The organism is Collinsella aerofaciens (assembly GCF_040926265.1).
Classification (GTDB): domain Bacteria; phylum Actinomycetota; class Coriobacteriia; order Coriobacteriales; family Coriobacteriaceae; genus Collinsella; species Collinsella aerofaciens_BB.
The window spans coordinates 57,672-105,907 of the sequence record NZ_JBCOIL010000005.1 but is presented as its reverse complement, the minus strand read 5'-3'; the positions used below and the strand labels follow the sequence as shown (position 1 = coordinate 105,907).

General features: G+C 59.7%; 44 protein-coding genes, 1 other RNA gene and 1 pseudogene (1 of these 46 only partly in view). 11 read left to right on the top strand and 35 right to left on the bottom strand.

What is annotated here, in order from left to right:
- Positions 1-121: 121 nt before the first annotated feature.
- The 4 genes and pseudogenes from AB5767_RS02695 to AB5767_RS02680 form a co-directional block, all read right to left on the bottom strand.
- Positions 122-433 (bottom strand): annotated as a pseudogene (locus tag AB5767_RS02695) (peptide chain release factor-like protein); the annotation flags it as partial.
- Between the two features lie 152 nt (positions 434-585).
- Positions 586-1,164, bottom strand: a complete 579-nt coding sequence (locus tag AB5767_RS02690) for a xanthine phosphoribosyltransferase (protein WP_055286127.1) — start codon at positions 1,162-1,164, stop codon at positions 586-588.
- A 157-nt stretch (positions 1,165-1,321) separates the two neighbouring features.
- Positions 1,322-2,626 (bottom strand): MFS transporter, encoded by a 1,305-nt coding sequence (locus AB5767_RS02685; RefSeq protein ID WP_368132421.1) that lies wholly within the window; start codon positions 2,624-2,626, stop codon positions 1,322-1,324.
- Positions 2,627-2,766: 140 nt separating this feature from the next.
- Entirely contained in the window at positions 2,767-4,050 is a 1,284-nt protein-coding gene (locus AB5767_RS02680; RefSeq protein ID WP_161144717.1) for an O-acetylhomoserine aminocarboxypropyltransferase/cysteine synthase family protein, read from the bottom strand.
- A gap of 230 nt (positions 4,051-4,280) precedes the next feature.
- Between AB5767_RS02680 and AB5767_RS02675 the strand changes: the two genes are divergently transcribed.
- Complete coding sequence (locus AB5767_RS02675; RefSeq protein WP_229090749.1) at positions 4,281-4,727, top strand: C-GCAxxG-C-C family protein; 447 nt, start codon at positions 4,281-4,283, stop codon at positions 4,725-4,727.
- 67 nt (positions 4,728-4,794) lie between these two features.
- Here the strand turns inward: AB5767_RS02675 and AB5767_RS02670 are convergent, their stop codons facing one another.
- The 3 genes from AB5767_RS02670 to rpsA all read right to left on the bottom strand — a co-directional run bounded on the left by AB5767_RS02670 (position 4,795) and on the right by rpsA (position 7,515).
- Positions 4,795-5,433: a YigZ family protein gene (locus AB5767_RS02670; RefSeq protein ID WP_192923900.1), complete on the bottom strand. Its 639-nt coding sequence runs from the start codon at positions 5,431-5,433 to the stop codon at positions 4,795-4,797.
- A gap of 228 nt (positions 5,434-5,661) precedes the next feature.
- An RNA gene (gene rnpB, locus AB5767_RS02665) (RNase P RNA component class A) lies at positions 5,662-6,023 on the bottom strand.
- Between the two features lie 325 nt (positions 6,024-6,348).
- Positions 6,349-7,515 (bottom strand): 30S ribosomal protein S1, encoded by a 1,167-nt coding sequence (rpsA, locus tag AB5767_RS02660; protein WP_022095232.1) that lies wholly within the window; start codon positions 7,513-7,515, stop codon positions 6,349-6,351.
- Between the two features lie 315 nt (positions 7,516-7,830).
- On the opposite strand from rpsA, the gene AB5767_RS02655 reads away from it, so the two are divergent.
- A complete protein-coding gene (locus tag AB5767_RS02655) occupies positions 7,831-8,589 on the top strand; it encodes an HAD family hydrolase (protein WP_368132420.1) in 759 nt (252 codons plus the stop codon).
- Positions 8,590-8,779: 190 nt separating this feature from the next.
- On the opposite strand, the gene AB5767_RS02650 is transcribed toward AB5767_RS02655, so the two are convergent.
- Entirely contained in the window at positions 8,780-10,099 is a 1,320-nt protein-coding gene (locus tag AB5767_RS02650) for an L-cysteine desulfidase family protein (protein WP_368132419.1), read from the bottom strand.
- A 271-nt stretch (positions 10,100-10,370) separates the two neighbouring features.
- Here AB5767_RS02650 and rpiB point away from each other — a divergent pair, with 271 nt between their 5' ends.
- Entirely contained in the window at positions 10,371-10,838 is a 468-nt protein-coding gene (rpiB, locus tag AB5767_RS02645) for a ribose 5-phosphate isomerase B (RefSeq protein WP_035138007.1), read from the top strand.
- Between the two features lie 151 nt (positions 10,839-10,989).
- Here the strand turns inward: rpiB and ndk are convergent, their stop codons facing one another.
- From ndk to AB5767_RS02625, 4 genes are all read right to left on the bottom strand, one after another.
- A complete protein-coding gene (gene ndk / locus AB5767_RS02640) occupies positions 10,990-11,394 on the bottom strand; it encodes a nucleoside-diphosphate kinase (RefSeq protein ID WP_055251725.1) in 405 nt (134 codons plus the stop codon).
- A gap of 385 nt (positions 11,395-11,779) precedes the next feature.
- Positions 11,780-13,210 carry an argininosuccinate lyase gene (gene argH / locus AB5767_RS02635; RefSeq protein ID WP_368132418.1) on the bottom strand — a complete coding sequence of 477 codons (1,431 nt, stop codon included), beginning with the start codon at positions 13,208-13,210 and terminating at the stop codon, positions 11,780-11,782.
- Positions 13,211-13,328: 118 nt separating this feature from the next.
- Complete coding sequence (locus AB5767_RS02630; RefSeq protein WP_161115562.1) at positions 13,329-13,499, bottom strand: hypothetical protein; 171 nt, start codon at positions 13,497-13,499, stop codon at positions 13,329-13,331.
- Positions 13,500-13,732: 233 nt separating this feature from the next.
- Entirely contained in the window at positions 13,733-14,959 is a 1,227-nt protein-coding gene (locus AB5767_RS02625) for an argininosuccinate synthase (RefSeq protein ID WP_368132931.1), read from the bottom strand.
- A 554-nt stretch (positions 14,960-15,513) separates the two neighbouring features.
- Here AB5767_RS02625 and AB5767_RS02620 point away from each other — a divergent pair.
- Positions 15,514-16,341: a Cof-type HAD-IIB family hydrolase gene (locus tag AB5767_RS02620; protein WP_368131433.1), complete on the top strand. Its 828-nt coding sequence runs from the start codon at positions 15,514-15,516 to the stop codon at positions 16,339-16,341.
- A gap of 277 nt (positions 16,342-16,618) precedes the next feature.
- Here the strand turns inward: AB5767_RS02620 and polA are convergent, their stop codons facing one another.
- Positions 16,619-19,369 carry a DNA polymerase I gene (polA, locus tag AB5767_RS02615; RefSeq protein ID WP_368131431.1) on the bottom strand — a complete coding sequence of 917 codons (2,751 nt, stop codon included), beginning with the start codon at positions 19,367-19,369 and terminating at the stop codon, positions 16,619-16,621.
- A gap of 166 nt (positions 19,370-19,535) precedes the next feature.
- On the opposite strand from polA, the gene AB5767_RS02610 reads away from it, so the two are divergent.
- The gene (locus AB5767_RS02610; protein WP_368131430.1) at positions 19,536-20,933 is read left to right on the top strand and encodes an aminopeptidase; all 1,398 of its coding nucleotides are present in this window, start codon (positions 19,536-19,538) and stop codon (positions 20,931-20,933) included.
- A gap of 106 nt (positions 20,934-21,039) precedes the next feature.
- The gene (locus tag AB5767_RS02605) at positions 21,040-21,849 is read left to right on the top strand and encodes a YaaA family protein (protein ID WP_055286104.1); all 810 of its coding nucleotides are present in this window, start codon (positions 21,040-21,042) and stop codon (positions 21,847-21,849) included.
- Between the two features lie 134 nt (positions 21,850-21,983).
- On the opposite strand, the gene AB5767_RS02600 is transcribed toward AB5767_RS02605, so the two are convergent.
- A complete protein-coding gene (locus tag AB5767_RS02600; RefSeq protein ID WP_368131429.1) occupies positions 21,984-22,505 on the bottom strand; it encodes a hypothetical protein in 522 nt (173 codons plus the stop codon).
- Positions 22,506-22,676: 171 nt separating this feature from the next.
- Here AB5767_RS02600 and thiC point away from each other — a divergent pair, with 171 nt between their 5' ends.
- Together thiC and thiD are read left to right on the top strand one after the other, a co-directional pair.
- Positions 22,677-24,011: a phosphomethylpyrimidine synthase ThiC gene (gene thiC, locus AB5767_RS02595; protein WP_368131428.1), complete on the top strand. Its 1,335-nt coding sequence runs from the start codon at positions 22,677-22,679 to the stop codon at positions 24,009-24,011.
- A 182-nt stretch (positions 24,012-24,193) separates the two neighbouring features.
- A complete protein-coding gene (thiD, locus tag AB5767_RS02590) occupies positions 24,194-25,024 on the top strand; it encodes a bifunctional hydroxymethylpyrimidine kinase/phosphomethylpyrimidine kinase (protein WP_055286100.1) in 831 nt (276 codons plus the stop codon).
- Positions 25,025-25,085: 61 nt separating this feature from the next.
- Here thiD and AB5767_RS02585 read toward each other — a convergent pair whose 3' ends face one another.
- The 4 genes from AB5767_RS02585 to AB5767_RS02570 all read right to left on the bottom strand — a co-directional run bounded on the left by AB5767_RS02585 (position 25,086) and on the right by AB5767_RS02570 (position 28,196).
- Positions 25,086-25,745, bottom strand: coding sequence for an SGNH/GDSL hydrolase family protein (locus AB5767_RS02585; RefSeq protein ID WP_055286098.1), 660 nt, complete (start codon positions 25,743-25,745; stop codon positions 25,086-25,088).
- Between the two features lie 78 nt (positions 25,746-25,823).
- On the bottom strand, positions 25,824-26,939 hold the full coding sequence (locus AB5767_RS02580; RefSeq protein WP_368131426.1) for a TIGR02452 family protein: 1,116 nt from the start codon (positions 26,937-26,939) through the stop codon (positions 25,824-25,826).
- A gap of 138 nt (positions 26,940-27,077) precedes the next feature.
- Positions 27,078-27,773 carry a Bax inhibitor-1 family protein gene (locus tag AB5767_RS02575; protein WP_368131425.1) on the bottom strand — a complete coding sequence of 232 codons (696 nt, stop codon included), beginning with the start codon at positions 27,771-27,773 and terminating at the stop codon, positions 27,078-27,080.
- 84 nt (positions 27,774-27,857) lie between these two features.
- Complete coding sequence (locus tag AB5767_RS02570) at positions 27,858-28,196, bottom strand: hypothetical protein (RefSeq protein WP_006234236.1); 339 nt, start codon at positions 28,194-28,196, stop codon at positions 27,858-27,860.
- 250 nt (positions 28,197-28,446) lie between these two features.
- Between AB5767_RS02570 and AB5767_RS02565 the strand changes: the two genes are divergently transcribed.
- The 3 genes from AB5767_RS02565 to AB5767_RS02555 all read left to right on the top strand — a co-directional run bounded on the left by AB5767_RS02565 (position 28,447) and on the right by AB5767_RS02555 (position 31,003).
- Positions 28,447-29,496: an inorganic phosphate transporter gene (locus tag AB5767_RS02565; protein ID WP_006234237.1), complete on the top strand. Its 1,050-nt coding sequence runs from the start codon at positions 28,447-28,449 to the stop codon at positions 29,494-29,496.
- Positions 29,497-29,563: 67 nt separating this feature from the next.
- Positions 29,564-30,187, top strand: a complete 624-nt coding sequence (locus AB5767_RS02560) for a DUF47 domain-containing protein (protein ID WP_368131423.1) — start codon at positions 29,564-29,566, stop codon at positions 30,185-30,187.
- A gap of 285 nt (positions 30,188-30,472) precedes the next feature.
- The gene (locus AB5767_RS02555) at positions 30,473-31,003 is read left to right on the top strand and encodes a nitroreductase family protein (RefSeq protein ID WP_368131422.1); all 531 of its coding nucleotides are present in this window, start codon (positions 30,473-30,475) and stop codon (positions 31,001-31,003) included.
- Positions 31,004-31,169: 166 nt separating this feature from the next.
- Here the strand turns inward: AB5767_RS02555 and AB5767_RS02550 are convergent, their stop codons facing one another.
- The 17 genes from AB5767_RS02550 to murD all read right to left on the bottom strand — a co-directional run.
- On the bottom strand, positions 31,170-31,844 hold the full coding sequence (locus AB5767_RS02550; RefSeq protein ID WP_346964908.1) for a DivIVA domain-containing protein: 675 nt from the start codon (positions 31,842-31,844) through the stop codon (positions 31,170-31,172).
- A 61-nt stretch (positions 31,845-31,905) separates the two neighbouring features.
- Positions 31,906-32,172 (bottom strand): YggT family protein, encoded by a 267-nt coding sequence (locus AB5767_RS02545; protein WP_488192565.1) that lies wholly within the window; start codon positions 32,170-32,172, stop codon positions 31,906-31,908.
- A gap of 36 nt (positions 32,173-32,208) precedes the next feature.
- Positions 32,209-32,931, bottom strand: coding sequence for a cell division protein SepF (locus tag AB5767_RS02540; protein ID WP_055251691.1), 723 nt, complete (start codon positions 32,929-32,931; stop codon positions 32,209-32,211).
- A 60-nt stretch (positions 32,932-32,991) separates the two neighbouring features.
- The gene (locus tag AB5767_RS02535; RefSeq protein WP_368153302.1) at positions 32,992-33,729 is read right to left on the bottom strand and encodes a YggS family pyridoxal phosphate-dependent enzyme; all 738 of its coding nucleotides are present in this window, start codon (positions 33,727-33,729) and stop codon (positions 32,992-32,994) included.
- Positions 33,730-33,848: 119 nt separating this feature from the next.
- Positions 33,849-34,706, bottom strand: coding sequence for a phosphate signaling complex PhoU family protein (locus tag AB5767_RS02530; protein WP_006234247.1), 858 nt, complete (start codon positions 34,704-34,706; stop codon positions 33,849-33,851).
- Between the two features lie 92 nt (positions 34,707-34,798).
- Positions 34,799-35,602 carry a phosphate ABC transporter ATP-binding protein PstB gene (pstB, locus tag AB5767_RS02525; RefSeq protein WP_089571588.1) on the bottom strand — a complete coding sequence of 268 codons (804 nt, stop codon included), beginning with the start codon at positions 35,600-35,602 and terminating at the stop codon, positions 34,799-34,801.
- A 12-nt stretch (positions 35,603-35,614) separates the two neighbouring features.
- On the bottom strand, positions 35,615-36,520 hold the full coding sequence (pstA, locus tag AB5767_RS02520) for a phosphate ABC transporter permease PstA (protein ID WP_368131418.1): 906 nt from the start codon (positions 36,518-36,520) through the stop codon (positions 35,615-35,617).
- Between the two features lie 3 nt (positions 36,521-36,523).
- Positions 36,524-37,450: a phosphate ABC transporter permease subunit PstC gene (pstC, locus tag AB5767_RS02515; protein ID WP_346976975.1), complete on the bottom strand. Its 927-nt coding sequence runs from the start codon at positions 37,448-37,450 to the stop codon at positions 36,524-36,526.
- 1 nt (position 37,451) lies between these two features.
- Positions 37,452-38,288 carry a phosphate ABC transporter substrate-binding protein gene (locus tag AB5767_RS02510; protein ID WP_368131417.1) on the bottom strand — a complete coding sequence of 279 codons (837 nt, stop codon included), beginning with the start codon at positions 38,286-38,288 and terminating at the stop codon, positions 37,452-37,454.
- Complete coding sequence (locus tag AB5767_RS02505) at positions 38,285-39,085, bottom strand: purine nucleoside phosphorylase YfiH/LACC1 family protein (protein ID WP_138374476.1); 801 nt, start codon at positions 39,083-39,085, stop codon at positions 38,285-38,287. Before AB5767_RS02505 ends, AB5767_RS02510 begins: the two co-directional genes overlap by 4 nt.
- A gap of 210 nt (positions 39,086-39,295) precedes the next feature.
- Positions 39,296-40,450: a cell division protein FtsZ gene (ftsZ, locus tag AB5767_RS02500; protein WP_022094491.1), complete on the bottom strand. Its 1,155-nt coding sequence runs from the start codon at positions 40,448-40,450 to the stop codon at positions 39,296-39,298.
- Positions 40,451-40,649: 199 nt separating this feature from the next.
- Positions 40,650-41,438: a cell division protein FtsQ/DivIB gene (locus tag AB5767_RS02495; protein WP_233503963.1), complete on the bottom strand. Its 789-nt coding sequence runs from the start codon at positions 41,436-41,438 to the stop codon at positions 40,650-40,652.
- 424 nt (positions 41,439-41,862) lie between these two features.
- Entirely contained in the window at positions 41,863-42,774 is a 912-nt protein-coding gene (gene murB / locus AB5767_RS02490) for a UDP-N-acetylmuramate dehydrogenase (protein ID WP_006234257.1), read from the bottom strand.
- 5 nt (positions 42,775-42,779) lie between these two features.
- Positions 42,780-44,198, bottom strand: a complete 1,419-nt coding sequence (murC, locus tag AB5767_RS02485) for a UDP-N-acetylmuramate--L-alanine ligase (RefSeq protein WP_227790120.1) — start codon at positions 44,196-44,198, stop codon at positions 42,780-42,782.
- 97 nt (positions 44,199-44,295) lie between these two features.
- Complete coding sequence (murG, locus tag AB5767_RS02480; RefSeq protein ID WP_227790119.1) at positions 44,296-45,411, bottom strand: undecaprenyldiphospho-muramoylpentapeptide beta-N-acetylglucosaminyltransferase; 1,116 nt, start codon at positions 45,409-45,411, stop codon at positions 44,296-44,298.
- Positions 45,401-46,894, bottom strand: a complete 1,494-nt coding sequence (ftsW, locus tag AB5767_RS02475) for a putative lipid II flippase FtsW (RefSeq protein WP_227790118.1) — start codon at positions 46,892-46,894, stop codon at positions 45,401-45,403. The genes murG and ftsW overlap by 11 nt, the downstream gene beginning before the upstream one ends.
- 35 nt (positions 46,895-46,929) lie before the next feature.
- Positions 46,930-48,236, bottom strand: partial view of a UDP-N-acetylmuramoyl-L-alanine--D-glutamate ligase gene (gene murD, locus AB5767_RS02470; protein ID WP_368131416.1) — the 3' portion only. It continues 100 nt past the right edge of the window; 1,307 of the gene's 1,407 nt are visible here — the last part of the coding sequence; its start codon lies off the right edge, out of view; the stop codon is at positions 46,930-46,932.

Here is a 48,236-nt window from a genome sequence, read left to right as displayed (position 1 = left end):
GGGTGGCTCAGCCCGATGGAGTACCGCAGGAAGCTTGGATACGCCTAGGCGCGGTCCAAGAAATCGTCCGCACCCCCAAGCCGCAAAACAGTCCCTATTTCACCGCAACTTATTGAGAAGATCATTCCTCCCCGCCCGGCTTGCGACGGTTGGCCTTTTTAATCGCGTTGAAGTGCTTGTCATTGAGCCTGCGCTGGCGAGAGCGCAGAGGCACCTTAGTCTTTACGCGTCGGCGCGGTGGACGCCCGCGACGCTCCAGCTCAGCGCGCAGCTTACGCAGGCAGCTCGCGCGATTCTGAAACTGACTACGGCTCTCGCGCGCCGTCACAACAATCCCCGTGGGCCCATGCTTCATACGCACCGCCGAGTCCGTCGTGTTCACGCCCTGTCCGCCCGGACCTGTCGCGCGAAACACCTGAACCTCGCAGTCGCGTGCCAACCTCTCGACCGACATCTCGGCATAGCGCGCATACTCGCGCCATCCCATCTTGTTCTCATCCATATCAACACCTCCCCTCATACAAAAAATGTGACAAAGGGACAGTCCCTTTGTCACATCGCATACCAATCGCTTGTGTTGCGCGCTTAGGCGAAGGTGATCTCGCCGTTCTCGCAGTCCATATCGGCGATACGTGCCAGGCTCTCAACGCGGAAGCCGCGCTTACGGAGCTTATCGCCGCCGCCCTGGAAGCCCTTCTCAACGGCGATGCCAATGCCGGCAACTTCGGCGCCCGCAGCCTCGCAGATCTTAATAAGGCCCTCAAGCGCGCAGCCGTTGGCCAGGAAGTCGTCGATAATCAGGACCTTGTCGCCCTCGGACAGGAAGCGCTTACCCACAATGACCGGGTACTCCTTCTGCTTGGTAAAGGAGTAGATGGTCGTGGCATACTGCTCGCCGTCGAGGTTGATGGACTGCGCCTTCTTGGCAAAGACCACCGGCACGCCGCCAAAATGCTGAGCCGCGATGCAAGCCATGCCAATACCCGAAGCCTCAATCGTCAGGATCTTGTTGATCTCGACACCCTCGAACAGACGGGCCCATTCGGCGCCCATGTGGTCGAACAGCTCAACGTCGCACTGGTGGTTGAGGAAGGCATCAACCTTAAGGACGTTACCGGCCTTTACGATGCCGTCATGGCGAATACGATCCTCAAGCTCCTGCATGGCGCAACCCCTTCTCGCGGCAACGATACCGCGCGATTAATAAACGTTGTTCGATAGTCTACCACGGACCGACCCCCGCCCGCCCCACAAGCCGCATCGCACCACAAACCAGTCTTTTTGGGACAACGCAAATCGTGGCAGACAGCCTCCCAACGCACTAATGGCGGGCGCGCATCTTCACCAAACGCACCATGGCGAGCGCAAAGCCCACAGCGGCCACAGCCATAAGCACGTAGAACACCGAGCGAAAGCCGAACAGGAACACATCCGGACGGCCTGCAACAATACTGGTCACGGCCTCGCCCATCGCCACGCTCATCTGCCCATAGAGGATATGCGAACCTGCCGTAATACCCAGCGCCATGCCCGCATAGCGCGCCAAGCTGCCCAAGCTACCTGCAAAGCCAAGTGCCTCGCGCGGAGCCGAGCCCATATACAGCGAGTTATTGGGACTCTGGAAAATCGACGTACCGCACGACATAAACGCGACGCAACACACGATCACAGGGATAGAAGAGTGCTCGTCGAGCGTGCTTACCGCAAAGAGACCGCACACGTACAAGCCCAGACCGACCGCCGTGGGGCCCTCGCAGCCAACGCGGTCCGAAACCGTACCCGAAAGCGGCCCGATAAAGGCATTCACCATCGGCAGCGCCAAAAAGAGCAATCCGGAAATGTCGGAACCAAAGCCGTGGGCGTCCTGAAAATAGAACGGCAGGATAAACTCGGATGCGCCAATACCAACGAACACGATGAGCATGCAGGCAAGGTTGATGGTGAAGGCCGAATTTGCCAAGCAGCGACGAGCAGCCTCAATCAAGGACATGGGGCGCTCGCCGGCCTCCGGCTTAACATGCGGCAGCGTGTAGAGCCCCACGATAAACGAGATTATGCCAATAGGCAGGTTGATGAGGAAGATACTCTCCCAGGGAAAGCTTGCCACCAGCATGCCGCCGAGCACGGGGCCACACATCATGCCGAGGGCCACAAAGGTCGCGAGAATACCCATGGCACGGCCTCGTTCGCGCGCCGGAAACGACTCGGTGATGATACCCATGTTGTTAGCCATGGCCGCCGCGCAACCGATGCCCTGAACAATGCGTGCCAGGATAAGAACCTCGAGCGAGGCCGAAAGGCCGCACAGCAGCGAACCGACCGAAAAGACGATGACGCCCAGCTGGAACACATTCACCTTGCCGCGCACGTCGCCCAGACGGCCAAACGGCAACATAGCCACGCATGTCGCAAGCAGGTACACCGAACTCACCAGCTGAATGCGATCGAGGCCCACGCCCAGCTCCTTTTGCATCACGGGCAGCGCCACGGTCACGACGGTCGAATCCAGACACACCATAAACGTCATGATGAGCACGGTAAACAGAATCGCCCACTTGTTCTTGCCATGGGTGTCGCCCTCTAGGGCAATGTGCTCGCGGCGCAGCTGCTCTGCGGTTTTCTCCATATCCATCCTTTCGAGTGGCGCAACGCAAAAACGGGGCCCCAATCGCCTGCAAACTGCCGCGATTGGGGTCCCGCCTACGGAATCGGAACGAAAGGTCGCCGAAGCTTTCTGCCAGCATCGGCGCCTTGTACGGAGCTAGCCTAGCACTGCTCGAGTGCCTGCTCAAGGTCGGCAATCAAGTCGGCCGTGTCCTCGAGGCCGCACGACAGGCGCACCATGTCGGCGGAGATGCCACAGGCGATGAGCTCCTCATCGTTCATCTGGCGATGTGTGGCATTAGCGGGATGCAGGCAGCAAGTGCGGGCGTCGGCCACGTGCGTGGCGATCTGGGCGAGCTTGAGGCTCTTCATAAAGGTCTCGGCCGCCGCGCGACCACCGTTAAAGCCAAAGCTCACAACGCCGCAGGTACCGTTGGGCATGTATTTCTGAGCGATGTCGTAGTACTTATCGCCCTCCAGGCCCGGATAGCTCACGAAGCGTACCTTGGGATGACTCTGCAGGAACTTGGCAACGGCCAGGCCGTTCTCGCAATGACGCGGCATGCGCACATGCAGGCTCTCGAGCGAGCTGTTCAAGAAGAAGGCCGCCTGAGGGTTCTGCATGGGGCCGAGGTCGCGCATGAGCTGAGCGGTTGCCTTGGTAATGAAGGCGCCCTCACGACCGAACTTCTCGGCATAGGTCACGCCGTGGTAGCTCTCGTCGGGCGTGGTGAGACCCGGGAACTTGTCCGCATGGGCCATCCAGTCAAACTGGCCGTGGTCGACGATCACGCCGCCCAGGTAGGCAGCATGTCCATCCATGTACTTGGTGGTGGAGTGCGTAACGATGTCGGCGCCCCACTCAAAGGGGCGGCACATCACGGGCGTCGGGAAGGTGTTATCGACCATCAGCGGCACGCCGTGGTCATGCGCGGCCTTGGCAAAGCGCTCAATATCGAGCACGGCAAGTGCGGGATTGGCGATCGTCTCGCCAAAGACGAGCTTGGTATTGGGCTCAAAGGCTGCCTCGAGCTCCTCGTCGGTGCAGTCGGGGGCAACGAACGTGCAGGTCAGACCCATGCGCTCCATAGTATGGGCGAGCAGGTTGTAGGTACCGCCATAGATGGCAGAGCTCGCGACCACGTGATCGCCGGCACCGGCCACGTTAAAGATCGCGAGGAAGTTCGCAGCCATGCCCGAGCTCGTGAGCATCGCAGCGGTGCCGCCCTCCATCTCGCAGATCTTGGCGGCAACCAGATCGCACGTGGGGTTCTGCAGACGGCTGTAGAAGTAACCAGACTCCTCCAGGTCAAACAGCTTGCCCATGTGCTCCGACGTGTCGTATTTCCACGTGGTGGACTGGTAAATGGGCACCTGGCGCGGCTCGGCATCTCCCGGGTGATAGCCGCCCTGAACACATGTAGTACCGATGGTCTGCTCGCTCATATCTAGCTCCCTTGCCTGGGTTACGTTTTATCCGGTTCACGATACCGCTACCCCGCACCCCTCACAACCCATCCCCAAGGTAGGTTAAGGGACAAATTGATCAGGGGTATTTATCTCAAGCCTTGGGCATTTGTTCGATAGATAAAAACGAGGCATACATGAAGCTCTCGATGATTACATGCCCCGTCACGGGTACCATAGGCGGGTACACCGTGAACAAGGAGACAACGATGAAGCAAATCGATACGGCCCAGCTCGACATCAACGCCTGTCAGGCTCAGGCTGCCGAATACCACGCCCGTGGCTTTAACTGCGCCCAGGCCGTCGCCTGCACGCTCGCACCTGCCGTCGGGCTCGACCCCCAGACCGCCTTTACCCTCACCGAGGGATTTGGCGCCGGCATGGGCGGCATGACCGAAACCTGCGGCGCCATCTCGGGCGCCGTGGCCATCATGGGCTTTGTGATGAGCGACGGCATGGAAAACCCCAAGACCAAAGGCCAGACCTACAAACTGTCGCGCGAAATCGCCAAGCGTTTTGGCGAGAAGAACACGACGACCGTCTGCGGCACGCTCAAGGGCATCGGATCGGACAAGGGTCCGCTTCGCAGCTGCCCCGGCTGCATCGACGATGCCGTCGAAATCGCCTGTGATGTACTAAAGCAGCTCGCCGAGTAAACGGCAGCACAGAAAAACGACGGCCGGTGCGCTTGGGATCCATCCAAAAGCACGCCGGCCGTCGCCGTTAGAACTCGGCAAATACGGGAGCACCGACCTCGATCTCCTCGCGCCCCGCCATAAGCTCGCGCATCCTGGCGCAAAAAGACTCCTGCTCCCCCGCCTTAAACACCAAGTGAAGTGTCACGGCATCCGCGTAATCGGTATCCGAAACCTTGGCACCCGAATCCTGCGCCAAGCGAAGCACCTGCTCATACTGCGGATAGGCCACATGCACGTCAACAGGCACGACGCTCGTCATCTCGACGATCTGCCCGGCCTCCCGAGCCGCGGCCACCGCCGCTTGCGTCGCCGCGGTATAGGCGCGTACCAAGCCACCAGGCCCCAACAGCGTGCCACCAAAATAGCGCGTCACTACGCAGCAAACATTTTTGAGCCCCGCGCCGCGCAACACCTCGAGCGTCGGCATACCGCTCGTGCGGCTCGGCTCACCGTCATCGCTTTGACGCTCGCGTCCATCGACCAAAATCCACGCGGGAACATTGTGTCGAGCGTCGTAATGACGTTTGCGAACGGTCTCGATAAAGGCATTCGCCTCATCCTCGGACTCAATATGGACCAGCTGGGCAATAAACCGGCTCTTGCGGTCCACAAATTCGCCCGAAACCTCAATATTCGATTGCAGAGTAAAATAGCTGTCCAACAAAGCCCCTCAACAAAATAAAGCGCAGCAACAAACAGCCTCAATAATACGGCAAAGACAGCACCGTTGACCTCGCCAACAAGAACGGAAACGCCAATGATACCGTCACCAACAGCGAGAACCCGTCAGCGCGAGCAAGGTGCCTTGAAAGACAAGGGCATTGACCTTATGGTCATGCCCGAAGGCTTGAAAGGCAGATTGCCGCGCTGACGGGTTCGCAGCGTCAACAAAGTGCTGAGTGGGCCGATAAGCCGGGTTCTGTCGTGAACGGTCATTTATCTTGTCTGCACGTTACCGTGCAGTTCCACGCACGCTACCCGAACGCGGACCGGGCCGGCCCATAGCGTTCCTATTCGCGCTTGCTCCGGATGGGGCTTGCCAAGCCGCCGTGTTACCACGACGCTGGTGGTCTCTTACACCACCGTTTCAGCTTTTCCCTTTACGCCTTGCGGCGCAGGTGGGAGTCTTCTTTTCTGCGGCGCTTTCCGTCGGATCACTCCGCCCGGCCGTTAGCCGGCATCCCGCCCTCTGGAGCCCGGACTTTCCTCACGTGTGCTGCAAGCAGCACATCGCGCGACCGTCTGGCCCACTCAGCAGTGCAAGAGTGTAACACACCGTTGCCGCAGGCAATGGCACAACGCAAACGCTCGACACGATAAACCAAGAACCGCCATGCGCTACAATGGTCCTGTCGATGGGCAACGTCGTCAGTCGAGACGCGACCGCGCTCCACACCCCTCCGTCTACTCGGTGTGTTCCCGCCTCCTCCCCGAGGCGGGATGTCGGCATTTTTCATGCACTGACAACCCAATAGCCTGTGGACAGCCCGGGCAGCATCGCGCACCTCAGCAGCAAATGCAAAAAAGGGACCCGTCCATTGCGGACAGATCCCTTAAAACAAGTGATCGTCAAACCGATTTACTCGGCGTCGGTCTCCTCGTCCTTCTTCTCGGAAGGCAGCGGGGTAACCTCGATCTCGACGCCCAGAGTCTCAGCAGCAGACTTCATGGACAGGGAGATACGACGACGGTCGAGGTCGATCTCCATGACCTTGACCTGAACCTTGTCGCCCACGTGGGTGACCTGAGAAGGCTGATCGACGTGCTTGTTGGCCATCTCGGAGATGTGCACCAGGCCCTCGATGCCCTCGCCCAGATCGACGAAAGCGCCGAACGGGACAAGCTTGGTCACAGTGCCCTCGACGATAGCGCCGACGGGGTACTTCTTGACCAGTGCGCGCCACGGATCCTCGGTGGTCTGCTTGAGACCCAGGGAGATGCGCTCGCGGTTGAGATCGACGTCGAGAACCTCGACCTCGACCTCCTGGCCGACCTTGACAACCTCGGAAGGATGGTTGACGTGGTTCCAGGAGAGCTCGGAAATGTGGATGAGGCCGTCGATACCACCGAGGTCGACGAAGGCGCCGAAGTCGACGATGGAGGAAACGGTGCCCTGGAGACGCATGCCAGACTTGAGCTTGGACAGGATCTCGGAGCGCTCGGCCTTACGGGACTCCTCGAGCACGACGCGACGGGAGAGGACGACGTTGTTGCGGTTGCGGTCCATCTCGATGACGCGGGCCTCGATGCGGGTGCCCATGTAGGAGGTGAGGTCCTTGACGCGACGGAGGTCGACGAGGGAGGCGGGCAGGAAGCCACGCAGGCCGATGTCGAGGATCAGGCCGCCCTTGACAACCTCGATAACCTCGCCCTCGACGTTCTCGCCGGAGTTGAACTTCTCCTCGATGCGGTTCCAAGCACGCTCGTACTCGGCACGCTTCTTGGACAGGACCAGACGACCGTCCTTGTCCTCCTTCTGGAGTACCAGAGCCTCGATGGGATCACCGAGTGCAACGATGTCTGCAGGGTTAGCGTCCTTGCGGATGGACAGCTCGCGGACCGGGATAACGCCCTCGGACTTGAATCCGATGTCAACGAGCACCTCGTCATGCTCGATCTTAACGACAGTGCCGTTAACGAGATCGCCCTCATCAAAGTCGGTAATCGTACCGTCGATGAGGTTGTTCATCTCCTCCTCGTTGACATCGTCAAGAGAGAAAATGGACGAGTTCTGAATCTCACTCAAAGGTGGACCCCTTTCGAACTACGGGGCCCCGATTGCTAGGACCTACAGAAGGGTGCGACAAGCACACAACGTTTAGGAACACTCGGGAGCCGACAGATACTAATGTGACGCTTATGCAATCACGTTCGTATAGGTTACGGGGAAATGAGTTCGATTTCAAGCGTGAACTGCGATTTTTTACTCGTGTGGAGACTTTTTCGTAATCTTATGAACACACGTCTCCGCAACTTGACGATAACCAGCCAGGCATTCGGCTTTGGGGTAAAGTATCCGGAGCCAACGATTCTAGATCGATTTTTCGAGAAAGGTGCCCGCGTGCTCAAAGCAGTCGTTTTCGATATGGACGAAACGCTTCTCAGCATCAACCTCAACGCGTTCATCCTTCGCTATTTTAAGGATGTCTCTTCGATGCTCGCGGATATCGGGCGCCGCAGCCGCGGTGGCACGATGGCGCGCCTCGGCACCATCCTGGTCGACCTCAACGCCAATCGCCGCAGCGGCACGGACAACCGCACCAATCTTGAGTTTTACCGCACCGAGGTCGAGCACAGGTGCGGCATCTGCCTCTCCGATCCCTTCATCTACGAGGCGTTTACTTACTACGACCGCGAAGTTCTTCCGTACAAGAATGACGAACTCATTAACGCCCACGCTATGCCGGGCGCGCACGCCGCGCTCCAGGCCGTACAGGACGCTGGACTGCGTTGTGCGCTCTTTACCAACCCCAGCTTTCCCCAGGGGGCCATCGAGTGCCGCATGGGCTGGGGCGACCTGGCCGACGCCCCCTTTGAACTCGTGACGCACATGGGAAACGCCACCCGATGCAAGCCCGATGCCACCTACTATCTAGAGCAGCTTCAGGTGATGGGGCTCGAGCCACACGAGGTCCTTATGGTGGGCAACGACCCCAAACGCGACTTCCCGTCCCCCGATTGCGGCATCCAAACCGCCTTTGTGGGCCAGGGCAAGCCCAGCCGAGCCACCTGGCGCGGAACCATGGAAGACTTCGCCCGCGACTTTAACGCCGTAGTAGAAGCCTTCTACGAACACCAAGTAGCCGACGAACTGTCGTAGGACCCCTCCCTCGCTCCAAAAAAAGCGCCACAGGTTGAGCATAAGTCAGCGAAAACGCCCCTAAGCGAGCAATGTGCCTTGAAAGAGGAGGGCATAGGCCTTCTGGCCATGCCCGACGATTGAAAGGCAGATTGCCGCTTAGGGGCGTTTGCAGCGTCGACTGGTTACGCGGTTTGGTAAAACCGCGTAACTAACAAACCTGGGTTTTACCGATCATGATGTTGAGGATCTCGATGTCGGTGTCCTTCATGCCCACGCGGCCCACGTAGCCCATGCTGGCAATCGTCTGCTCGACGGTATCCTGAATGAGACCCTCGCCGGCGCGGAAGCCGCGGCCCTGCATGGCCATATCGTGGCCCAGAATCGCAGCATCAACGGCAGCGGAAATCTTAGCCGCGCAACTCGCCTTGGCGCCATCGCACACGATGCCGCCAACGTTGCCGAGCGTGTTCGAGACTGTCGCGCCGATCTGCTCGCGCGTGCCACCGCACAGCCAGGTAATCGCGGCGCCGGCGCCGCACGCGGCGCAAATAGCACCGCAAAACGCCGAGAGCGCACCAATATAGCTCTTGATATGTACGGCGATAAGATCGGACAGCATCACGGCGCGCACCAGGCGCTCGTGGTCGCAACGCAGGTACTCGGCATACTCCATGACGGGCAATGCGCAGGTAATGCCCTGATTGCCCGAGCCGCACACAATGGCGACCGGCAGCGCGCAGCCGTTCATGCGGGCGTCGGACCCGGCGGCCGCACGGGCACGGGCACGGCAGGCGACGTCATCGGCACGAGCACCCAGCAGCGTACGACCCACCTCGGCGCCCCAAGCGTGCGCAAGGCCCTCGGCACTGATTGCGCCATTCAGCTCAATCTGACGCTCAACGGCAGCACGGGCGTCCTCAATGTCACCGTCCTCGATAAAGTCGATGATGGTCTCGATCGACATGGGCGTGTCGGCGTTATCTGCCGCCCGCTCGGCCACGACGCGCTCGGCGCAGGCGGCACACTCCCCCGCCGACTTGCCGCACACCGGAATACCGTCGAGCGTATGGCACGTGACATTGGTGTGGTGATCGGTAATCTCGACGACCGCGGTATGGCCCCCGGCCGTCGCAGTCACCTTGATGTAGAGGTTGGGCACACCCTCGACAAGCGACACATCGCAGTAGTCCGCATCGGCAAGCAGCTCGGCCACGCGGGCGCGGTCCGCGTCATCGACGCTCTCGAGCACCTCGAGCGCGCTCTTGGCGTCGCCGCCCACGGCACCCAGCACGGCCGCGGCTTCAATACCATGCATTCCGCCCGAGTTGGGCACGGTCACGCTCTTGACGTTCTTGATGATGTTGCCCGAGCAGGCAACATCCATATGATCGGGCTCGCAACCGAGCGTCTGGCTCGCCAGCGCCGCTGCATAGGCAACGGCAATGGGCTCGGTGCAGCCGAGTGCACAGACAAGTTCGCGGTTCAAAACATCGCAAAACGCGGCATCACGGATGGAATCGGTAGGCATAGGTATCTCCTGCTTGCATAACGGGCTGGGCTCTCAAAAAAGTTAGCTCCTTTATTTGATAACAATGCATCAAAAACCGCAACCATGGTTCCGGCAGACGGCGCTCAAGCGCAAACTGACGACATTCATTCACGAGAAGCCAGTCTTGTTGCCTGCTAAAGCGTTTGACCAAAAAACGCTCGAGCGTTTACGCAAAAGTCGCGCTATCATGCAGTCGAACGCGGTAAACACCTTTAGCATTTGCGCCGCACAGACCAGAGAGGAACCATCCATGAAGATCGGTATCGGTAACGACCACGCCGCCGTCGAGCTCAAGAACATCATTTCCGAGCACCTGAAGGAGCGCGGCTGCGAGGTCGTGAACTTTGGCACCGACACCTCCGAGAGCTTTGACTACCCCATCGCCGGCTACAAGGTGGGTAAGGCCGTTGCCAACGGCGACGTCGACCTGGGCATCCTCATCTGTGGCACCGGTGTCGGGATTAGCTTGGCTGCCAACAAGGTCGAGGGCGTACGCGCCGTTGTGTGCTCCGAGCCCTTCAGCGCCAAGCTCTCCCGCATGCACAACAATACCAACGTGCTCGCCTTTGGCGCCCGCGTCGTGGGCTCCGAGCTCGCCAAGATGATCGTCGACGAGTGGCTCGACGCCGAGTTTGAGGGCGGTCGTCACGAGCGTCGCGTTAACCTCCTCAACGAGATCGATCACACGCGCGGCCTTAAGATCGTCGACGAAGCCTAAACTATTCAGTGCCACAAGCTAACAGCAGGGGCCCGCTCGGAACACATGTCCGAGCGGGCCCCTGCATAGATTTTGGAATAAAAGGGCACCGCAGATGGAGTTCCGCGGCGCCCAAGCCACACGCTAACAGCTTTAAGGAGTCAAAGCTGGTTTAGCCAAAGAAGCGCTTGATCTCAATCTCGGCGTTCTCCAGGCAGTCGGAGCCGTGGATCACGTTGGCGTTGACATCGACGGCAAAGTCGCCGCGGATGGTACCAGGAGCAGCGTCAAGCGGGTTGGTAGCGCCCATAAGGGTGCGCATCTTGGAGACAGCGGAGAGACCGGAAACGACCATCTTGACGACCGGACCGCTCGTCATAAAGTCGCAGAGACCGCCAAAGAAGGGCTTGTCGGCCAGATGGGCGTAGTGCTCCTCGACGGTAGCGCGCTCGAGCGTGGTCATCTCCATGCGCTCGATGACAAGGCCGCTGCGCTCAATGCGAGCAACGATCTCGCCGATCTTGCGGTCGCGCACGGCGTCGGGCTTAATCATGATGAAGGTCTTCTCGATAGCCATAAAAGTAGCCTTTCAAGTAGGTTCGCGCGTGCCCAAGTCCCATTCCGGCACCCGCCTGGACTGCATCGTAACAGAGTTTTAGCTGCAGTTAAACAAAAAGCTGTTTATTGAAACGTTGCAATTTATTAAAGCGCTCCATATGTGTCACTTCTGTTTCGAAGCCCGATTAGAGTACCATCCGACCGCCCATCAACCGCATCGAACAGAGCAGGCGGTCGGTTGCCGCCCGCGAACGTAACCCCTTCACAACCTGCCCAAAGGTCCTACAGAAGTTCTCGACAAGCCCCTCCCCCATAGCAACAAAATACGGGCGCCCACATCAGCAGGCGCCCGTAAAGTGAAAACGATTTATCAATAAATGGCCAAAACGGCTTCAGCCAAATCCCTACTTTACCCCGTGGCCCATCTCGACGACCTTAGTCAGCGATCCAAACACGCCCTCGTCGGCCACGAGCTGTGCCTCGGCGCGCTGCAGCTGCACGGCAACGGCGGCAGGGGCGGTGCCGCCCTCGGTCGTGCGCGCGGCGACAATCGACGGGATGTCGAGCGCCTCGGTAATGTCGCGCTCAAAGAGCGGGCTTGCCTCATGGAACACCTCAAACGGCAGGTCCTCAAGATTGCAGCCGCGCTTCTCACACATCAGAACCAGATGCCCCACCACGGCATGAGCCTCGCGGAACGGCAGACCACGCTTAGCCAGGTAATCGGCAACATCGGTGGCGGCAAGGTGACCCACGCCGCACTCGCGCGCCATGGCATCCTCGTTGACGGCCCAAGTCGAAATCATACCGGCCATAACCGACAGGCACTGCATGAGCGTATGGGCGGTATCGAGCGCGCCCTCCTTGTCCTCCTGCAAATCCTTGTTATAAGCAAGCGGCAGGCCTTTCATGGTCACGAGCAGCTGCACCAGGTTGCCATACACACGGCCGCTCTTGCCGCGAATAAGCTCGGCAAAGTCGGGATTCTTCTTCTGCGGCATGATAGACGAGCCGGTGGAGTAGGAGTCTGAAAGCGTGATAAAGCCAAATTCGGAGCTCGACCACAGCACGATCTCCTCGGAAAGACGCGACAGGTGCATCGCCATGACGGATCCGGCGTAATGCAGATCGAGCAGGAAATCACGGTCGGAAACCGCATCGAGCGAGTTGGGAATCACGCCCGCAAAGCCAAGTTCGGCAGCCGTCATCTGGCGATCGAGCGGATAGCTCGTACCGGCAAGCGCGGCAGCACCCAGCGGGCAGTTGTCGGCGGCATCAAAGGCGGCCTTCAGGCGCGTAAAGTCACGCGCGAACATCCAGGAATATGCCAGCAGATGATGCGACAGCAGCACGGGCTGAGCGTGCTGCATATGCGTGTAGCCCGGCAGAATCACCTTGTCGTACTTCTTGGCCGCATCCACCAGCACATGGCGCAGCTCAAGATTGGCCTCCATGAGCTCCTTGGCAAGCGCCTTGACGCCCAGGCGCGTATCGGTCGCCACCTGGTCGTTGCGCGAACGTCCGGTATGCAAGCGCTTACCGGCCTCACCGATGCGACGCGTCAGCTCGCTCTCGATGGACATATGGATGTCCTCGTCGTTGATATCGAAGGTAAAGTTGCCGGCATCGATATCCTGCTCGATTCCGGTCAGGCCCTCGGCGATCGCCTGCTCGTCCTCGGCACTGATGATGCCCTGGGCGGCCAGCATCTTGGCATGTGCCTTAGAGCCGGCGATATCCTGCTTATAGAGATGCTTGTCGACCGGCAACGACGCACCAAACTCCTGCGTGACCTCGGCCACGCCCGCCTCAAAACGACCGCCCCAAAGAGCCATGGAACCGTCTCCTTTCTCCAAATACCAAAACAAGCGCCCAAAGCAATGCGCCATATCGCTAAAGCGATTTTTCAACCGCTAGTTTTGCATATTCCCCACCGTGCGCGAGGCCATATAGCTAATTTGCAAAGAAGTGACGCACCATGCACTTGGCGCCCAACGTCTCCCTCCGGATGTTACCCTGCGAACCGTCAATCCAAGCCTTCAGGCTCATAGGGACGTCCTCGACCTTTGCAGCATCGAGCTCGGGCGCGAGGGCAAGTAAAGCATGCACGACAGCATTGAACATAATGGATACTCCTTATATATATAGGCGCAGGGCCGCCAAATTGATAGAAGGAGCCCCGCCGGACAACCCCGGCGGGGCTCGGACTCAGCCGCAGTCGCGGCGTCATATATGCGGGCGGAACGTAGGGGCCACCGATGTTAAGAAGTGTCAGCAAGCATAACGAAAGGTAGGGACCCCATGCGCCCGTTATGTATCACGCGGATGGGCCGCGCGGATACCAAGGAAAGGAAGACCTAAGCCTGAGCAGCGGCAGAGCTGGGACCCTGGACCTTGGCCCACGTCTTGAGCGACAGCGTATCGATCTCGATAAAGCCGGCGCTGGCCTTCTCGTCAAACGTGGTGTCGCGGTCGTAGGTAGCCAGACCGTAGTCGTAGAGGCTGAAGGGGCTCTTGCGGCCGACGACATGGCAGTTGCCCTTAAAGAACTTCAGACGGACGGTACCGGTCACGAACTTCTGGGTGTCGGCCATAAAGGCATCGAGCGCGTTTTTGAGCGGGCTGTACCACTGGCCGTTGTACACGGCGGTGGCCCAATCCTGCTCGAGCTTGATCTTGGTCTTGAGCAAGTCGCCCTCGACGCAGATGTCCTCGAGCGCCTTGTGGGCGGTGATGAGCGTCAGGGCGCCGGGAACCTCGTAGCACTCGCGGCTCTTAAGGCCCACCAGACGATCCTCGACCAGGTCGAGACGGCCAAATCCGTTGTCGCCCGAAATCTTGTTGAGGGCGATGACGATCTCGGAGAGCTTCATCTTCTTACCGTCGACGGCGACGGGCTTGCCCGCCTCAAACTCAATCTCGGTATACGTCGGGGTGTCGGGCGTGTCCTCGGGATTCTTGGTCATAACCCAGGCGTCGTCGAGCGGCTCGTTCCAGGGATCCTCCAGGTGGCCGCACTCAATGGCACGACCCCACAGGTTGTCGTCGATGGAATAGGGGTTGTCGTTGGCACCCTCGGGAACCGGCACGTTGTGTGCGTGAGCATAGGCGACCTCGTCGGGACGGCACTTCAGATCCCACTCGCGAACCGGGGCGATAACCTTGAGCTCGGGGTCGAGGGCCTTGACGGCAGCCTCGAAGCGGACCTGGTCGTTACCCTTGCCGGTGCAGCCGTGGGCGACGTAGGTCGCGCCAAACTCGTGAGCGACCTCGACGAGCTTCTTGGCGAGCAGCGGGCGAGACAGGGCGGAGAGCAGCGGGTACTTGTTCTCGTACATGGAGTTTGCAGCGATGGCCTTAGTCAGGAACTCATCGGAGAACTCGTCGCGCAGGTCGAGTACCTGGCAATCGAGAACGCCCAGGTCGAGCGCCTTCTCCTTCTTGGCATCCAGGCCGGTCTCCTCCTGGCCCACGTTGCCGCAGACGCAAACGACATCGAGATTCTTCTCGTCCTGGAGCCACTTGACACATACGGATGTATCAAGACCACCGGAATATGCGAGAACGACTTTTTCCTTGCTCATGGCTGTTTCCTTTCGCCCTTGGTAGCTAGTTAGAACATCGGTCAGTTGCAAGTCATTTCAAGGTCATATACCGTGCAATATCAGGTTAAATAGCAAAAATCAGCACATACATGCCCTAGAAACATGCAGCAATGTCGTGCTAAAACCCAACGACCTTAAAATGACTCTGTTGAGGCAATTCGCCCCATGCGGACAGAGACGATTGTTATCGTCGTCGGGAAATTGCGCGCTGGCGTCGGATGGCATTGTCTGCAGTAGTGATGATCTTTACGAACTGCATCTGCCTCTCCTTTCACCTATCGCCGGGCGCAATTCAAATATCGTAAACGGTACCTTTTCCTCGGTAAGCGGCTCTTTTGCCGTCTCCGTTTTCGATGGTCGCTATATTACGCTAAAGTGCCCGCAGCACAAGCGACAAATTCAAATTTCTGAAAAGTTTTTTCATTAGTTTGTGAATAGTGATGCAAATACGCGCCAATCCTGCGAAAATACGCTCGATTACATAGCAGAGGGTCATTACGCCCGAAACAATCTGGAAACGGAAAGGCGCATTTATGCAGACTTATGAATCAGATGCCAATATCGGCAACATTAAGATTCTCGCCGTTGATATGGACAAGACGCTTCTCACCGACGAGCGCGTGCTGCCTCAGGGTCTTGATGAGCGCCTGGACAAGCTCGCCGAGGCTGGAATCGTGTTCTGCCCCGCTAGCGGACGTCCAGCCCCCAAGCTCGAGGAGATGTTCGAGGGCATCAAGAACCGCCTCGCCTTTTGTCCCGATAACGGAGCCTGCGTCATCTATCGCGGCAACTATATCTATAAGAGCAACATCGATGTGGCGCTGTATCAGCAGGTCTTGAGCCGTGCCTCGGAGGACCCGCGCGCCGTTCCCGTCCTGTGCTGCTTCGACGAGTTCTACGTGCTTGCCCGCGACCATCAGTACCACGACGAGATCAGCGTCTACTACAACACAATCAACTACGTCGACAGCTTTGAGGGCATTGATTTCGAGTCCAACAAGATTTCGGTCTTCTTCCCCGGCTACGACGCCGAGCCCGCTTTCCGCGAGACCTATAGCCCCGAGTTCTCGGACAAGCTCTACGTCACCAACGCCGGGCGCGAGTGGATCGACTTTATGAACCTGGGTGTCGACAAGGGCGCCGGCGTCGCGCATCTGTGCGAGCAGCTCGGCATTGATATCGCCGATGCCGCCGCCGTGGGCGACACCTACAACGACATCCCCATGCTCGAGCGCGTCGGTCACAGCTTTATCGTGGACAACGCCGAGGAGCATATGAATGCGCATGCTAAGTGGCGCATTCCGAGCAACAACGACGGGGGCGTACTGACGCTCATCGACGCCATCTTGGCGGCTCGTTAACGTGGCTCGTCGGACCTGGCCGGGCGAGGCGGGTAAGTTTTTCGCTCGGTCAGGTCCTGGGCTCGCTCGGAAAGCACATTAAGTGCTTTCCGGCTCGTGCGGAATCTACGAAAAACTTACCCGCCTCGCCCGGCCAGGTCCTTGGGTGACTTGCTTGCCGCCTGGATGGCGTCTTGGCGCCTAAATTCTTTGGCTGAATTTAATTGAATGAAGGGGGCTCCTTGTTGGCAAGGAGCCCCCTTCTGGTTTTGGTTACTTTGGAGTTGTGGGTGTACCTTTACTTGGCGTCGGCCCAGGTTATGCCGGTGCTGGCTTCGGCGATGAGGGGTACACGGAGGTCTACTACGCGCTCCATGACGTCGCGGACCATGGCGGTGAGGCGCTCGACTTCCTCGATGGGGCACTCAAAGTCCAGCTCGTCGTGTACCTGCAGGATCATGTGGGCGGCAAAGCCCTCTTCTTCCAGGCGGCGGCTTACGCGGGCCATGGCGATCTTGATGATGTCGGCCGCGGTGCCCTGCATGGGGTGGTTCATGGCCGTGCGCTCACCAAAGCCGCGGAGTTGCGGGTTTTTGGCCTTGAGCTCGGGAATATGGCGTCTGCGGCCATACATGGTCTCGGCATAGCCCGTCTGCTTGGCGCGCGCCACCACATTGTCGAGGAACGTGCGCACGCCCGGGTAGGCCTCGTAGTAGCGGTCGATCATGTCGCGCGCCTCGGCCATCGAGATATGCAGCGACTGCGACAGACCGTAGGCCTGCTGGCCGTACACGATGCCAAAGTTCACGGCCTTGGCGCGGCTGCGTAGGTCGGGAGTCACCTCGGACACCGGCACGCCAAACACGCGCGCCGCCGTCTCGGCGTGGAAGTCCTCGCCTTCGTTAAAGGCGCGCACCAGGTGCTCGTCACCCGAGAGATGCGCGAGCAGGCGCAGCTCGATTTGCGAGTAGTCCACCGCCAAAAAGACGCTGCCCTCGCCCGCCGAAAACGCCGTCTTGACGGTACGCCCCAGCTCCGAGCGCGTCGGAATGTTCTGCAGGTTCGGGTCGCTCGAAGACAGACGCCCCGTCGCGGTGATGGTCTGGTTGTACGTGGTGTGCACACGACCGTCGCCACGACGCAGCGGACCTAGCGTGTCCAGATAGGTCGACTTAATCTTGGACTTCTCACGCCAGTCCAAAATCAGGCGCACGATCTCGTGGTCGCGGGCAAGGTCGCTCAGCACCTTGGCGTTGGTCGAATAATAGCCGCGCTTGGTCTTTTTGAGGCCCTTGGTCGGAAGCCCCATAACATCAAACAGCACATGCGACAGCTGCATGGGACTGCCAATATTAAAGGTCTCGTCACCCGCCAGGTCGCGAATGCTGCGCTCGACCCCGGCAATCTGGGTCGCCAGGCCCTCGGACAGACTGTGCAGGCGGTCGGGGTCCACAAGCATGCCCGCGCGCTCCATCTTGGTAAGCACCGGCACAAGCGGCATCTCGATGCCATCGAACACGTTGGCGGCGTTCTCGCGGGCCATGCGGTCACGCAACGGCGCGACCAGCGCCAGCGTCAAGGCCGCCGTGCGAGCGGCGGGCGCAGGAGCGTCCTCGCCGGCACCCTCTGCGCCGCGCGCCGCAGGCAGCGCCATCTGCAGATAGGTATCGGCCAGATACGCCTCATCGAACTCGGAGCGATCGGAATCCAGCAGATAGGCAGCGACCACGGTATCGAAGATACGCGTGGAATCGACCGCCAGCGGATCCATGAGCTCGGGCTCAGAAGAATCGATGGGCGAAAGCTCGTGCAACAGCGCCTTCATATCCGGGCTCGCCACGCGACCCTCCATAAAGAGACGCGCGAGCACGCCGGCGATCACGCCGTGGGCGAAGTTGAAGCCCTCAACCTCAGCCGCCGCGCCGCCGTCGCCCTCCTCGAGCGCAAACAGGCCCTTGGGCGTCGACAACCACAGCGTGCGCGTCAGTCCAAAGAGCGCGCCCTCTTCCTTGTCGTCGTCCACCACGGCGGCGACCCACTCGCCGGCATCAATCGCGCGGGAGACCTCCGCCGCAACGGCACCAAGTGCGTCAGCATCGCCGGCGGCTGAGCGAACCATCGCAGGTATCTCAAACACACTGGAGGCAGCAGCAGCCCCGCCCTCGCCGCCGATCAGCGCCAAGAAACGGTTCTGCATGGCGGTGATACCAAGCGTACCCAGCGCCGCAGAAACTTCATCGGCAGAAAACGCCGGGAAGGACGTCGTCTCAAAATCGAGCTCAACGGGCGCATCGGTACGGATGGTCGCCACCTTACGGCTCAGCAGCGCGTCGTCGATGTGTGCGCGCAGGTTTTCGCCCATCTTGCCCTTGACCTCGTCGGCGTGTGCGATGACCTCGTCCAGGCTTCCGTACTGCGCAATGAGCGCGCTCGCCTTTTTGGGGCCGATGCCCGGCACGCCGGGGATGTTATCGGACGTGTCGCCCTTCAGGCCATAAAAGTCGGGCACGAGCGCCGGCGTGATGCCGTGATACAGATCGTCCACGCTCTCGGGCGTCATAATCGCCACGTCGGACAGGCCCTTGCGGGTCGAGACCACGTTGACGTGCTCGGTCACGAGCTGATACATATCGCGATCACCGGTCACCAGCAGCATGTCACAGCCGGCCTGCTCGCCCAGGCGCGCCATAGTGCCCAGGATGTCATCGCCTTCCCAGCCCTCGGACTGCAAAATCGGCACGTTGAGCGCGGCGAGCAGCTCCTTAATCATGGGAAACTGCGCGTGCAGATCGGGGTCCATGGGCGGGCGCTGAGCCTTGTACTGCGGCAGCATCTCCATGCGCACGCGCGGCTTGCCCTTGTCAAACGCCACAACAACGCCGTCGGGATTAAAGGCGTCAATCATCTTGAGGAACATATTCAAAAAGCCAAAGATCGCGTTGGTGGGACGACCGTCCGGCGCGTTCATGGTGGGCGGCACGGCGTGGAAGGCGCGGTGCATGAGCGAGTTGCCGTCGATGACGGCAAAGGTACGGCGCTTGTCAGACATATTGAATACCTCGCTTTAGGCTGGGCACGGTTTGCTCACTCCAGTTTACACGCTCCCCGCCCCGCGGCCACTGCACATCAGGCTTCCCTGCCGCCGCAGGCCCGCGCGTGATACGATGGCTCACGGTACATCAACCAGTACGATCGATCCGAAAGGAGCCTGCGTCATGGAGCGTCCCTGCGCATGGAAAAAGTACACGCCACAGCAGATCGAAGAGCTCGAGGAGCTTTGCCGCGGCTATAAGCAGTTTTTGAGTGAGAACAAGACCGAGCGCCTGTGCGTCAAGACCGGTATCAAGATGGCCGAGGAGGCGGGCTACGTCAATCTGGAGACCGTGATCTCCGAGGGCCGCGCGCTCAAGGCCGGCGACAAGGTGTACGCCGCCAATCACGGCAAGGATCTCATGCTCGTCAACCTGGGCACCGCCCCGCTCGAGCAGGGCTTTAACATCCTGGGCGCCCACGTGGACTCGCCGCGCCTGGACCTTAAGCAGAACCCTGCCTTCGAGGCTGGCGACATGGCCTACCTCGACACGCACTACTATGGCGGCGTCAAGAGCTACCACTGGGTGGCCTCCCCGCTTGCACTCGTGGGCGTCATCTGCAAAAAGGACGGCACCACCGTCGACATCAACATCGGTGACAAGGCCGACGATCCGGTCTTTACCATCTCCGACTTGCTGATCCACCTCTCGAGCGAGCAGATGGCCAAGCCCGCCAAGGACGCCGTCGACGCCGAGATCCTCGACGTGATCGTGGGCGGCCGTCCCGTCAAGTTCGATGAGGACGACAAAGACGCTCCCAAGGAGCCCGTCAAGCAGATGTTCCTGGATATCCTCAAGGAGCAGTACGACGTCGAGGAGGAGGACTTCCTCTCCGCCGAGATCGAGGTCGTGCCCGCCGGACCGGCCCGCGACATGGGCCTCGACCGCTCCATGATTCTGGGCTATGGCCACGACGACCGCGTCTGCGCTTACCCCTCTATGCTTGCCCAGATCGACGTCGCCAACGTGGAGCGCACGAGCATCACGCTCATCGTCGACAAGGAGGAGATCGGTTCCGTGGGTGCCACCGGCATGACGAGCCGCTTCTTCGAGAACACCGTCGCCGAGATCATGACGCTCGCCGGCGAGGATAGCCCGCTGGCCCTGCGCCGCGCACTCGCCCACAGCCGCATGCTCTCCTCTGACGTGTCCGCCGGCTTCGACCCGGGCTACGCCGGCAAGTTCGAAACCAAGAACGCAGCCTTTATGGGTCGTGGCCTGTGCTTTAACAAGTACACGGGCAGCCGCGGCAAGGGCGGATCTAACGACGCCGACGCCGAGTACGTGGCCCTCGTCCGCGACATCATGGACGAGGCGGGCGTGGACTTCCAGACCTGCGAGCTCGGCCGCGTCAACGCGGGCGGCGGCGGCACCATCGCCTACATCATGGCCAAGTACGGCATGAACGTCATCGACTCCGGTGTTGCCGTCCTGTCCATGCACGCCCTGTGGGAGGTCGCTAACAAGGCCGATATCTACGAGGCCTATCGCGGCTACAAGGCCTTCATCGAGCGCGCCTAATCCACCCCACCCATAACTTGCGGTGGAATACGGATTGATTTGGTCTTTCAATAGACCAAACAGACCGTATTCCACCGCAACTTCTTTTTTTGGCAGAGGAGAGCCCATGCTGCAGGTCATCATTTCGCCCGCCAAGCAGATGCGCGCGGCCCAAGATGCTTTTGAAGTCCTGGGCATCCCACCCTTTGTGCGCGAGACGGCTCGCCTCCACCGCGCACTGCTAGATATCGAGCGGAATGAAGGCAGCGGCGGCCTGCAGGCGCTGTGGAACGTGAGTGACAAACTGCTGGGACCTTGCCTCAACACCCTGCATGAGTTCGGGCCCATCCTGAAAAGCGGCGATCTCGACAATCCCGCACTCGCCCGTCACCTCTCCCCTGCCGCCATGTCCTATCACGGCATTCAATACCAGAGCATGGCACCCGAGGTGATGGATTCCGCGCAGCTCGCATGGCTGCAAGACCATCTGTGGATCCTCTCCGGCCTCTACGGGTGCGTTCGTCCCTTTCATGCCGTCGAACCGTATCGGCTGGAGATGGGCGCGAAGCTTGTCGTCGACGGTGCCCGAGACCTCTACGCATTTTGGAGCGATAAGCTCGCGCGGGCTATCGCCCCGGCAGGTTCAAACACCACGATCGTCAACCTCGCCAGCGTAGAGTATGCCAAAGCCGTTCTGCCCCACCTCGCGGGCGACGCCACAGCCGTCACGTGCCTCTTTGGCGAGGGTATCCGCAACGGGAAGCCCATCCAACGGTCGACCGCCAGCAAAAAGGCGCGCGGCTCCATGGTGCGGTGGATGGCAGAAAACAAGCTCGAGGATGCAAGCGAACTTACCGCATTCAACATCGGCTATCGCCACGTCCCCGAGCTCTCATACCTAGGCACCCTCATGTTCATCAACGAACAGATGCTCTAGAGCCGGCACCCAACACTGACCCGCTCAGCCTTCTCTATATAACTTGCGGTGGAATAATTCCTATTTGAGCCTTTTTCGCACAATCAGGAACTATTCCACCGCAACTTTTATGAATTGGCTGCTAGGCTCGACACCTATTCTGCTAGACCGTCGGCCTTTGCAATCCCGTTTGTCGAACCGTCCTGATAGACAATCTTGACGTGCTCGACCTCGGACACCGCAACACCCGACGGGGGCTCCAGGCGCCATTCCGTCAGCGCGATATCCATCGTCGTGGGCACATCCCCTTGATCTTTGAGCTTCACCGTCAACGTTTTGAACGTCGCATCATACGTCACGCGTTCGATTTCCTCACCAGGAATAGACCCACCACTCAGCTGCAACTGCACAAACTCATCGCACGGGTACCAATAATCGCCCGGAACGGCGAGCGTATTGGCATTACCGCCAGTACTCCTCACCGTCATAATCGGTAGGCTATCATCAGCCTCGAACTCCCATGCAGCGCCGTCGCGACCACCAAACGTCCAGATACAAAAGGCAATCACCAGCACGGCAAGCACCGCAAAACCGATCGCGACAAGGCCATGGTGCGCACGGCTTTCCTCGGCCGATACATCCCATTGCGTCTCTCGATATAGATGCTTGTCTTCCATGTTCGCCTCCCCACAGGCACGCTCGTTAGGCCAATCGTACCCATTCGAGCTATACTTGAGCCCATTACATAAACGGGGGGCTTGCAGGACAAGACGGCAGGCTGAGATTGGGCGCGCCCGCCCTGACCCGCAAACCTGATATGGGTAATGCCAACGAAGGGAGCCGTGCCAATGAGCACACAGACCGAGCCCAAGCTCGTCACGCAAATCGACTTCGCCCGCGCCGGGCAGATCACACCGCAGATGAAGGAGGTCGCCGAGCGCGAGCATCGCGACCCCGAGTACATCCGCGAGCGCGTGGCCGACGGCCGCATCGCCATTCCTGCCAACATCGTGCACATCAAAAAAGGCATGCGCGCCTTTGGCGTCGGTGAGGGCCTGTCCACCAAGGTCAACGTGAACTTGGGCATCTCGGGCGACAAGGCCGATGCCGCCGAGGAATGGAAGAAGGTCAAGATCGCCGAGGACTTTGGCGCCGACGCCATCATGGACCTCTCCAACTCGGGCAAGACGCGCCAGTTCCGCCAGCAGCTCATCGACGAGACGCCGCTCATGGTAGGTACCGTCCCCATGTACGACGCCATCGGCTACATGGAAAAGCCGCTGGTCAAGCTTACCAAGGACGACCTGTTCGAGGTCGTGCGCGCGCACGCCGAGGACGGCGTGGACTTTATGACCATCCACTGCGGCATCAACAAGTCGGTCACAAAGACCTTTAAGGAGACCGGCCGCCTCATGAACATCGTGAGCCGCGGCGGCTCGCTGCTGTTTGGCTGGATGGAGGTCACCGGTAACGAGAACCCGTTCTATGAGTTCTACGGCGAGTTGCTCGAGATTTGCCACGAGTACGACGTGACGATTTCGCTCGGCGACTCCTGTCGCCCGGGCTGCCTCTACGACTCCAACGACGCCACCGAGACCGCCGAGATGATCGAGCTGGGCAAGCTGTGCAAGCGCGCATGGGCCGCCGGCGTCCAGGTTATGGTCGAGGGTCCGGGCCACATGGCGCTCGACGAGATCGCCGCCAACATGAAACTGCAGAAGCGCCTGTGCCACAACGCCCCGTTCTATGTGCTCGGGCCGCTGGTGACCGATATCGGCGTGGGCTACGACCACATCACCGCTGCCATCGGCGGCGCTATCTCCGCCAGCTCCGGCGCCGACTTCCTGTGCTACGTGACGCCGGCCGAGCACTTGTGCCTGCCCAACGCCCAGGACGTGCTCGACGGCCTCATGGCCACCAAGATTGCCGCACACGCCGCCGACATCGCCAAAAAGGTGCCCCACGCCCGCGACATGGACGACAAGATGGGCCAGGCACGCCGCAAGCTCGACTGGGACGCCATGTGGAAGTGCGCGCTCGACCCGGTTACGGGCAAGAAGCGCTACGAGGAGTCCCCCGCCGCCACCGAGGGCACTTGCACCATGTGTGGCAAGATGTGCGCCGTCCGCACCGTCAACAAGATCTTCGAGGGCACCACGATCGACCTCGGCATGGAGGACTAACCCTGTCGCCGCGGCCGCTTCTGGCGGCGAGCTGGTGCCTGTCAATTGTTGACTTGTGAACATTTACTTACACTTGCGTAGAGATTGCATCGCCCGCCCGGGTTCGGCATAGAGTCGGCCCGGGCATCTTTATAATGCTGGCTTAAAGACCCATTTGATTCCGACCGAACAAGGGAGCGAACATGGATCGTAGTAAGGTACCTGCCGTCCTGTCCATCGCGGGATCCGATTCCAGCGGCGGCGCCGGCATTCAGGCCGACATCAAGACCATCACGGCGCACCGCCTGTATGCCGAGACGGCCATCACCGCCATCACAGCGCAAAACACCCTGGGCGTTACCGCCGTGCAGGATATCTCGCCAGATATCGTAGCCGCGCAAATTGACGCCGTTTTTGACGATATCCGCCCCAGCGCCGTCAAGATCGGCATGGTTTCTTCTGTCGAGATTATCGAAGTCATCGCCGACCGCTTGAGCGCCTGGAACGCAACGAACGTGGTCGTCGACCCCGTCATGGTCGCCACCTCGGGCGCGCGGCTGATTGCCGAAGATGCCGCCGAGGCGCTCACCCGCCGCCTGTTCCCGCTAGCGACGGTTATCACGCCCAATATTCCCGAGGCCATGGCACTGCTCGACTATGAGGTCGACTCCGAGCGCACGCAGCAAAATGCTGCCATGCTCCTCACCCGCCGCTTTGGTTGCGCATCCCTCGTTAAGGGTGGGCATCTTGTCAACGAGGCCAACGATGTACTGGCCGAACCCGCGCCACTCGATGACGAGGGCAACCATCTGGGAGATCCACTCACCACGTGGTTCCGCCACAAGCGCATCGAGACCGACAACACGCACGGCACCGGATGCACGCTCTCGTCCGCCATCGCCTGCGCGCTGGCTCAGGGCATGGATCTTGCCGACGCCGTCAACGCCGGCAAGGCCTACCTAACCGGCGCTCTGGCCGCCGGCTTTGACATGGGCAAAGGCTCCGGCCCCGTCAACCACATGTGGCAGTATTAAGATTCGCAGTCCAAAGCCACCGCAAAGGCGCCCGTCCCCTTTGCGGTGGCTTGGGGTCGCGCTACTCTCCGAGCATCTCTTGGAGCTTGGCCGCCACGGCGTGACCCAGGCTCTCATGGCTTTCGGGCATCATATGCAGATAGTCGATATCGCCCGGCTCGGCAAACTCCGCTGCATTCAAAAAGTCGCAGCCAAACTGCTCGGCTACGTGCGCATAGTATTCAGCAAAATGCTCCGAGGCCTCGACGGAACGCTCGTCAAAATCGGTCATATATACATCGGCGATTTGCGGCTTGATCTTGATAGGTGCCATCAGCAGAATACGCGGGCAGGGTGCAGCATTGGTCCAGGGAAATGCACGCACCGCGCGAATCAGCGCCATGGTGCCACGGGCAATATCGGAGGCCGTCACACCAAAGACCGTCTTGCAATCGTTGGTTCCCAGCATAATAACGATCGCATCCAGCGGCTTATGGGCCTCGAGCAGCATCGGCAGTGCGCGGATGCCGTTAAGATTGGTGTTCAGATGGCACATGTCGTCGCGTACCGTCGTGCGGCCGTTGAGGCCTTCTTCAATTACATGCCAGCCCTCGCCTAAGTCACGTTGGGCCACGCCGCACCAGCGCACATCCTGCGCATAGCGCACCGCGGTGCCGTCGCGCATGCCCGCCGGATCGTAACCATAGGTGTTGCTGTCGCCAAAGCATAGAACGTTTTTCATCGTAAGCCCCTCGCTCAGTAAAAAACCGACGGAAGCAGCCTCTCCCGCCGGCTCGACCCATCTGTCAGCACGTACCGATTACAGGTACTTGCGCCAGTCGTCCTCGTCCTCATCATCCTCGGTAGCAGCTTGGATCTGCTCGGCGGCGCGAGCTGCCGCAGCGCGAGCGGCAACCTGGGCATAGGACTCCTCGTTGCGCTCGGGGAAGTTTGCCAGCACGTGCTCGAACTTGGCAAAATCCTCATCCCAGCGCGTAGAAGGCACGGCAAAGAAGACTTGCTTGACCTTAAAGTCGCCCGACGCGAGCTCCTTGCGGAAGAGCTCGGCCACGGCCTCTGCGTCAAAGCCGTTGTTGTCGCAGCCCCAAGCGCCCAGCACGAGCTTCTCGCGACCTAGCTCGTCGCAGATGGCAAGCACAAAGCGAATGCGGTCGCGCAGGGCATCCAGCAGAGCATCGTCGCTCACGCGATACTCCTGGCGGGCGCGCTTAACGTTGGGCGCGGCGGCCACGATCACGTCGGCGTATGCATGCACGTGGTTGCGGTCGAAGCGCACCGCAGGCACCACCAGCGCACGGTTTCGGTAAAGCTCGCAGTTGATGTTGCGGCGACGGTTCTCGCCGTACCATTTGCGCTGCTTATCGAGAACGTTGTACAGATACGAATCGGCGCACAGCGTGGCCTCCTGGCCCAGATAACCCTGAATATAGCCACCGCCCGGATTGGTGAACGAGGCAAAGGCGAGCACGGCCATGTCGCAGAACTGCGCATAGCCACGACCGTTGTCCAAGATGGCCTGCGTGGTGGAGGCATCGAGCACGGTGACCTCGGGCAGAACCGGAGCGGGCTCCTCAGCTGGCGCGGACTCAGCTTCGGCGATTTCCTCGGCAGGCTCCTCGACGGGCTCGAGCGCTGCCTCGACCTCGGCAGCCTCCGCGCCCTCGACGTCCTCGGCAACCTGTTCTTCGGTGGCCACAGCACTCTGAACCTTGGCCTTTATCGCCGAGACAAAGCCGGCAGGCGTACCGTCAAACTCGCGAACACCGGCAAGCGAACGCTCGATATCCTTGGCGCACGCTTCGGACACAGTTGCCACGTGACGCTCGGCGGCCTTGGCACGGGCCTCGCGCTTGGGATTGGGCTGACCCGCTCGGTTGGACCTGCGGTTACGGTTCCTGTTGTCGACGTCTGCCATAAGTGGTCACCTTTCTCGGTCTCTGCCGCTATCGGCTTTTCCCATCCATGATACCCCGCCGCGTACAAAAAAGACGGCCCCGAAGGACCGCCTTTCGCATCGATTTGCACGCACGGCAAGCACCGCCGCAATTCGCCACTAGTCGCGACGGCCGAGGATGTTCAGAATGCGCAGGAACACGTTGATAATATCCACGAACAGGTTAGAGGCCATAAGCACGGCGTTGGGCAGCGTAGGCGGCACCGTCGTGGCAACATAGGTGTCGTAGCCAATAAAGCCGGCGAACACCACGATCACGATCAGGTCGGTGATGGTCTGTGAGACGCCCATGAACATCAGCACGATCTCAACCAGAATAGTAGCGAGCAGAATGCCAAAACCGATGCCATATACGCGCTGGAAAAACTTGGGGAACGTCACGCCCAAGGCGCCAAAGACAAAGGTGATGGCGGCCGTGGCGATAAAGGCAGTGTTGATGGTGGGCAGGTCGTAGTTGGCAAGGCCAAACGACGCGGTCAGGCCAAAGGTGCTCGCAAAGATTACGTAGCCCACAAGGGACAGGCCCACGGACTGCTTGCTGGCGGCGGCCGACATCATGACCATGCCGACGATGGTCAAAATAAACGAGCCAAAGACCAGCGGCAGGGCGGCGGCGCTCATCATCATGTGCGCAAACGACATGGTGCTCGTAAAGTAGGCGCCGGCGCCCATGGCGCAAAAGCCCAAGAAGATCAGGGCAGACATGGCGAGATTGTACGCGCGCGGCGACATCTCCTTGGCGCGGCTTGCGCCGCTCTCGACGGGGCCGTTCTGATAGCCCTGGATATCGTTCATAGGTTCGTCCTTTCAAAAAGTGCCGTGAAAGACGGCGCAGCAGGTGACAAGATTCCTGTCATTGTACCCGAATGCCGTACGTCCTTACCCACGGCGCTCGCCCTCGAGCGTACGGTCGAATGCCCACACCCACCAACGCATCAGATGGGCCTGCGAACCATCTGGTCGTTCGCGCGTCTGGTCCTCCAGATACAACTCGGTCGCGTGCCCGCCAAAACGCACCTTATAGGTTGCCGTACGGATGCCGTGAACCGTCAGGCCAAACCCAGTGGTCGAGACAATCTCGTCAATCGTAAAGCAACGACCGTCGACCCAGCAGACGGTGACCGGCACGACCTGTCCGCCCGCGAGGATGCGAGCCACGACGTCCACATACTGCTTGTGCACGCGCCGAGTTTTGCCATCTGTCTGTCGATATTCCATGCCTCCTATTATCGAACGCATGTTTGCATGTTGTAAAGCGAACAGACTGTGGTTTTGGAGTGTCGTAGTAATCGCACGTGTCCGCATGGCGTGTTAGCAAAAAGAACACCCGCGGTCAACAGGGCTAATATTCAATTTTAGTGCCAAAAAGTTCACTTCTCCCATCAGAACTCGGTAAAGAGACCCGCAGGAGGTGATACGATTTATCATGTTTTTGTAACGTGTCTGCAAACTTCGAGAAAGCCCATATATGGACGTAACGTTCTCAACCTTCCTCGGCCAAATTGTGTCGAACCCAGTCCTTGCCGTCACCGTGATCCTCGCGTTGGGCGCCATCTTCGTCAATGGATGGACCGACGCGCCCAACGCCATCGCGACCTGCGTCACTACGCGTTGCATGCCCGCCCGCGCCGCCATTCTCATGAGCGCCGCATTCAACTTCCTCGGCGTGCTCATCATGACGCACTTTAACGCGAGCGTCGCCAACACCATCTCACATATCGTCGACTTTGGCGGAAACAGCACCATGGCGCTCGCCTGCCTATGCGCGGCGCTGTTCTCCATCGTCGTCTACGGCGCCACAGCGTCGCGTTTTGGCATCCCCACCTCGCAAAGCCACAGCCTTATCGCCGGCCTGACCGGTGCCGCCATCGCCCTCGGCGGTGCGAGCAGCGTCAACGTCCACGAGTGGATGAAGGTCATCTACGGTCTGGCGCTCTCCATCGGCCTGGGCTTTGTCATGGGCTGGGTCCTGTGCAAGCTCGTCTCGATTCTTTTCGCCGCCGCCAACAGGCGACGTGCCAATGTCTTCTTTAAATACGCTCAGATCGCGAGCGCTGCGGCCATGAGCTTTATGCACGGCGCGCAGGATGGACAGAAGTTCATCGGCGTGCTCTTTTTAGGCGTGGCCTTTGCCAGCGGCCAGACGAGCGTCGGCGATGCAGGCATCCCCATCTGGATTATGCTGCTGTGCTCGGCCACTATGGGTATCGGCACCAGCGTGGGCGGCGAGCGCATCATCAAGTCCGTCGGCCAGAGCATGGTCAAGCTCGAAAAGTACCAGGGCTTCTCCGCCGACCTGGCGGGCGCCGCAAACCTGCTGCTTGCCACCCTTACCGGCATCCCCGTGTCCTCCACACACATCAAGACCTGCGCCATCATGGGCGTCGGTGCCGTCAAGCGCCTCTCAGCCATCAACTTCGGCGTCGTCAAAGACATGATGTTCACCTGGTTCTTCACCTTCCCCGCCTGCGGACTCATCAGCTTTGTCATGGCCAAGCTGTTCATGATGTTCCTCTAGTCAAACCGAACGTCCATCCGGACTGCATTACCTCGCCCACCCGTCTTCGCCTCGAAAGGACCAACCCATGGCAAAGAAACCCGATTCGTTCTACTTCGACAACTACGTCGCCTGCGCCGACCTTGCCGTCCAGGCCGCAGAGCTGCTCACCAAGATTTTTGAGAACTTTGACCCCGCGCAGATCCACGACATGCTCAATAAGATGCATGCGATTGAGCATGCGGCAGACAAGAAGCACCACGAGCTCGAAGACGCCTTGCTCACCGCCTTTATCACCCCGCTTGAGCGCGAGGATCTAGACCTGATGAGCTGCTCGCTCGACACCGTGCTCGATCGTATCGAGGGCGTCGTGCAGCGCGTCTACTTCACCAACATCCAGAGCATCCACCCCGATGCCATCGTCATCGCCCACAAGGTGACCGACGCCTGCCGCGCCATGAAGGACCTGATGGTCGAGCTGCCCAACTACCGCAAGTCCAAGACCCTGCGCGAGCTCGTCATCCAGATCAACACCATCGAGTCCGAGGCCGACGAGCTCTACATCAACGCCATGCGCAACCTGCACGTTAACGGCAAGGACCCGCTCGAGGTCATCGCTTGGCGTGACGTGTACGCCTTCCTGGAGTACTGCGCCGACTGCTGCGAGAATGTGGCCGATGTCGTGGATTCGATTGTCATGAAGAACAGTTAATTGGGGGTACGTATCCCACCGGTCGCGGGCCTGACCACTAATACCTTTTTCACTCCGGCTGCAAGCAGAGTCGTTCAAAAGGTATTAGTGGTCAGGCCCGCTCCCTTACGTACCACCATTGGGAACTTTGGCTGAGGGGTTGAGCGTGGTGGGGCCTTTGCTGTGATGGCCCTTGATTGCTCGGGGTTTTACTTTGGTATTCGATGAGCGTTTGGCTGATTGCTGCTTTGGGTACTGTTTGGGTTACTTTGGGTTTGTTTGATTTTTAATTGTTGGAGGGCTTGTATGTCTTATTTGGATCTGGCTCGGGGTCGGTATTCTTGTCGTGAGTTTGAAGATCGGGCTGTGGAGCAGGCTGTGGTGGATGCCATTGTTGAGGCTGGGCGTATTGCTCCTTCTGCTTGTAATAATCATCCAACCCGTGTGATGGTGTTGGATACGCCTGAGCTTCTGGAGAAGGCAGCTGCTTGTCAGCCTCGGTTTGCTCGTGATGAGTCTATCTTTGGCGCTCCGCTTGTCTTCCTTATTTGCAGCGTTACCGGTGATGCTTGGGTGCGCCCGTATGACCAGATGAATTCTAGTGAAATCGACACCTCAATCGTGTGTGATCAGATGATGATGGAGGCCACCGAGCAGGGCCTGGGAACGTGCTGGGTATGCCATTTTAAGCCTGAGGTGGCACAGGAGCGGTTCAACCTGCCCGAGGGCGTCTATCCCTATCACATGCTCGTCTGTGGCTATCCTGCCGACCACATCGCCGATCCCGAGCATCGCGAGGCCCGTACCATTCCCCTCCCCGACTTCCTCCTCAAGTAGTTTTTGGCACATACCCTAAAACCTACCTTTTACCGCTCACCCGTTCGCCGAGTTCTGCGCCACTATGTGCAGGGCTCGGTTTTTTATGTTACGCACCCCGGCACAGTCATAAAAAAGGACCCGCAAGCTGCGGGTCCTTTCTAGGCACTAAATTGTAGGCCGAATGTTAGTCCAGGTCGTCGGCAGCAAAGTTGTCGATCGGGGCGAAGGGATCGGCCACGGGGACAACCGGGTCAGCGACGGGCAGCGGCTCGGCGGGAACAGTCACCGCAGGAGAAGCGGCAGAACCGACCGGCGTAGAGGCCATCAGATCGGCCGGGAAGGAGTTCTGGGCATCGTCCATAAAGTGCTGGATGAGCTTGAGATACTCGGCCTTGAACTCCTCACGGGAAGCCTTGAGACGATCGATCTCCTCGAGCTCGGCCTGCTTCTCGGTCAGAGCCTGGCGGATAACCTCGCGGGCCTTGGCGTCAGCCTCGTTGCGGATGCGCTCAGCGTTCTCATTGGCATCGTTGACGATGGTCTCAGCGGTCTGCTGGGCAGCAATCAAGGCAGCGGAAATCTGGCGCTCCTGAGCGGAGAAGTCAGGGGCGGGAGCAGCCACGGGGGCGGCAGGAGCGGCCTGGGCGGTGGCATCCTGAGCCTGGGCAAGCTGAGCCTGCGCATCGGCAAGCTGCTGCTCGGTAGCAGTCAGACGACCCTTAAGGTCGACGATCTTAGCGAGCATAGCGTCAACCTCGGAGGACAGCGTCTCCAAGAAGACGTCGACCTCAGCAGGATCGTAGCCACGCTTGGCCTCAGAGAAAGTCTGAGCCTGGATGTCTGCAGGGGTAATAGCCATAACAAGTCTCCTTTTTCATCGCCTCGGCGCTACACGCCCGACGTAAGTTACTAAGTCAGTTCTACACGAGTATACCTATAAGAAGCTGCAGAACCAGCCTCTGCACCAACTGCAACGCAATAATCGCAACGACCGGCGAAAAATCGATACCGCCCATCGGCGGGATGAAACGACGGAACAGGTTAAGCCACGGACCGCACACGCTATCAAGCACCGCGGCAATATCCTGAAGCAAACCACCCTGCTTCATGGGAATCCACGTCATAAAGCAGTAGACGATAATGAGCGTGGAATAGAAGTTGAACAGCGTGTTGACCAGCTGGACGATGGTGTAGATGTTGATGGGAATCTCCTCGTCTTGTCTTTACTTGAGGTAGCCGTCGGCACGAAGCTTCTTGAGATCGGAATCTTTGACCTCGCAACCGGCGGGCAGCACCATGAACACGCGGTCGCCCACCTCCTTGACCGTGGCACCCAGACCGCAGGCAAAGCCGTAAGAGAAGTCCAAGACGCGCTTGGCAACTTCGGTGCGTACGCCCACAAAAATCAGTGCGACAGGCTGCTTGGTGCGAACGCGGCGCACCACGGTCTCCACGTCATCATAGCTCTCGGGGCGCAGGACATAGGCCGGCAGCTGCGGCGTGGCGTTGATGATATTGCTCGCATAGGCCGAGGCATCGCTCGGTGCAGGCGCGGGCGCAGCGGCGGCACGGGCGCGGGTGTTCTCGGCGTAGCTCGACGGCGTGTCATAAGCACCAGGACGATAACCGCTCGCAACACTGTCCTGCGAGCGCGAAGGCGGGTTATACGTCGTGGCATGGCGAGAGTCATCGCCGACCAGCTGTCCGGAGCGTGTATACACGGCAACCGACTCAGCTTCACCACGGCGCGTCTGACCAAGCAGGCCGTTGCTCGGCTCGTCTTGGGTGTAGAAGCCCTCGCCCGAAGCACCACTGTAGCCGTTGCCCTGATAGCTATCGTCATAGCCGTCATCGTAGCCGTAGTCGTCATCCTGGCCATAACCCTGGTCGTAACCCTGCTGGCCGCCCAGGTGCATCTTATTTTTAATCTCGTCAAGGAAGCCCATGCTTGTGTCCTCTCGCGGTTTAGTGCAGGCGCCCCGATAATCAGTGCGCACTTCAGAGCCTTATTTTACTGCAAACTCCGGGCTAAATACTACCCTGCCCAGGCGAACGAGCGTAGAGCCCTCCTCAAGGGCAGGCTCAAAGTCCTCGCTCATGCCGCAGGAAAGCTCAGGCAGGTTCAAATCGGGATGCGCCGCCTCCAGCTCATCCCTCAGCTCACGAAGCCCCGCAAAGGTGCGGCGTGCCACATCCTTATTCCCCCGGGGCGCCATAGTCATAAGCCCCTGTACGCAAATTCCCTCAAGTTCTGCAAGCTCACCCGCGGCGGCGCGAATCTCATCGGGCGAAAAGCCTCCCTTCGACTCCTCACCACTCACATTGACCTCAATGAGCACACGCTGGGGGCCGGCGAGCTCGCCTGCCTCAATCTTGCTGACAGCACGGCTCGAGATCGCCTGCGCCAGATGCAGCGAACCCACCGAGTGAATCAGCTCGGCTGAGCCCAGCACCGCATTGATCTTATTGGTCTGCAGGTTGCCGATCATATCGAAGCGCACCTCGGGCAGCTCCGGATGCTCCGCCAGACGCGTGAGCTTGCGAACCAGCTCCTGCGGGCGATTCTCGGCAAAATGGCGATACCCCGCCTGGATGGCGGCAACGGTCTCATCGACACCAACGGTCTTGGACACGGCAATGAGGCGCGCGGCGTCGTGGGGACGGCCTGCGCGATCGAGCGCCGCATAAAAACGTTCCAGAATCTGCTCGCGGCGAGCGCGCATCAAGTCCAAATAGTTATCCATTGCCAATCGCCTCCGCTGACGGCCAAACAAGTAGTCCCATGCTAACGCAAGAGCGCGGCCCCGCATGTGCAAGGCCGCGCTCACTTAGGTATTTACAATCTTTCGACGAACGGGGTTACTTACTCCTCGTCGTCCTCGCCATCGTCCTCATCCTCAAGATGATCGAGCAGGTAGCGAAGACCCTCGCTGACCTCGTTAACGGGCACCTTGGCAACGTAGCGTGCATCGACGGCGGGCCTCATGATAACACCCTCGCCCGAAGGCACGCGCATGCTCTCGAGCTCATCCTCATCAGTGCAGGCGATATCACCGGCAGTCATACGCTGTCCGGTCAACAGGAAGGTCAGACGGCAGGCGGCATCGATGGAAATCGAGGCGATGCGATCGAGATAGCGCGATACCATGATGGCGCGGCGCAGGTCGTCATAGTTGCTGTCGTCGTCCATAAAATCGCCCGTGTCCATGCGGTTAAAGGTGCGGAAGAACTTCTCGTAGGCGGCGTGCACTGGCTCGTCCTCGACGGCCAAGTTGCAGATGATGGACATGTCGTTGGTGACGAGCGCAGAAAGCGAAGAGCCCAGCACCTGGTAGACGGCCTCAGCCTCGGCCTCGACCGTGCCGACAAGCTCCTTGGGCAGCGAGATGTCGGCCTTGATCATATGACGCGTGGCGCGGCAAATCTGGCGAACCTTATCGGTCATGCGCTGCAGGTTAAAGTCGACGTAGATGATCGTCTGCAGCAAGCGGAAGTCGGAGGCGACCGGTGACTGCGTGGCAATCAGGTTGTAGCAGACGGCCTCCAGGTTGGCGCAGCGTGCGTCAATCGAAAGCGTGCGCTTCTTGGTCTTGGTGGCGAGCTTGCGGTCGTCGGTCACATAGGCCTTCACGGCATCGTGGAGGGCCAGATCGACGGCCTCGTAGATGCTCAGCATCTCGTGACGGGCCTCGATGAGCTGACGGGAAAACAGTTTGCGCATGGTTCACTCCAATCAGTTGGGTGCGGTCATGCCGCCCGCACAGTGAATACGCACCGGACCAGATCCGATCGGCTTGGGACTAGTCGCACCGATCAGCCAAAGCGGCCGGTGATATAGTCTTCCGTCCGCGAGTCCACCGGGCTGGTGAAGATCGCGTCGGTTTGACCATACTCGATGAGCGTAGCGGGCTCGCCGGCAACTTCCTGCAAGAAGAATGCGGTGTAGTCGCTAATGCGAGCTGCCTGCTGCATTGAATGCGTGACGATGATGATCGTCATCTCGGGCGCCAGCTCGGCCATCAGATCCTCGACCTTAGAGACGGACGTGGGGTCGATGGCGGAGCAGGGCTCGTCCATCAGAAGGACATCGGGTTGCACCGCAAGCACGCGCGCGATGCACAGACGCTGCTGCTGACCGCCCGAGAGCGCCAAACCATCCTTGTTGAGCTGATTGGATACCTCTTTCCAGAGGTTGGCGCGCTTGAGCGATTCTTCCACGATGTCATCGAGGTCACTTTTGCTAGTCACGCCCTGCAGACGAGGGCCAAAGGCGACATTCTCGTAGATGGATTTAGGAAACGGGTTGGGCTGCTGAAAGATCATGCCCACGCGACGACGGAGATCGACCGGGTCGACACCCTCGGCATAGATATCGTTGCCGTCGAGCGTCATGGTGCCCTCGACGCGCGTGCCCTCGATCAGGTCATTCATGCGGTTGATGCAGCGCAAAAACGTCGACTTGCCGCAGCCCGAAGGGCCAATGAAGGAGGTGATGGCGTTTTTGGCGATGTTGAGGTCAAGCCCCGTCAGCGCATGAAAGTCACCGTACCAAAAGTTGAAATCCTTGGCCGTAATGGCCGCTTGCTCCAACGTGGGAGCGGACTGATAAACGGACATGGGACTCCTTAACTAGCGACGCTTGCGCGACAGGAAGCGCGCAAACAGGTTGAAGGCCAGAATGATCACCATCAGCAAGAGCGCGGTGCCGTAGGCTGCGTTCATGTTGATGCCGTCGTTGGCAAGCAGATACAGGTGAACCGTCATGGGGCGGCCGGAATCGAGCGGCGAAATAGGTAGATTGATGGCCTGCCCCATGGTATAGAGCACCACCGCGGTCTCGCCAATGGCACGGCCGATGGCGAGAACGATGCCCGTGGCAATACGGCCAAAGGCAGAAGGAAGCACGATCTTGGAGACAACCTGCCACTTGGTGGCGCCCAGGCCATATGCGCCCCAGCGGATATAGCGCGGAACGGCGCGAATGGCCTCTTCGGTGGTACGCATGACGATGGGAAGCATCAAGAGCGCGAGTGCCAGGGCGGCCGAGACCATCGAAAGGCCCAGACCCATGGCCTCGACAAACAAGGCGTAGCCAAACAGGCCCATAACGATGGAGGGCACCGAGGCCAAAGCGTCAGCAGCGTAGCGAATGAGCTCGACGACCTTGCCCTGCTTGGCGTATTCGGCCAGATAGACGGCTGCCAGCACAGCGATCGGCGTGCAGATAAGCATGGCGAGCGCCGTCACGTAGACGGTCGAGACGATCGTGGGCCAAATTCCGCCCTCGGCGTTGACGCCCTGGGGCCAACCGAAGATAAAGTCGAGCGAGATGTGTGGCAGGCCGTTGATGACCACGTAGGCGATGATAGCGACCAGCACCAGCGTGGTGATGTAGGCAGCGGCACGGAACACGCCAAGCATGATCTTGTTGGACAGGTCCTTGTTGATGCGGCCCTTCTTGCCGTGGGAAAGGGCACGCTTGATGCGCTCGCGCGACGAGGTCGCATCGACCGTCGCGTCAACGGAATCGGACATAGCCTACCCCCTCTTCTTCTTGGAAATCAGACGGACGATGCCCACCAGTGTGGCGGAGATGATAAACAGGACCACGCCCATGCCGAACAGCGCCGAGCGGTGCAGACCCGAGGAATAGCTCATGTCGAGCGCAATCTGGCTCGTGAGCGTCGAGATGGGGCTCGCAATGCTATCGGGAATAACCGGGGCGTTACCCACGACCATGAGCACGGCCATGGTCTCGCCGATGGCACGGCCCATACCCAGCACGATGGCATCCACGATACCCAGCTTGGCGGCAGGTAACACGACCTTATAGATGGTCTGCCACTTGGTGGCGCCCATGGCATACGATGCCTCGCGAATGCCCATGGGAATGGAATTGAGAGCATCGATGGTGAGCGTGGTGATGGTAGGGACGATCATGATGGCGAGCACAAACCACGCCGTCAGCGCACCAAAACCAAGGCCGCCGGTCAGTTGTGCGATAAACGGGCGGATGATGATCATGCCAAAGAAGCCGTAGATGATGGAGGGTATGCCCGCCAGCAGGTCAACGGCGGGGCTGATGAGCTTGCGCACGCGCTTGCTGGCAATCTCGACCAGGTAAACGGCCGTACCCACGCCCAGCGGCACGCCCATGGCGAGCGCACCGACGGTCACCAGACCCGAGCCGGCAAGCAGCGACAAGATGCCGTAGTGGCCCTCGGAAGGCGCCCACGTAAAGCTAAAGAAGTCCGCCAGACCGATGTCGGTAAAGACGGGCAGCGCCGAGTACGTGGTAAAGACAAAAATCAGGATGACGGTAACGACCGCCAAAAACGCGCAGGCAAAGAAGATCCACTGCAGCGCCTTCTCCTTGATATAGGTACTGCGCGATACGAGCGCCAGCTCGCGCTTCTTGGGTGCCTGAGCATTCTGCTCAGTCTGGGAGTTTTCCTGTGCTTCCATGCTACTCACTCCCCTTCTCGTCGTTGGTGACGGGAATAAAGCCCGCATCGCGAATCTGCTTGTCCATCTTTTCGGACGTCACGTAGTCGATGTAATCCTGCGCCTGCTGCGAAGGCGCACCCTTCACAAAGAAGTAAAGGTCGCGCGAGATGGGATAGCCGCCACTCGCGACCGTCTTCTCGGACGCCTCAACATGATTGACCGAGACAGCCTTGACCGAGGTCTTGGCGTTGAGGCTATCGACGAAGCCCAGCGAAATGTAGCCGATGGCCCCACGCGAACGAGATACCACGTCGCGCACCTGGCCCGTACCCGAAAGAACAGCCGAGCGGCGATCGAACGGCGTGCCATCCATCACGATGGTACGGAAGGCCTCGCGCGTACCGGACGCCTCGTCTCGGTTGATGACCTGAATCCTCAGGTCCTCGCCACCGACCTCTTTCCAATTGGTAATCTTGCCGGCGTAGATATCGCGGAGCTGCTCGGTCGAGAGGTTATCGACGGGGTTGTCGTCGTTCACGATGACCGCAATACCGTCGTGGGCAATGACGATGGGAGTCAGGCCCAGATCCTGTTCGTCGGCATTGAGCCCACGGGAGGAGCTGGCGATATCGGCCGTGCCGGCGCTGACGGCCTCGATGCCAGCGGAAGAACCCAAACCGGAAACGAGCACGTCGATGCCGGTCTCCTCCTTAAAGCCCTCGGCCGCAATCTCGGCGATAGGAAGGCAGGTCGTGGAGCCAGCGACGGTAATGGAAGAGGTAGAAGATCCCGAAGAACAGGCGCACAGCGTAAGCGTAAGCACAGCGGCGCTCAGGACCGATACGATCTTTCTCATAGCATCACGCCGATCGCAGCATGGCGCCCACAGGTGCCGTCCTCGTTACGGTAGGAATAAAAGCGGTCGTTCTGACGCACGGTCGAAAGCTGGGTATCCACGATATTATCCGCGTCGACACCGACATCTACCAGCGCCTCGCGAATGGCAGCGGAAAGATCAAGCATGCGAGAGGTATTCGCATCGATGCAAGAGAACTCGGCGGCAAAGCGATCCATGAGTTCCTGGGATACCTCATATTCGTCACCCAAGATATGGGGGCCGATATAGGCGGAAACGTCGCTCGCATCGCAACCGGCAGCATCGCAAAGCGCCTGGCACGCCTTGGCGGAAATACGTGCAATCGTGCCCTTCCAACCGGAGTGCACCACGGCAAATCCGCCGGGGGCCACCAGCACCACGGGAACGCAGTCGGCAAAGCAGAGCAGCACGGGCACGTTATGCGCCGTGCAGACGATGGCATCACAGCCCTCGGCAATCTGCTCGCGAACGTCCTCAAGGTCATCGGCGCCGTTCGAGGTCACCGCAACGATATGATCACCATGGACCTGATTGGGAACGAGCAGGTTGTGCTCGCACTCGGCGGCACCCATAGCCTCGAGCGCACGACGACGATTTTCTTGAACAGCAAAGGGGTCATCGCCAACATGCGAGCCCAAGTTGAGTGAGGAGTACGCATCTTCGGAAACGCCACCGGCGCGCTCGGTGAAGGCAAAGCGAACATCGGATGTCGCGCCCTCCACCAACGTAACTCCATCATGGTCGACACGCGAAACTTTGTCCGCACGTGCTGCCATACTAAAGCCTCCTAATAACACAAGTACCGCGGCATCGCCGCTACAGCCCGCGTTTATACGGCTGTCATACTTCTCTAAAAGGATACCTGCTGCGCTGGAGGCAATCGTAAAGGGAACGTAAAGAGATTGGAGGTTCTAGTTTACAAAGTCGAAATAAAAAGGGCGCGTCCATACGGACACGCCCCTGTGCACAACAATGCAAAGAACGACTTAGAAGCTACCGCGCTTCAGGAAGTCGGGAAGCTCGAACTGATCGTTGCCGAAGTTAGGAAGCTCGGTGCCACCGACGTTGCGGGTCGGAGCGGCCTGAGCCGGGCTCGTGGCAGGAGCGGTGCGCTGCGGCTCAGCGGAGGCAGCGGCCTTGCTCTGAGACTGCTGAGCAGCAAAGAGCTCGTCCTGACGGTTGACGTTGGAGTCGGAGAAGCCCGTAGCGATGACGGTGATACGCACCTGATCGCCCAGGGACTCGTCGACAACGGTACCGAAGATGATGTTGGCCTCGGGGTCGACGGCGTTGGCGACAACGTCGGCGGCGTCGCTGATCTCCTGGATGCCCAGGTCCTTGGAACCGGCGATGGAGAGCAGCACGCGCGTGGCGCCATCGATGGAGCTCTCGAGCAGCGGGCTGGAGATGGCCTGCTGGGCAGCGTCGACGGCACGGGTGTCCCCAGAAGAGGTACCGATACCCATCATGGCGGTACCGGCCTGCTTCATGATGGTCTTAACATCGGCGAAGTCCAGGTTGATGATACCGGGGACGGTGATGAGGTCGGTGATGCCCTGGGTGCCCTGGGAAAGGACGCCATCGGCAATCGCGAAGGCCTCGAGCATGGTGGTCTTCTTCTCGGCGATGTCGAGCAGCTTATCGTTAGGGATGACGATCATGGTGTCGACGCAATCGGAGAGGGTCTTAATGCCCTCCTCGGCGCTCTTCTTGCGCTTGCGGCCCTCGAAGGTGAAGGGCTTGGTCACGACGGCGACGGTCAGCGCACCGACCTCGTTCATCGCGATATCGGCAACGATGGGAGCAGCGCCGGTACCGGTGCCACCGCCCTCGCCGCAGGTGATGAACACCATGTCGGCGCCAGCGAGCGCCTCGGCAATGTCGTCGCGGGACTCATCGGCAGCCTTGCGGCCAACCTCGGGGTTGGCGCCGGCGCCCAGGCCGCGGGTAAGGTCGGTGCCGATGTGCACCTTGATATCGGCATCAGAGATCGCGAGTGCCTGAGCATCGGTGTTGATGGCAACAAACTCGACGCCGCGGATGCCCTCTTCGATCATTCGATTGACCGCGTTGGTACCGCCGCCGCCGACGCCGACCACCTTAATGACGGCAAGGTAGTTGTTGATCTCTGTCTCGTGCATGTCGGTCCTCCGAACAAAGGTTATAGCCATAGCATGGGTCGACCCCTGCGCACATTAACCTTCAGGTTGAAAGTAAATGCAAAGGTAAACCGTATTATGTTTGCACATTATGAACGTATCAGTCAAATAATTGACCGTGAAAACCAAACAAACCAGATAAACGGCGTGGTATGGCCCCTCAACAAAGCATCAACCAGCGCTACGAGGTCGGAGCGTTCCTAAATGTATAGTTACCCGGAGAGCGCACATTGATATACGTTACGCCCTCTACCTGCGAAAGCAACTTGGTGACTACGCGTTCCTTCTTGACGATATCGTCCGAATCGCCCAGCGACACCTCAATGCCGTTATTGAGGTTTGCCGAGATGGCTTCGACCGAAGGCGTGGAAATATCCTTGACTTGTCCCAAGAACTCGCTCGAAAAACCACGCACATAATCCAAGCCAGCCTTAACGGCCTTGGAGCTCACCGCCTGGCCGGAAACCGGAGCGACATCCGCCGAGACATCAGTCAACAACACCGCGCCATAGTGCTTAGCGAGCGCCAGCGCGGCATCAATGCCGGTCAGGGTATTTGAGCCCTGCCCCGTCGTGATGACGTTGCCCTGGTCATCCACTTCGACCGACGTCGACAGCGGGGCGATCCAGGTGTCATCATCCCCGATGGCCCAGGCTAGGTCATCGGAGCTGATATAGGCAATTGCGATGACCTTGCGCTCCATAGGCGTAATGATGAGCGTATGCGGGAACTGACGCTGAACATCCACGCCCGAGACCCACGGGTTCTGCTTGAGGTCCTCGGTAATCTGGTCGGGATCGACGTTAAAAAGCGACGTTCCCTCGGGCAAATCGATCAGCTGGATAGCATCGTGCTTCGTCACATGCTCGCTGCCTTGAATCTGAATATCAGTGGCGGTAAACAATCCAGAGTTAATCACCACGATGGCAACGACGACGAGCACGGCCAAGACGGCCAGAACGCCGCCCACGATTTTGCCTTTGCCTGTAACGACAGAAGCGGCGTCTGATGTTTTATTTGCCATCGCCCCAAGTGAAGACAACGGGTTGACGCCTTTTTTACCCGAAGGCTTCTTGGCGGTAGCCGGCACCGATGTCAGCGAGCGCGGTTTCGATGCGCCCAGCGTGCGACCCGGACGCAGCGTTTTAGTTCCCGTCGGTGGCTTAGGAGTTGCCATGGGACGGGCAGGCTTGGCGCCCATAACAGGCTTTGACGTCACCGAGGGACGCGAGGACTTTTTTGCGGCCGGACGATTACCGAGCTGCGAGCCGACGACCGGACGACTGGTCTGTCGAGCATGCCCGACAGACTTAGAGTGCGCGACGGTATTGCGTTGAGGTTTGGCAGGCGCGCCGGAACGCCCTCCGGCGCGGCGGAAGGTGGGTTTCGATGCTCTAGAAGCCGAGGAATTTAACTTCCGGTCTGAGCTCGATGCCATACGCCTCCCTCACCTTTCCGTGCACATGTCTGATAACCGCGGCAACGTCATCGGCCGAGGCAGTTCCGTTATTAACGATAAAATTAGCGTGAACGGGCGAAACTTCCGCGCCGCCAATCGAAAAACCCTTTAATCCACAATCCTCGATAAGCTTGCCCACGCTCGCATCGGGCGGGTTGCGAAAGACCGACCCGCAGGATGCGCGACCCATGGGCTGCGTACGCTTGCGCCTCGTCAGGTACCGCTCCATGCGCTCGCGAATGTCGGCCTTGGGCGCCGGTTTAAGCTTAAGCACGCACTCGAGGATGATCTCATTGCGGGGAAGGCTACATTCTCGGTAGCCCCAAGTGATCTCGGACCCCGCATAATGCTTGATACCGGATGCCGGGTCAAACGTTACGACATCCTCAACCAGCGAGCCAATCCACTCGGTCCGTGTGCCTGCATTCATAGATATCGCACCGCCAACCGAACCAGGGATGCCAACGGCAAACTCAAGGCCCGAGAGGCTACGCGACAGGGCATCGTTGACCAGGCGCGCAAACATCACGCCCGCACCGACCGTCAGCGTACAACCGTCATCGGCAACAACCGTGCGCTGAAACTCACGTCCGAGCGAAATGACGGCACCGCGATAACCGCCATCGGCAACCAGCAGATTGGAGCCCTTGCCGATGATGACCCACGGCACCTGCTCGCGATCGAGCACCGCCACGGCGCGGCGGAGGGCATGATAGCTATGGCACGTCACAAAGAGGTCGGCCTTGCCGCCGATACGATAGCTCGTATGACGCGCAAGGCGCTCGTCCTCGATCACATCCGTGTCGATCATGCCCGAGAGCGCCATGACGGCGTTAAACAGACCCATTAGACTTAAGCGTCTTTCTTGGCAGTCAGATACTCAATGAACTCGGGGCCGACGGTCGTAACGTCACCGGCACCCATAGTGAGCAGCAGGTCGCCCGCGCCCACCATCTGCTCGAGCTCCTGATTGAGCTCAAGACGGCTGGAGCAGTACACGACCTCCTTGCCAGGATGCTTGGCGCGCACGGTATCGGCGAGCATCTTAGAGGTGACACCCGGAATGGGCATCTCGCCAGCCGAGAACACATCAATCAGCAGCAGTTTATCGGCATTGGCAAATGCGTCGGCAAAGTCGTCGCACAGGGCCTGCAGGCGCGAATAACGGTGCGGCTGGAACACGACGTCGACATGCTTGTAGCCCAGCGACGAAGCGGCAGCAAGCGTCGCCTTGATCTCGGTGGGGTGATGGCCGTAATCATCGACCACGGTGATGCCATCGATATCGCCCACGTGGGTAAAGCGACGGCGGACGCCCTCAAAGCTCGAGAGCGCCTTGGCGGCGGCGTCGATGTCAAGGCCCAGGACATGGGCGACGGTGAGCACCGCCGTGGCGTTGAGCATGTTGTGGCGACCGGGATTGCTCTTGATCTCCACGGCATGCTCAGTGCCGTCCTCAAAGCGAACGATAAAGTCACTCTGGATGCCCTTGACATCCGGGTGCATGCAGACGATGTCGTTGCTCTCGGCAAAGCCGTAGGAAAGCACGCGTCGACCGGTCGACTTGGCGAGCTCGACCAGATGCGGGTCCTCACCGCAGACGATGACGGTGCCGTCCTCGCCCACCAGGCTCATGAATTTGGCGAAAGTTGCCTCGATCTCCTCGATACCCGAGTAGTGATCGAGGTGATCGGCCTCGACGTTGGTCACAATGACCACGTTGGGGTCCAGGAACAGGAAGGAGCTGTCGGACTCGTCGGCCTCGGCGACAAAGTAGTCGCCCGAGCCGTTCTTGCCGTTCGTGTCATAGCCCTCGACGATGCCACCGATCAGGAAGCTCGGATCCAGACCCATGCGGTCGAGCATGGTGGCGCACATCGAAGACGTGGTGGTCTTGCCATGCGTGCCGGCAACAGCGACGGTGGTGTAGCCGTGGCCCAAAGCAGAGAGCATCTTGGCACGGGGCCACACGGGAATACCAAGCTCGCGAGCGCGCACGAGCTCGGGGTTGGACTCCGGAATAGCGGTGGAGACAACAACCACGTCGGGCTTGACCTCGTCGATCGTGGCGGCCTCATGGCCCACATGCACCTTCACACCAGCGCGGGTAAGCTGGCGGATATAACGTGACGTCTTAAGGTCGGAGCCGGTAACGGCATAACCGCGCTCGTGCAGAACGAGGGCGATGCCGCTCATGCCGGCGCCGCCGATACCGATAAAGTGGGCGCTCTTAAACTCGGGCGCGGAGGTTGCAGTCTGGGAATCAGCCATGTGCTCGTGTACTCCTTGCGTAAACACTGCCTGTAACCCGTTAACTGTACCGCACCTACCGCATCAGCGCGAGGGCGACCGACGATATCCCGTCTAACTAACGCAAACCCTCTACCGCATCCGCCAGAAGAGCGGCGGCCCTATCCTGGGCCAGACCACGCGCCGCCTGACGCATGGCGTCGCGCGCCGCCGCGTCATCGACCAGGTGCAGCAGTTCATCGGCAAAGGCAGAACCGTCGATATCGGCATCGGCGCAGAGCACACCGGCCCCGGCGTCGACCAGATACCGGGCATTGGTGGTTTGGTGGTCGGCCGTCGCATGCGGGTACGGCACGAGCACCGAAGGCACGGCGAGTGCAGCGATCTCGGCCACGCTCGATGCGCCCGAACGCGAGAGCACCAAATCGGCAGCAGCCAGCATATCGCCCATGTTGTCGATGTAAGGCTGGACGCGGTAACGCTTCGCCTCCTCGGGCGTCAGCGCCAAAGCGCTCTCGGTCTCCTCAAAGCCGTCGGCACCCGTCGAATGCAACACATAGAGGTTCTTGCGCGAAAGCAGCTCGTTTTTGAGCGAGACCACGCGCTCGTTGAGGTGCTGGGCGCCAAGTGAACCACCAAAGACGAGCAGCAGCGTAGCGTCCTCGGGAACGCCAAGTGCCTTGCGGCCGCGAGCGCGATCGCCCTCGATCACCGAGCGACGTACGGGGTTGCCGGTCATGAGCACGTGGTCAGGGTCACCTTCGCGTTCAAAGACCGAGCGCGCTGCCGGCACCGAGATGCACACGCGGGCGGCGTGGGAGTTCATCATCTTGTTGGCCAGGCCCGGAACAGAGTTCTGCTCATGCAGCAGATACGGAACACCCGCGCCCTTGCACCACCCCAGCAGCGGAACCTCGACATAGGCACCAAAACCGATGGCGGCATCGGGCTTGCCGACCTTTGAAAAATGACTGGCGAGCGCACGCTTGGCCTTGTTGACACGCCATAGCGAGGTCAGCGCCGTCCAAGGACGGGAGCGGTCGAAGCCCGTGACCGTAATGGGCACAAAATCAAACCCAGCCTCAGGGACCAGACGACCCTCGAGCTTGCGCGACTGGCCCACGAACACAACGTGGTGGCCACGATCACGCAGCTCTTCGGCCAAGGCGAGCGCGGGGTTGATGTGTCCTGCCGTACCGCCGGCTGCAATAGCAACGGTCATCTTATCGGTCATGGTAGTCCCTTCGTACACGCGGTCCCTGGTCGTCGGTGCGCAGACGCGCCGACGGGTCCGAGTTCAAATCGATTCGATTATATCCGCCGCCCGCATTGCGAGGGCTGGAGCGCTGAGGACGACCTTGCGGCGCCGTTCGCTGACGCGGGCGGGCTGCCGGCTCGGTCGCAGAGCCATCCAGGACGGTAAAACCGTTACGCGAAGATCGCTCGCCGCGCACGTGGGGCACGCCGGCGGTGCTCTCATCCATAACGGCAAAGCTCTCACGGCGGCGGTCATACTCATCGCGGCGGGCGCTCTCGTACGAAACGCGCAGGATCAACCCGGCAAGCATGAGCGACACAATAATCGACGAACCGCCGTAGCTAATAAACGGCAACGGTTTGCCCGTCATGGGAAATACGTTGAGGATGCCCAGCGCGTTAATCAAAAACTGCACCGCGAGAATGACTGCGGAGCCAGACGCCATGAGCGCGCCCCGACGATCGGTCGCCTGCTCGGCAATGCGAAACGCCGAGTAGATCAGCATCGCAAACACCAAGAAGAACAGCACGGTTCCGACAAAACCGACTTCCTCGCCAATGATGGCCAAGATGTAGTCGTTGTGTGCCTCGGGCAGATACGAGTACTTCATGGTTGAGTTGCCGATGCCACGGCCGAACAGACCGCCCGAGGCAAAGGCCATGATGGCAAGCGTGGCCTGATAGCCGTCACCATACTCGTCGGCCCAAGGGTTCAAGGCAACCTGAATACGCACCATACGGTACGGCTCTGCGACAAGCGCAATCACGATCACGAGAATGCCGAAGATTAGCACGCCGATGATAAATCTGGGGTCGAGACCCGCAAACAACGCCATGCACATGAGGGTCAACAGGATGATCAGGACAGTACCGAAATCGGGCTGGATAAAGATCAGAAAGAGCGAAATGCCAAGGTAGATGCCCATCTTGCGAAGGAATTCGTTGATGTTGCCACCGGGCGAAAAGAAGCGATCAAGCATGATGGCCGAATACGCAATGGCAAATGGCTTTAAAAACTCGGAAGGCTGGAACTGAATGCCGGCGATGTTGAGCCAGCGCGTGGCGCCGCGGCTGCCGCTGCCCACCAAGAACACCAGAAGCAGTAGCCCTATCATGCCGATAAGAAAGATCCTGAGCACATCCTCCCCAAACCAGCTGTCCGGCAAAACGCGCACGATGGCAATCAGCGCCAGAACACCGACCACGGCAAACGCGGCCTGTCGACCCAGAAAAAACGTCGCCGAGCCATTCTCGTGCAGCGCCTCGACCGAAGACGCCGAGTACACCATCAGCAGGCCAAAGCATACCAAGGTAAACAAGCAGGCCATGAATATCAAACGGGGGCGCATGATACGGGCGGGAACGCCGGCAATATAGCGTTCGCTAAACGACTGCCCGCCGCGGCCGGAACGCGGTGTGGTGCGACGTGAGGAAGCACGGTCCGAGTCGGGCCTCCTCATACCTTGTCGGGGGCTCTCCTCTCTCACCGCAACCCCTATTCCATTTGTGATTTCGCCGCAGCGGCAAGCTGGGCCACGTAGTCCTTAAACACGCGGCCGCGCTCCTCATAGCCCGAGAACTCATCGAACGAAGAGCAGGCAGGTGAAAGTAAGATCACGTCGCCACGGCTCGACAACGAACGGGCAACGTCCACGGCGTCGCGTAGGTCATCCGCCTGGGCGATATCCACATCGCCATCGACATCGGCCTCGTCCATAGCGGCGGTGAAGCGCTCGCGCGCATCGCCAAAGCAGACGACCGAGCGCACGTTGTCCATAACGACGCGCGCGAAGTCCGTGAGCGGCGTGCCCTTATCGTGGCCGCCGAGCAGCAAGATCACATCGTCATCGGGAAATGCCGTCAGCGCCTTCTCGACCGCATCGGTGTTGGTCGCCTTGGAATCGTTGACGTAGCGCACGCCGTCAATCTCGCCACACGGCTCCACGCGGTGCTCGAGCGGCTGGAACGAGGCAAGACCGCGGCAGACACCATCGACATCGGCACCGACAGCCGAGGCAGCCGTGGCAGCACACAGGGCATTGATAACATTGTGATGGCCCGAGATCTTGAGCTCGGATGTAGCGATGAGCGGGGTCTCGACACCCTTCAGACGCACGATCATCTTGCCGTCGCGCACAAAGGCGGCATCCTCGCCCTCAGGCTCGTCAAAGGCAACCTTGCAGATGCGACGACCCGGCGTATAGATGTACTCATCGAACTCGTGAATGCCGGCGTCTTCGACGTCGACAACCACCAGATCGTCATCGACCATATTGTCAAACAGTTTGATCTTGGCAAGTGCATAGTTCTTATGGCTCTTATGCCAGCCCAAGTGGTCGGGAGTGATGTTGAGCAGCACCGCCACGCGGGGGTGGAGCTCGGTTGTCGTAGCAATCTGATAGCTCGAGAGCTCAGCCACAAACCACTCGTTGTGGGCTCGGCCGTCAATCTCGTTGACCGGCGGCTCGCCGATGTTGCCGACAGCAACGCTGGCCTCGCCGGCAGCCTTAAGCAGATAATCAGTCAGCGACGTGGTGGTCGTCTTGCCGTTGGTGCCCGTGATGGCAATCCAGTTATCGGGCGACAGGCGATAGGCAAACTCGGGCTCACCCATAATCTGGGCGGCACGCTCGCGCCCGGCCTTAAAGAAGCCCGAGAACTCCGAGATGCCCGGGCACGTCACGCATACGTCATAGGCGCCCTCGACCTGTTCGGTCCCATAGACAAACGACGCACCAGCAGCCTCGAGCGCACGCGTGGCGTCATTGGGCTCAGAGGTGCCACCGCCATACACGGTAACGG

Bases quoted from the DNA above. Each gene is read 5' to 3' on its own strand.
- argH (WP_368132418.1), bottom strand. From the start codon at position 13,210: ATGGCTCTTTGGGGCGGTCGTTTTGAGGCGGGCGTGGCCGAGGTCACG.
- AB5767_RS02560 (WP_368131423.1), top strand. From the start codon at position 29,564: ATGGCAAAGAAACCCGATTCGTTCTACTTCGACAACTACGTCGCCTGC.
- AB5767_RS02620 (WP_368131433.1), top strand. From the start codon at position 15,514: ATGCAGACTTATGAATCAGATGCCAATATCGGCAACATTAAGATTCTC.
- murC (WP_227790120.1), bottom strand. From the start codon at position 44,198: ATGGCTGATTCCCAGACTGCAACCTCCGCGCCCGAGTTTAAGAGCGCC.
- AB5767_RS02555 (WP_368131422.1), top strand. From the start codon at position 30,473: ATGTCTTATTTGGATCTGGCTCGGGGTCGGTATTCTTGTCGTGAGTTT.
- AB5767_RS02565 (WP_006234237.1), top strand. From the start codon at position 28,447: ATGGACGTAACGTTCTCAACCTTCCTCGGCCAAATTGTGTCGAACCCA.
- AB5767_RS02650 (WP_368132419.1), bottom strand. From the start codon at position 10,099: ATGCCTACCGATTCCATCCGTGATGCCGCGTTTTGCGATGTTTTGAAC.
- thiC (WP_368131428.1), top strand. From the start codon at position 22,677: ATGAGCACACAGACCGAGCCCAAGCTCGTCACGCAAATCGACTTCGCC.
- AB5767_RS02630 (WP_161115562.1), bottom strand. From the start codon at position 13,499: ATGTTCAATGCTGTCGTGCATGCTTTACTTGCCCTCGCGCCCGAGCTC.
- ftsZ (WP_022094491.1), bottom strand. From the start codon at position 40,450: ATGCACGAGACAGAGATCAACAACTACCTTGCCGTCATTAAGGTGGTC.
- AB5767_RS02610 (WP_368131430.1), top strand. From the start codon at position 19,536: ATGGAGCGTCCCTGCGCATGGAAAAAGTACACGCCACAGCAGATCGAA.
- AB5767_RS02690 (WP_055286127.1), bottom strand. From the start codon at position 1,164: ATGCAGGAGCTTGAGGATCGTATTCGCCATGACGGCATCGTAAAGGCC.
- rpiB (WP_035138007.1), top strand. From the start codon at position 10,371: ATGAAGATCGGTATCGGTAACGACCACGCCGCCGTCGAGCTCAAGAAC.
- AB5767_RS02680 (WP_161144717.1), bottom strand. From the start codon at position 4,050: ATGAGCGAGCAGACCATCGGTACTACATGTGTTCAGGGCGGCTATCAC.
- AB5767_RS02580 (WP_368131426.1), bottom strand. From the start codon at position 26,939: ATGGCAGACGTCGACAACAGGAACCGTAACCGCAGGTCCAACCGAGCG.
- AB5767_RS02505 (WP_138374476.1), bottom strand. From the start codon at position 39,085: ATGGCAGCACGTGCGGACAAAGTTTCGCGTGTCGACCATGATGGAGTT.
- murG (WP_227790119.1), bottom strand. From the start codon at position 45,411: ATGACCGATAAGATGACCGTTGCTATTGCAGCCGGCGGTACGGCAGGA.
- ndk (WP_055251725.1), bottom strand. From the start codon at position 11,394: ATGGCTATCGAGAAGACCTTCATCATGATTAAGCCCGACGCCGTGCGC.
- pstB (WP_089571588.1), bottom strand. From the start codon at position 35,602: ATGTCCGTTTATCAGTCCGCTCCCACGTTGGAGCAAGCGGCCATTACG.
- AB5767_RS02530 (WP_006234247.1), bottom strand. From the start codon at position 34,706: ATGCGCAAACTGTTTTCCCGTCAGCTCATCGAGGCCCGTCACGAGATG.
- AB5767_RS02570 (WP_006234236.1), bottom strand. From the start codon at position 28,196: ATGGAATATCGACAGACAGATGGCAAAACTCGGCGCGTGCACAAGCAG.
- AB5767_RS02535 (WP_368153302.1), bottom strand. From the start codon at position 33,729: ATGGATAACTATTTGGACTTGATGCGCGCTCGCCGCGAGCAGATTCTG.
- AB5767_RS02585 (WP_055286098.1), bottom strand. From the start codon at position 25,745: ATGAAAAACGTTCTATGCTTTGGCGACAGCAACACCTATGGTTACGAT.
- pstC (WP_346976975.1), bottom strand. From the start codon at position 37,450: ATGGAAGCACAGGAAAACTCCCAGACTGAGCAGAATGCTCAGGCACCC.
- AB5767_RS02625 (WP_368132931.1), bottom strand. From the start codon at position 14,959: ATGAGCAAGGAAAAAGTCGTTCTCGCATATTCCGGTGGTCTTGATACA.
- thiD (WP_055286100.1), top strand. From the start codon at position 24,194: ATGGATCGTAGTAAGGTACCTGCCGTCCTGTCCATCGCGGGATCCGAT.
- AB5767_RS02600 (WP_368131429.1), bottom strand. From the start codon at position 22,505: ATGGAAGACAAGCATCTATATCGAGAGACGCAATGGGATGTATCGGCC.
- murB (WP_006234257.1), bottom strand. From the start codon at position 42,774: ATGGGTCTGTTTAACGCCGTCATGGCGCTCTCGGGCATGATCGACACG.
- AB5767_RS02550 (WP_346964908.1), bottom strand. From the start codon at position 31,844: ATGGCTATTACCCCTGCAGACATCCAGGCTCAGACTTTCTCTGAGGCC.
- AB5767_RS02685 (WP_368132421.1), bottom strand. From the start codon at position 2,626: ATGGAGAAAACCGCAGAGCAGCTGCGCCGCGAGCACATTGCCCTAGAG.
- polA (WP_368131431.1), bottom strand. From the start codon at position 19,369: ATGTCTGACAAGCGCCGTACCTTTGCCGTCATCGACGGCAACTCGCTC.
- AB5767_RS02540 (WP_055251691.1), bottom strand. From the start codon at position 32,931: ATGGGCTTCCTTGACGAGATTAAAAATAAGATGCACCTGGGCGGCCAG.
- AB5767_RS02575 (WP_368131425.1), bottom strand. From the start codon at position 27,773: ATGAACGATATCCAGGGCTATCAGAACGGCCCCGTCGAGAGCGGCGCA.
- pstA (WP_368131418.1), bottom strand. From the start codon at position 36,520: ATGTCCGATTCCGTTGACGCGACGGTCGATGCGACCTCGTCGCGCGAG.
- ftsW (WP_227790118.1), bottom strand. From the start codon at position 46,894: ATGAGGAGGCCCGACTCGGACCGTGCTTCCTCACGTCGCACCACACCG.
- AB5767_RS02605 (WP_055286104.1), top strand. From the start codon at position 21,040: ATGCTGCAGGTCATCATTTCGCCCGCCAAGCAGATGCGCGCGGCCCAA.
- AB5767_RS02675 (WP_229090749.1), top strand. From the start codon at position 4,281: ATGAAGCAAATCGATACGGCCCAGCTCGACATCAACGCCTGTCAGGCT.
- AB5767_RS02510 (WP_368131417.1), bottom strand. From the start codon at position 38,288: ATGAGAAAGATCGTATCGGTCCTGAGCGCCGCTGTGCTTACGCTTACG.